A 57671-nucleotide genomic window follows, 5' to 3' on the forward strand; every position below is an offset into this window, starting at 1 on the left:
CTTTTTTCATCGGCTTTAAGCCCTTCAATTAATTTTGCTTTCTCTTTATCAAATTCAGTCTGAGTAAAATTAGGCTGTAAAGCGCCTTCGGCTAAAAGCTCTAAAACACGTCCTGAATATTTAGAAAGGGCACTTGCATAAGCTCCGGAAGAGGAAAAATTAATATTTGCACCGTAAAAATCAATTTCTTCGTTAAAGGCTTCTTTGGTTGTTTTTTTAGTTCCGTTACCAATTAAACTGCTTGTTAATTCATCAACGCCTTTTTTGTTTCCTTCGGTAAAAGGAGCATTGTCTAAAGTTAGATTAAAACTTACTCTTGGTAATTTATGGTTTTCAACTACCAAAACTTTCATGCCGTTTGCCAAAACAAAAGTTTGCGGTTTTTTGATGTTGACTACTGGCGAAGGGCCTGGTTTTGGTTGTGGACGATCTTGTGCTTGCATAATTCCAGTGAGGAATAAAAGGATTAAAAATGTATGTACTTTTTTCATGATTCGATAGCTTAGTTTTGAACTTTAGTTGAAGGAATGTAGTCTAAAATTAAACGCTGGTTAGGGTTTAAATACTTTTTAGCTACTTCTCTGATTTCTTCTCTTGTAATAGAATGATAAAGATCAATTTCAGTATTAATCAAATTTACATCTCCATAAAGTAAGTAATAAGAAGCCAGATTTTCAGCAATTCCTTCTACGCTTGCATTCGCATTCACAAAATTATTATCGAATTTATTTTGTAGTTTTTCATAATCTTTTTCAGAGATTAAGTCTGTTTGGATTTTTACGATTTCTTCATCCATTTCCTTTAAAATGTCGGCTGTTGTATTTGGCGCCATTGGCAAACCGTATAAAATATACATTCCGTAATCTTCCTGACTAAAACCTACCGCTCCAATTTGAAGCGCCATTTTTTTGTCATCAACTATTTTTTTGTACAGTTTTGAACTTTTTCCGTCACTTAAATACGAAGAGATTAAATCTAAAACTCTTGCGTCTCTTGTTTTCATCGAAGGAGTTCTGTAAGAAGCAACGATCATCGGAATCTGAATATTCGGATCCTCATAAGTTGCTTTTATTGTTTGATTGATTGGTTCTTCGACAAAAGTTTGCTTTTTCACTTCTTCTCCTCTTGGAATTGGAGCAAAATATTTCTGAATCCATTCTTTGGTTTTAGTTTTATCAAAGTCTCCGGCAACTACCAGAACGGCATTATTTGGCGTATAGAATTTTTTATTAAAAGCCTGAAATTCCTCAAGAGTTGCAGCATCAAGATCTTTCATAGAACCAATAGTTGTCCAACGATATGGGTGATTTTTGAACATGTTCTTTTTAACCTCCGGAAGTATGTTTCCGTAAGGCTGATTGTCGTAACGCATTCTTTTTTCTTCTTTTACAACCTCATTTTGGGTTTCAACACCAATTTTATTAATAATAGGATGCATTAATCGTTCAGATTCCATCCATAAACCAAGTTCCAGACTGTTTGATGGGAAAACTTCGTAGTAATAAGTTCTGTCATCAGATGTATTAGCGTTGTTTACTCCGCCATTTGCAGTGACGATTTTCATCCATTCGCCACGTTTTATATTTTGAGTTCCTTCAAATAATAAATGTTCAAAAAAATGTGCAAAACCAGTTCGGTCAGGACGTTCATCTTTTGATCCTACATGATACATTACTGAGGTTATCACAACAGGAGCCGATGGATCATTGTGTAAAATAACGTGCATGCCGTTATCTAAATTATATTCTTCAAAAGCTACCTTTTGAGCATGAGCCACTCCGCCGAGCATTAGTGCTGCACTTAACATCATTATTGAATTTTTCATAAAGATTAATAAATTTATATTTACCTAATATGTAGGTAGCCAAGAGTTGATTATCGTTACACCAAAAATAACTTTTTTTAATGATGAATTAATCTTTAAGTGCTATTTTGGTGATACTTTAACAGTGTTTTGTGGGTAAATGTTTCTTTTTGAATGGCGAAAAACCTTGAAAAACAGACTTTAAAATGAAATAAATATTTTTAGATCAAGAGATTGCATACTAAATTATTAATTGTATATTTGCAACCTTAAAAATCAATAAATCAATTTGGTATGTATGCAATCGTAGAGATAGCAGGGCAACAATTTAAAGTAAGCAAAGACTTAAAGGTTTATGTTAACCGTTTGTCTAACGAAGAAGGTTCAAGTATTTCATTTGACAAAGTTCTTTTATTAGACGATAACGGTAGCGTAACTTTAGGCGCCCCAGCTATAGAAGGTGCTTCAGTAGAAGCTAAAGTGTTACAACACTTAAAAGGAGATAAAGTTATCGTTTTCAAGAAGAAAAGAAGAAAAGGATACAAAAAGAGAAATGGTCACAGACAATATCTTACTCAAATTGTAATTGAAGGTATTACTGCAGCTGGTGGAACTAAAAAAGCAGCAGCTAAAAAAGCAGTTGTAGCAGAAGATGCTCCGGCAACTGAAGTTGAAGCAGCTCCTAAAGTAAAAAAAGCAGCAGCTCCAAAAGCAAAAAAAGAAGCTACTAAAGAATAATAACAATATTTAAACTCATACGTCATGGCTCACAAGAAAGGTGTCGGTAGTTCGAAGAATGGTAGAGAATCAGAATCAAAACGTTTAGGCGTTAAGATTTTTGGAGGTCAAGCTGCTATTGCTGGGAACATCATCGTTAGACAAAGAGGTTCAAAACATAATCCAGGTGAAAATGTTTACATTAGTAAAGATCACACACTACACGCAAGAGTAGCTGGAGTTGTTAAGTTCCAAAAGAAAAGAGATAACAAATCTTATGTATCTATCCTTCCATTCGAAGCATAATCATTAGATTACTTATTACAAAACCCGTTTGCCTTGGCGAACGGGTTTTTTGTTTTTATGACTTAACCTTATAAGTTATATAAGAAAATTTAAGTTTGCTGTGTTTTGTTATTTCTTTAAAGTATTAATAATTGCGTTCATTTTCCAGGATCAATTCTAAAACCTGCGGAGAGAGAAAAAAAATTACCGCAAAGAACGCAAAGTTTTTAAATATGTAAGTTTAGTAGAAACACATCCCGAAGGCTCGGGACACAAAGCTTTGTGTGCTTAAATTGTAAACACAACTTAATCTTAGTGAACTCTGCGAAAAAACTTTGCGTTCTCTGTGCTAAAAAATAATTAGTGAGTATATCTTTATATTTTTCACAACATTTAGCGTTGATTGCTTTTTTATCATTTCAACTGAAAGGAGAATCGATTAATTTTTTTAAATACACAAAAACCTTTATTATTCGAATTTGGAATTTTAATTTTAAATTTTTTCCACTATATTATTTGTATTTTTGATTGGATAAATCTACCCAATTTTGAAAAAAATAGTTTTCCTTTTATTTCTTTTCTGTACAAGCCTTTTTGCAAAAGAAATCAATCCTGCTGAACAAATTGTATCGTTAAACGAGAATCAAAAAAAGATTTTATATGAATTTGCTGTTCTGCAAAAAAGTGGTTCTGATGCTAATGTATATTGGCAACAGCATAAAAATCAATTTACTGCAATTAATGATACGGTAAGAAATCAACTGGCAAACGAAATCTATAACAATTCACAAGTTGTTTATACTCCGGCAAAAGATTCTGCGGTTTCTTTATGGATGCAGACACAGTCGCTTACTAATTGGATGTTGTATCTGGCTGCATTTATTGCAATATGTGCAGTAATTGGGCTATTACGCAATTATTGGGGTTTGATTATTAATATCCTTATAAGGCAATTCGCACCACTATTCAGGCTTTTGTTCTCGGCAATTTTATTGACTTATGAATTATTACTGATAGGTATTGCTTGCGTTTTCTTTGGGTGTTATATCGAAGAAATGACCTTGCGAACTGTGGTAATTCATACCGGCTTATTTTTGTTGTGGAGCCAGTCAACAGCTATTTTTACCCGCAAATATTTAGTCAAAAGATACATTTTTGAAATAAAGAATAATTTTTGGGGAAGCAATAGTTGGGAAACAGTGAAAACAATTTGTCTGCCTGCTATTATTGTCACTGTTGCTCTTTTGTATGTGCTGCATACAATTCCGGAGGATACATTATATAATTATGAAATAGTTGTATTTGTTATGGCAATTATTTGTGCCTTGCCTTTCTGGCGTATTTTAGAAAAATATATTTCTCCAATTTTGATTCCTTTTAAAGATGATAATATGGAAAGAAGTATTTATTCACTTGCTGCCTGTACTATTATAGCTTTAATAATTGATGGTTTTTTAATAGGGCAGCGCAACCCTGTTTTTTCTTATGTGATAATTGCCTTGAATAGTATGCTGATTATTTCGTTTTTGCTTCTATCGCTTAAACATAATTTTAAATACAATTATAAGAATTATTATTATCTACAATTTATTACCATTGCTTTTCTTTCGTTCAATTTATTTTATAGTTTTTATGTTCATTCCGGCGAACTGCTTTGGGCATCTTTAATAGGGGTGAGTGTTTACATTATAATCAAATATTGGGAGATCCCAACGTTTTTTATTAGCTGGAAAAGAAACAGATTATCAGCTTGGGGATTTTTAGGAATGGCGGTTTTATTGTGGTTCTTGGCGAAAGGGATTTTGTATGTTTCGCAAGTGTTGTATCTAGTTTAAAATATTTTCTATTACTTGTATCATTTGCTTATGCTATGTCATTTCGAATGAAGGGAGAAATCATACTTGTAATTTCTCATTCAAAAAGAGCCAGGCTTTGTAGAGTTGCTGACGGAAATTCCTCGTTTCTTCGGATGAAAAGATTGAAAAAAAACCTTTGTCAAAGTTTTAAGCTTTGACAAAGGTGGATATCGGTAAATTGAAATTTGGAATTTAAAAATTTGGAATTTATTTATCTATTCAGAATCTTTAGTTTCTTCAAGATCCTCAGTTTTTCGTCCTAGTTTTACTTTAGGACTATTCTGAGTTCCGGTCACAGTCATCGGAATTCCAAAGATACCCAGAGGAGGTAAGCCTAAGCGCATTTTTAAGTTCAGTTTTCCATCTAAACTTGTTGTGCCTTCAATTCTTGGTCTAAAGCCTGCAAATTTGAATTTAAAGCGTTCTACCGTCATGATATTATTTTTGATAGTAGTTTTAATGTCAACCTTTGAAACATCCGGATTTTTCATCGATTCAGAATTTGTTTGTTTGCTTACAGCATTGAACATTTTCAATCCTCTCACTTTTACATCTTTTACAGAAAGTATTCCGCCGCCAACAAGCGATGGATAAATAGGATCCATGTTTCCGTTTAAGCGGCCTTTTAATTGATAATCTACAGAAACAATTCCTTGCGCTTTCTCTGCTGCGCTTGCCATTTTTCTAAAAACTTCAATTTCATTATATGCTTTCTTAATATCAAAATCAGAAGCCTTAAGATTAAAATCAAAATTAGCTTTTTGTGGAGTAACTGCCTGATAATTTGCATTCATGCCCACTTTGCAGCCTATTAAATCAAATCCTGTATTTTGCATGCTTAATTTGCCTTTGTTCATGCTTAAACTTCCTGTCGTATTTTGAAGATTCAATTTGTCAAAATTTACTTTTTGAGCATTAGCCATAAATTGCAAATTCAAATTCGTAGGAATGATAATAACACCAGATTGTTTTGCTTGAGTTTGAGGAGCAGGATTTTCTGTTTTAGTTTTTGTCACTGCTGTATTTGCCGGTGTGCTCGACATGAATTCGTCAACGTTAATATATCGGGATGTAGCTTTAAACGATCCTTTTAAAACACCTGTTTTTGTTGTTGCGTAATTAAAAACGTTTTGCAAATAACCGTTCATTTTAAAATCTGATTCACCATAAGCCGCTAAAAAGTTATTGAAGGACATTTTATCCTGATTGATTTTGAAAATCCCTTCCTTAATGATGAATTTTTTAGGTAAATATTCTGATGCAATACCAATGTTTCTCAGTTCCAGTGTTCCTTTATTATAAAGTTTACTGTAATTTCCTTTTTCGGCATCGCTTTGTTTGCCTTTTAGAACTAAATCTGCTTTGACAAAACCATCTAAATCAAGTCCTTTTTGAGAGAAAACTTTATAAATTTTGTTGACATCAAGTTCACCTTTTGCTGTAATGTCATAAGTTAAATCATTAAAATTGCTAAGATCTGCCGTTACAAAAACAGGTTTTCCTTCAAATGTAAACTGAGTTGGTTTCAGGCTTACTTTCAAATCTTCAAAAGTTCCTTTTTGGTTTTCAATCTTAGATTTGATTGTAATATTTGTGATAGGATTTGGATAATATTTGGTTTTTAAATAACCGTTTTCTAAATCGATATTTCCTTTTGTTATTGGGAAAAGTTTGTTTTTCTGATCAAATTTCCCGTTTGCTTTTACATCTCCGGTAAGGCTCCCTTTTAGTACAATATCAGGAATTCCTAAGGCTTTAATTAATTTTTCAAGATCAATTTTAGCTTTAAAATCAGCATTAATTTCTGGTGCGTTTGCACCTTTTACATAGAATTTAGATTTTAAATAATCTTTGTTGATGTTTAACGAAACATTTTGAGCGTCAACAATTAGGAGATCCGGATTTAATGACGGAACTTTTGTTTTAATATCCAGATTTAAGTTTGAAACCGGAAAAGCACTTTTGGCATAGTTTACAAAACCGCTATCTATTTTTATATCCAGATTAAGATCCGGAGCAATGTTTTTCGAAGCAATATAATCACCTTTTAAAGTAAAAAGTAAATTCGTATTTCCTTTTAATTCAGTTTTAGAAAGCCAGGTAATATATTTGGGAGGCAAAGCAGTAAAAACGTCGTACAACTTGCTGTTGTCAGATTTAATGACAAAATCCATGTTGTAACCATCTTTCAGGAAGTCAAATTTTCCTTTAAAATCCACTAAAAGCTGATTGATTTTAAGGTTATTCTGCTGGAAATAGAAAGACAATGAGTTTACATTTACTTTAGTAATTAAATCGGCGTCAATTTTTTTATTCATTAAATAAGGTTCGCCTTCATAAACAATGTTTAGTTTTTCGATTTTAGCTTTTGAGTACAAATCAAAAACGGCTTTGTTCAAATCCCCTTTTCCTAAGTAATCAAATCCAAAAGCATCAAAATGAACTTTTGTAGATAAATCGTCGTAAATTATTTTACTGTTTAAAATCTGAATTCGTTCCAGTTTTAAAGCAGTTTCTGAGCTGTCTTTTGTGGTTGAAGCTTGCGATGATGATTTGTAAACATTGTAATTTGCTTCTCCTTTTGCGTTTACTTTCACATTGATAAACGAATCTGATAAATAAATCTGATCAATTTTTACCTCTTTGCTAAAAATTAAACTCGCAACGTTGATTCCAAAAGAAACCTCTTTTGCAGTAATGAATTTTTCGTTTTTATATGGAGCTGATCCATTTAAACTTAAATCGTTTAAAGTTAAAGTTAGCGAAGGAAAATGATGAAAGAACGAAACCGAAACATCAGAATAATTCAATTCTGCGCTTAGTTTTTCATTCGCTGTTTTTTTAATCTGCTCCTTGATTTTATCGGCAAAAATAATAGGAGTCAAAAACAATAATCCTATAATAACGACAAAAGTTATCCCTAGATATTTAGCCGTTTTTATTAAAATGGATTTCGTTTTATTTGTTGACATAACCAATTTTGGTATTTATAATAATGTAAAAATAGAATTTAAGGAATAAATTATCCGTGAACGGTTTCGCTTTTGCCATAATTGGTAATGATTGAACCTTCATATTCAATCCATTCTTTCCAGCGTTTGTCAATGTCTATGTTGTCTGTATATTTTCGTGCAAATCCTAAAAATGTAGTGTAATGTCCAGCTTCAGAAATCATTAAATCACGATAAAATTTAGCTAATTCTTCGTCTTTTATATTTTCCGAAAGCACTTTAAAACGCTCGCAGCTTCTGGCTTCGATCATTGCCGAAAATAATAAACGATCACAAAGTGCGTCTTTTCGGCTTCCGTCTTTTTTCATAAATTTAAAAAGCTCATTTACATAGTGGTCTTTTCTTTCACGTCCTAAAGTCAATCCTCTTTTTTTGATAATGTCGTGAACCATTTGTAAATGTTCTAATTCTTCTCTGGCAATTATTAGCATTTCGGTCACTAATTCTTCTAATTCAGAATTGTAAGTAACTAAACTGATGGCATTTGAAGCTGCTTTTTGTTCGCACCAGGCGTGATCTGTCAAGATTTCTTCGATATTTGACTCTACTATATTTACCCAACGCGGGTCTGTGGCTAATTTTAATCCTAGCATAATTTTATAGAAAAAAGTTAACTGCAAAATTAGTGTTTTTTATCACCGAAAGTCAGGAAATATGGTGCAAATACGCCCAAAATAGTATTATTTTGTAACTTGAAACAAATTAAATGAATCAGCTAAAAAAACTTTTAATCATAGGCTTTGTCTGGCCTGAACCAAATTCATCAGCGGCGGGCGGGAGAATGATGCAATTGATTTCTATTTTTAAACAAAATGGATTTGAAATTACATTTGCAAGTCCGGCTTTAGACAGTGATTTTATGGTTGATTTATCTCAATTTGAAGTACAAAAAAAATCAATTGAACTCAATAATTCCAGTTTTGATGATTTTATAATTGAGCTGAATCCTGATGTTGTTTTGTTTGATCGTTTTATGATTGAAGAACAATTTGGCTGGCGCGTTTCAGAAAATTGTCCAAAAGCGATTAAATTATTAGATACCGAAGATTTGCATTGTTTGAGAACGGCAAGGCAAAAAGCATTCAAGGAAAACAGGGATTTTGAGTTAAATGATTTATTATCTGAAGAAGTTGCAAAGCGTGAAATCGCCAGCATTTTAAGATGTGATTTATCTTTTATTATTTCACAATTTGAAATGAAAATTCTAAATGATGTTTTCAAAATCGATCCGAGTTTATTGCATTATTTACCATTTCTTGTTGATGAAATGAGTGAAAATGATTTGGTAAAATTGCCTTCTTTTGAAGAAAGGAAAAATTTTGTCTTCATCGGAAATTTTCTTCATGAACCCAATTGGAATACCGTACAATATTTAAAAGAAACGATTTGGCCTTTGATTAAAAAGCAATTTCCAGAAGCAGTTTTAGAAGTTTACGGAGCTTATCCTTCACAAAAAGTATTGCAATTGCATCAGCCTAAAAATGGTTTTTTTATTATGGGAAGAGCCACAGATGCTAATGAAATAGTTAAAAATTCGCGAGTTGTTTTGGCGCCTATTCGGTTTGGAGCGGGATTAAAAGGAAAATTATTAGAAGCCATGCAATGCGGAACGCCAAGTGTTACGACAACAATTGGTTCTGAAGCAATGCACGAAAATTTGCCATGGAATGGTTTTATTACTGATGATATTCAGGAATTTGCAACAAAAGCAATTTCTTTATATGAGGATAAAAATCTCTGGAAAGAATCTCAAAAAAACGGAATTACAATTGTAAACGAATGTTTTCAAAAAAGTAAATATTCAGATGCATTAATCGAAAGAATTAATTCGTTATTAAATGATTCTGAAAGTCATCGTTTGCATAATTTTATGGGAAGTTTGCTCCAGCATCATACTTTAAAAAGCACCAAATACATGGCAAAATGGATTGAGGCTAAAAATAAAAATTAAGCTTCCATTTTTCCAAATCCTACCGTTTCACGATACAATTGTGGAGAAACATCAGCATTAGTTTTAAAGAATCTACTGAAATAATGTTCATCATCATAACCTAATTCATAAGCGATTTCTTTAACCGTTTTGTTAGTCATGTATAATTCTCTTTTGGCTTCAATAATAATTCTTTCGGCAATTAAATCCGTTAAGGTTTTATTGAAATAATTCTTCGATAATTTAGCTAAGGCTTTCGCCGAAATATTCAACATTTCCGCATAATGACCGGCTGAATGTTTGGTTTTAAAATTAACTTCAATCGCATCTTTTAAATTTTGAAGAATAAAAGGTTCTTTAGAATCCGGAACCGATTTCATTTCTTCCAGTTGCTGGTTTTTTAACCTCGAAGCAGTAATCAAAAATATCTTTAAATAGGAAATCAATAATTCATATTGTGCTAATTCAGCATTTTGAATTTCGGTTTTCATTTGGTCTAAAACCATTTTAAAAATTGATGCGGCATCTTCGGGAATTATTGTGTAAGGCGGTTGATAAACATTATTAAATAATACGCCATTGCAGGAAACTTCCTTTTGATGATAATGAATACAGTAAAAATCAGGGTGAAAATGAATTGCAATTCCCTCAATTGGTTCGTTTACACAAAGCATAAAAGGCTGATACGGAGAAAAGGCAAGGAGTGAATTTTCCTCAAATTGATGCTCGGCAAAATCAGCTTTTACTTTGCCTTTTCCTTTGGTTACCCAAATTAAGGAAAAATAATTATTACGCTGCAAATGATCAAAATGACTATTATTGTCAAACGGAAGTAGTTTAAAAGCCAGATTTCCGGTTTGTGGATTAATTAAAGTATAAACATTTTGATTGCTCATAATAACGCTGTTTTAAAAAAAAATATAAAGATAGTCACGAATAAAATTCACAACTATCTTTATAGCTTGTTTTATTGAAATTAGTTTTGTAATTCTAAACTTGGCACTGCAGGAAAATCAATTTCTGTATTTGCAGTATTGTTGAAATAGTTAGTCAAAACATTCAAAGCTACATGTGCTACAGTTTCTGCAATTTCAGCATCTGAGACCCCTGCGTTTTTAACTGCATTTACATCTTCATCGTTTACTAAACCATTTTTAGAAACTAATTTTTTGGCAAATTGCAAAATAGCTTCGGTTTTTGCATCTGCAGAATTTCCTGTTCTTGCATCTTGTAAAACTTGAGGATCAGCTTTTAATAATTTTTCTCCAATAAAAGTGTGAGCAGCTACGCAATAATCACATGAATTACTTTGTGAAATTGTTAAGGCTAATAGTTCCCCAGTTTTTGCGCTTAATTTTCCATGGCTTAAGGCGCCACTTAAATTTAAATATCCTTCAAGAACCGCTGGAGAATTTCCCATTGTTCTCATCATATTAGGAATAACTCCTAATTTAGCTTGTACGGCGTTTAATAAATCTTTAGTTTTTCCTGTTACTTCTTCCGGGTTTAATGCTGTTAATCGTGCCATCTTATTTAATTTTTTAATGTTAATTATAGTTGTTGTCTTTTGACATTACAAAGATGCGACGATTGCAGATTTTAAAACATGGAGGATTTACGCTATGTGATGGACAATTTTCCCTGAGGTATTTTTAAACAAAAAAAGCCCTTATTATATTAGAGGAATTTAAGTTTTATAATAGGGAAATATATGTTGTTAGCATAATCGTGATTACAATTATCCCGTAGGGATTACATGTTGGTAGTAATATTAAGAGTTGTAATCATTTGTCCCGTTAGGGACTATACGATGACGCAGAATGGTATAGTCCTTAACGGGACAAATAAAAATCGAATTATGTTTTTTCTACCAATATTAAATCCCTACGGGATAAAAGTAGAATTATAAACAAGATAATAGCAGCTAATATTTAATAAAAAATCCCCGATTACAAGTGTAATCGGGGATGTGAACTGTAATTAGTGATGTATACTGAGACTGTAAACTGCGACTGTAAACTGAGACTGAATACTGCGACTAAAAACTATTTCAAAACGCCTTCAACTGCCTGAACAGTAGTAGCATGATAGCCTGATTTTGCTTTATCAAAGATTTTATTTGCCCAAACTTTTCCTTCCGAAGTTTTTGCCATTTCTTTATAAAGCATCATTACAGATCCTGTTCTGCTGCTTCCAATCAAAAATTGTTCAATTGCAGGATAGGCTGCTGTGTATTTATAACGAATAGAAGGAATAAACCATTGACGTTTGATAATGAAATTACCACCTTTTGTGAAATTAAATTCGGTGTCAAGAGCTTCCATCTCTTTTGGAGTGATATCCGTTGGTAGATGGTCAATAAAATATTGTTTTTCGCTGGTTGTTGTAATTTTTTGACTTAAACCTTTAACGCCGGTTTCTCTCCAGTTTTTTTGGATTTTATCAATTGCATCAAAATCTACCGAATTTACCGGAGTAATATTTGACGGAATTCCCGGTTTGTAAATCCAGTCTTCTAATTTTATTTTATCAGCAAGAGTTTTGTCTCCTTTGATAAGATTTTCGTTGATATATTTTACAAAATCTTCTGTTGTGATCGATTTAAATGCATGTGCATCAAAATAATTTTTAATGAAAACATCGAATTTTTCACGCCCAACTGCATTTTCAATTACTCTTAAAAAAGCATATCCTTTTACATACGGAATCATACTGATTCCATCATCAGGATTTCTTCCTGTTAAAGATACTTTTAGGCGTGTATCAGGATTTGTATCTCCTAATTCGGCTACATTGTCTGTTAATTCTTTACGTGTGATCACGTTTTGCATTTCAAATTCTTTCTTGCCAAAGATTGCTTCGCCAATTCTGTGTTCTACATAAGTAGTGAAACCTTCGTTTAACCAGATATCATCCCACGTTGCATTGGTTACTAAATTTCCGCTCCAGCTGTGGCCTAATTCGTGTGCCAATAAACTTGTTAAAGAGCGATCTCCTGCAATTACACCCGGAGTTAGGAATGTTAAGTTTGGATTCTCCATTCCACCATAAGGGAAACTTGGTGGCAAAACCAATACATCATAACGTCCCCAACGATAAGGTCCGTAAAGTTTTTCGGCTGCAACAACCATTTTTCCTAATTCGGCAAATTCCCATGCTGCTTTTTTAATTAAAGACGGTTCTGCATAAACACCGGTTCTATTATCTATGGCTTGAAATTCAATATCTCCAACAGCAATTGCCATTAAATAAGACGGAATCGCTTTGTCTTGTTTGAATGTATAGACTCCGGTATCATTTTTCTTTTGCGGATTTACGGCACTCATTACGGCTAATAAATCTTTAGGAACGGTAACTTTTGCATTATAAGTAAAACGAATTGCCGGTGAATCCTGGCATGGAATCCATGTACGGGACCAAACACTTTCTCCTTGAGAAAATAAAAACGGTTTCTTTTTATCAGCAGTTTGTTGTGGCAATAACCATTGTAATGCTATAGCGTCTTTGGTAGTTTTATAATAAATATTAACCTTAGTTGTGTTTGGTTCAATGGTAATATGAAGTGGTTTTCCGTGGAATTCAAGTTCATTGCCCAATTTGAATTTGGTTTCTTTTTCCTCGTCACCTAAAGTTACTTTAGTGATTTCAAGTGTATTTTCGTCAAAGATAATTTCATTTCCTTTGCTGATGTTATCAATTTGCCATGAAGCTTTTCCTGAAATAGTTTGTGTATCAAAATCGACTTTGATATCAAGGTCTAAATGTTTTACGACAGCTAAATCTGCTTTAGAAAAAGTGTGTTCATCTGCAACAGCTGCGGGTTTCTCGGTCTGATCTTTTTTCTGGCAAGCAATTACTGTCAGGAATAAGGTCACAAGGATTAGTTTTTTCATTTTATGAATATTGAATTAGTGGACGAAAATTAAACAAAAAATCCCGTTTTGAATAAACAAAACGGGATTTAATTATAAAAATAAACTTCTTAGCTCAGGCTGCCTTTCGACTTCGCTCAGGCTGACAAAAAAATTATGCCAACATTGTCACTGGGCTTTCGATGTATTGTTTTAATGTTTGTAAAAATTGAGCGCCAGTTGCACCGTCAATTGTTCTGTGGTCACACGCTAATGATAACATCATTGTGTTTCCTACTACAATCTGACCGTTTTTAACTACTGGTTTCTCAACAATTGCACCTACAGAAAGGATAGCAGAGTTTGGCTGGTTGATAATTGAATTGAATTCAGTAATACCAAACATTCCAAGGTTAGATACTGTAAAAGTACTTCCTTCCATTTCTTGTGGTCCCAATTTTTTGTTTTTAGCTCTTCCGGCAAGATCTCTTACTGAAGCACCAATTTGAGATAAACTCATAGCATCTGTAAATTTCAATACAGGAACTACTAATCCGTCTTCAACAGCAACAGCAACACCAATATTAACGTGGTGGTTGATGATAATAACATCTTCTTTCCACTGAGAATTAATTTTCGGGTGTTTTTTCAATGCTAAAGCACAAGCTTTAATTACCATATCGTTAAAAGATACTTTTGTATCCGGAACGCTATTGATTGTCGCTCTTGCAGCCATCGCGTCATCCATGCTTACTTCGATCACTAAGTTGTAGTGAGGAGCTGTAAACAATGATTCAGCAAGACGTTTTGCGATAATTTTACGCATTTGAGAATTTTTGATCTCTTCTGTGAAAACTTCTCCGGCAGGAACAAAAACTTTTGGTGCAGCAGGAGCGGCATCAGCTTTTGGAGCTTCGGCAGTAGTTGTAGCAGCAGGTTTTGCTTGCGCAGCTGGAGTAAAGTTTTCGATATCACTTTTTACGATACGTCCGTTTTCTCCAGAACCTTTAACCTGAGTTAATTGGATTCCTTTGTCAGAAGCAATTTTCTTCGCTAATGGCGAAGCTAAAATTCTTCCTCCGTTTGATGAAGTATCAGCTACAGCTTCAGTTGCTTTGTCAGCAGCAGGAGCAGCTTTTTCTTCAGTTGCTGGAGCACTTGCAGTTGCAGTTCCTCCGGCTTTATAATTATCAGCAATTCCAGAAATGTCAGTTCCTGCAGGTCCTATAATAGCTAGTAAGCTATCAACAGGAGCAGTATTTCCTTCCTGAATTCCTATGTATAATAATGTTCCTTCATTGAAAGACTCAAACTCCATAGTCGCTTTGTCAGTTTCAATTTCAGCAAGAATATCACCTTCTGCAACAGCATCACCTTCTTTTTTTAACCAGGTTGCTACTGTTCCTTCAGTCATTGTATCGCTCAAACGTGGCATAGTTACAACTATAACACCTTTAGGGAGTTCAGTTGCAGCTTTTGCAGCAGGAGCAGGAGTTTCTGTTTTAGTTTCTTCTGATTTTGCTTCGGCAGCAGGAGCAGCGTCAGCTTTTGGAGCTTCAGCAGGAGCATCACCACCAGCTAAAAGAGCAGAAATATCTTCTCCTTCGTTACCAATGATGGCTAATAATGAATCAACAGGAGCAGTTTCTCCTTCTTGAATTCCTATGTGTAAAAGAGTTCCTTCGTTGAAAGACTCAAATTCCATTGTTGCTTTATCTGTTTCAATTTCAGCAAGGATATCACCTTCGCTAATTTTGTCGCCTACTTTTTTTAACCAAGTCGCTACCGTTCCTTCCGTCATAGTATCGCTCAAACGAGGCATTGTTACTTTTATCGCCATAATAATGTTATAGTTTATGAGGTGTAAATGGATAGTCTTCTTGTGCGTAAACTACATCATATAATTGTTGTAATTCAGGATATGGAGATTCTTCAGCGAATTTCACACATTCTTCAACCAAATCTTTAACTTTTTGATCAATTGCTTCAATTTCTTCTTCTGTAGCATATTTTTGATCCTTAATTACATCTAAAACCTGAGTAATTGGGTCAATTTTTTTGTACTCTTCAACCTCTTCTTTAGAACGGTATAATTGCGCATCAGACATTGAGTGTCCTCTATAACGGTACGTTTTCATTTCAAGGAAAGTTGGTCCGTCTCCGCGACGTGCTCTGTCGATTGCTTCAGTCATAGCTTCGGCAACTTTTACAGGATTCATTCCGTCAACAGGTCCACAAGGCATTTCATAACCTAAACCAAGTTTCCAGATGTCAGTGTGATTTGCAGTTCTTTCAACAGAAGTTCCCATTGCATAACCGTTGTTTTCAACGATAAATACAACTGGTAATTTCCATAGCATAGCCATGTTGAAAGCTTCGTGTAATGAACCTTGTCTTGCAGCACCATCACCAAAGTAAGTCATAGTCACTCCGCCAGTTTCAAAATATTTATCAGCAAAAGCTAAACCAGCTCCTACCGGGATTTGTCCACCTACGATACCGTGTCCACCATAAAAACGGTGTTCTTTAGAGAAAATGTGCATAGAACCTCCCATACCTTTAGAAGTTCCTGTTGCTTTTCCTAATAGTTCAGCCATTACTCGTCTGGGATCAACTCCCATACCAATTGGTTGTACGTGGTTTCTGTAAGCAGTAATCATTTTATCTTTAGTCAGGTCCATAGCGTGCAATGCACCCGCTAATACAGCTTCCTGTCCATTATATAAGTGTAGAAAACCTCTAACTTTTTGTTGAATGTATAATGCTGCAAGTTTGTCTTCAAACTTTCTCCAAAGTAGCATGTCTTCGTACCACTTTAAATATACTTCTTTTGTAACTTCTTTCATCTGAATTCTTTCTTTTGCTAAAGTTTGTTTGTGTTATCAATTGTTGCCTATAACGCAAAATAGTTTCCTCCCACAAATTTGCGCCCGAAAGGTCGGGATGCAAAAATAAGACATTCCTATTAAGAAGTAAAATTTAAACGTGACTTTTTGGCTTTTTTTTACAAGAACTTTTTATCAAACATAAAAGGAAGCAAATTTTTCAGGGATGCTGATTTGTAAACTTCGCCTATTTCACCCATAAAAAAGATTTCAATAGGGGTTTCCTGTTTGATTTCATATTCGGCAATAGATTGACGGCAAGAACCACAGGGCGGAATTGGTGCTGTGGTTTGATTTGTATCTGAAGCTGCTGTAATAGCCATTTTTAAAATTTTGGCTTCGGGATAAATACTTCCGGCGTGAAAAATAGCAACACGTTCTGCGCATAATCCTGACGGATAAGCGGCGTTTTCCTGATTTGATCCTAAAACAATTTTTCCGTTATCTAATAGTAATGCTGCACCAACTCTAAATTGAGAATAGGGTGCGTATGCGTTTTTGCGAACTTCTACCGCCTGATTCATTAAGTCCTGAATGTCTTGCGAAAGTTCTTGTAGTGTATCGTAAGTTGTAAATGTTGATGTAATGCTTATTTCTTTCATTCTTTTTATGGGAAAAAAAATCCAAATCCCTATATAAATAGAAATTTGGATTGTATTGTTTTGTTATTTGATTTTGTCTAGTAAACTTCGTATTTGTCGCCAAAGTTAAAGGTTAAAGAAAAACGAAGCGTATTTTCTAACGGATTTTTAACTTTTGATGTCGAAAATAAATAGGAAACATCCACTTTTACGATGTTATATTTGAATCCTGCTCCTAAAGAGAAAAATTGTCTGGCTCCTTTTTCAGGGCTTTCGTGAAAATATCCTGCTCTTAAAGCAAAAGCATCCTGATACATATATTCAGCAGCTGCACTATAAGTAATTTCTTTTAATTCTTCGCTGAAACCGCCCGGTGCATCTCCAAAAGATTTGAAAATCCCCGATACCCAGCCAATTTCGTTATAGTTTTTGTAGTTTGTAGCATTTGCCTGTTCTTGCGAAATATCTCCTACATCAGTATAATCACCGTCTCCATTCGCGTCAACCGGAGTTCCTGGTCCCGGAGGAGTTGGTACTAAAAGTTTAGTAAATTCAACACTAAGTGCTACTTTATTATAGTCATCTAATATGAAATCAAAACCCCCACCTAATCTAAGATTTGCCGGTAAAAAGTTTGAACTTAAATCATCATTATCATAGCTTATCTTCTGACCAAGGTTTTGCATGTTGAAACCACCTCTCCATCTTCCGTTAAAGTCTGAGTAAGCAATTTCTTCAGATTGATAAAAACCTGCAATGTCTACTGCAAAAGTACTCGCAGCTGAAGCATCAACATCTTCTGAAGCAATTTTTAAATTTGAACGAATATATCTTGCGGCAACTGCCATTGAGAATTTCTCGCTCAGCTTCAAAGAATACGATCCGTCAAAAGCAAATTCATTTGGGGATACAATTCTTGCTGCTTCATTAGGGTCTCCTGTTGTGCGCAATTCGATATCTCCAAATCCAAAATAACGAAAAGTTCCTGCAAAGGCACTTCGGTCATTAATTTTGTTGTAATAGGTAACCTGACCAAGAGAAATATCATTGGCTAAGTCTGTTAAATAAGGAGTGTAGCTGATTGAAAAACCTTGCTTATCGACTGAGAAAGCATATTTTGCGGGATTCCATTGTTGTGAGAATGCATCGGCTGATGTTGCGACACCCTGATCAGCTAAACCTGCTGCTCTGGCATCTGCTGCAACTAATAGAAATGGGACTCCTGTCGTAATTGGACGACTTTCCTGAGCCTGTACTTTAAAAAGAATAAAAGAACAAATTAAAAGTAGTGATATTTTTTTCATTTAAGGGACTTAATAGTTTTGGTGATACAAATATATATATTATTATAATATGACAAGCTTTTCATATTTTTCTGCCTTTTTATTTGTCAAATTAGATCTGACCGTAAGTTTATAAATATAAACTCCTTTTCCTATTCTGTCCCCAAAATCATCTTTTCCGTCCCAGGTTATTTCTCTTGATAGAAAACCTTCGGTTGTAACGACCTGATTTTTTGTCCAGACCACTTTTCCTGTAATGGTCATTACCTGAACCTGAACATCTAATGGTTCGTACGGTCTGTTGTGTGAAAACCAAAATTGTGTATAAGTCGAGAAAGGATTTGGGTAATTAAGAACGTGGGTTAATGTCAACGATTCATCTCCAACTACTATAAATTGTATTTCACTAGTGACAGGATTGTTATAAACATCCCAGGCAGTAAAACTTATTGTATGCATTCCCGGTGCTAAACTTCTTAATGGGAAACGTAAATTTCCGTTAGTGTAATCGTCTAATTTTGTTTGATAATAATCATTTAAAATATAAGGATTGCTAACGTCTCCGTCAAGTATAGCTACAATGTCATGCCCGATTCCACTTGCTGTATTGATTCCGTTTTCATCTTCAAGAAACGCTAATAAAAATGGCGATTCGTTTGTGATTCCACCATATACAAAAGTTTCATCGTTCATATATAACTTAACTTTCGGACTTATATTGTCCTGAGGTGCATTTTCATTTATTCCGCCTATTTTAATGTTGGTATTGTAACCGGATTGATTTTCAAAAAGCTGATTTTTTTTCGAATAAAAACTAATTCGGCCATAATCAACAGGAACACGAATGTCTCTGGGAACCACAAAACTAAATTCAAATTGACCATTAGTTACTGAAGCATTTCCTCTAAAAATGGTTTCTCCCAGAATTTTGAATGACATTGCAGGACTATATCCATCATTATTTAAGGTGGTAGCAGTGATGAATTTATCGAAAATTGCTGTCGCTAATTCTCCGTTATAATTACTTAAAAGAGTATTGTTTTCATCGGTAATTTCACCTGTTATTTTAATTTTTGCTAAAGATTTAAAATCCGGAATAGCTTGAGAAACTGCAACGTCATTTACTTTAGTTAAATTAATTCGAGGTTTAGGGATTGCCAACATTAATGCAGGATCTCCTAAATAAAAAATAACATTACTTGCAGAACTGGGATTTTCGTTTTTAGAAATCCGAAGCGCTTCGGCAATAGTTGAATATTGGTTTGAACCAAATGAGAGCAGGTTTTTGCTGAGGCTGTCGTTAAAATCCTCCGCATTAAATTGTCCTATGGCGCGAATTGTTGTCAACATTGAAATCGCACCGCCTTTTGGGTTCCAGAAAGTATATTCGCCTGCTGTGGGTCTTGTAGGGTCGTCAAAACGCGAAAATTCACAAGTAATAGTAATAAATAAAGGATATTTGTATTGATTGTTAAGATTTTGACCATCTGATTTTTCCCAGATTCTTTCACCTGCCAACCCATCTTCACCTCCATGTCCTAAATAATTGAATATTAAAGCACCTTTTTCAAAAGCATTAAATAAATCAGTTCTGGCTTTAGGATATCTTGATCCTCCGGCAGAAGCTTCCTGAGTATAGGAATCCATTATGATTTTTTCGATATTGAAAAAAGGTTTTTGAGCCGATATATTATCCGCCAGATTGTTTTGGTAAGTTTGTAAAGTCGCATCTGATGCTTTATCAGAATCATCGCTGACCATCACGATATTATTTCGCCAGTTTCCATATGATTTAGTATCATGATATTCTAACACCTTATTGACCATCTCGGCAGCCTGCGCATTATCAGAAACTAACATTCTGCCCACCGCAATATCAATTCCTCCATAAGGGAAAACCACAACTCCTTCGTTTGAATCCATTAATCCGTAAAAATCATCAGAGGCAAATGAGGCTTCTCCGGTTGTATTACTAATTACAGATTGATATATAGGTACAATATTATTGTTATTCGTTATTCGGTTTTTGTAATCAAATGAAGCATCTCCAAATAAATTCAGATATTTTATCCTTTTATCAGATGAAGAGGCGTTGTCATAAATGTATTTAATGCAGTTTCGAATAGCTGCGATATCTTGTTTTCCGGAAGAGAATTCCTGATAGATATTTTCTAATGAAATAACTTTTACATTAAGATTAGAATATGTTCTGTGAAAATTCGCCAGTTTTTCGGCCTGAGCAACTAAAATTTTAGGCGTTACAATTACGTAGTCAATATCCTGAAAGCTGTTTTGGCTATTTTTAAATAGAGTTCCTTTTAAGTTTTGATTCGCAATTTTTGATTGGCTTTCCTTTAAAGGAGTAAAATAATCGTTTGCATCGATTGCAATATATTTTCTAATTTCTCCTAACGAAGCTTTAAAGTTAAAAGTGCTTTTATTTGTATTTTCTGTTTTTGATACATTATATAAGTCTGTAATATCCCAGACTTGAGATATTCCTGCGGCGTTACCAATAGTATAGTTTACTATTCCGGTTGTTGAACCGGCTAAATCGTATTGAAATTTAAATTGTTTACCCGTGCCTAAAAGTTTTCTTTTGGCAATTAAATTGATATAATCCAGATATCCTTTTGATCCCGGAACGCCATTGTTATTATAGGTAAGTTTTATTTTTATGTTTTCGGCACCAGTAAACGAGCTGTTTGGTGTTAGTTTTCTATCATAGAATTTTTCGTCAGAATTTGCTGCTAATGTTTGAAAATTAATGCTACCAATGTTTTGTCCGTTTGCAGAAACTGCGAATGAAGTAGGTGTGAAGGCGGCAGAAGCGGCGTTGACTTCTATTTTTACAGGAATTGATGCATCAATGTTTGGGAAATTAAATTCAAATTCCTGCTCCTGAGTTATGTCGAATGATTCTCCGTACCATTGGCGTCCTAAATGAGCAATATTAGTCTTGTCAACTTCATGAAATTGATAGTCGTCAAAAGTGCTTAACTCCAAGGTGCTGTTTCCGGAAGGCTGATTGATATTTGAAATCCGTTTTCCTTCATTGCCCACAACCGTTACATAATAATATGATTTAGTGTCATATAAATTAAGATTGGTCTGACTTTCGGTACTCCAGTTTTCAACTCCCTCACCATAAAAAAGGATATAATCTTCATTATTAAATATTCCGTCACTTTCTCCAATAATCTGAATGGCGTTTTCCGTTAAATCTTCAGGATAATAAGTATTGTTGGCTAAAGGGAGCATTTTTCCTCCGTTGCCATAAATCTTGATTCTTCTTGGATCTGTTTTTGAAGGATCAAATCCTAAACTTTGCAAAAAAGACTTAGAGATTTTATATACACCGGATTTCTCGACGTAAAAACGATACCAGTCTCCTGAGGCTAAAATAGAATTGGAAACTAAGTTAGATTTTTGAAAAGAAGATGAACTATTGTTTTGTGAGGTTGAAATTGTTGTAGAATATGAAAATGATCTTATTTTTTTAAAGCTGTTTCCTTCCTTTATTATGGGTGATAAATACAGAAAAAATTGTCTTTTATCTCTCGCCAAAGACGTTTTTAACGTTTCATTTGGTTTTTCAGGGATGTTTTCAAGCGATAAGTCTCCTAGTTCGCTAATTGAAACAGCTTCGTAAATCACGTTCGTAATTTGAATAGAATTATTGTTCGAAAAGCCAGATTCGTTAAGGTTAAGGAGCAATGTTATGCTTTTTTTAGTAGTATCGTACCTAAAACTGCTTCCTGAAAAATAAGGGATTTTTATTTTTGAGGTTCCGAAACTCATCTCCTTTTTATTTTGCCAATCTATTGTGAAGTCCCTGTTTACCTGCGAAAACGAGATAAATGGAAGTAAAAAAAGATATAAGATTATGACTTGTTTCATCAGTTGAAAAAACGGTTTTAAATTAAAATTATTTTAGTAAGTAAAAATATAGTATTTCATGTTATAGTAAATAATAAAAAGTATATTTTTGCGTTCGTAACTATAGGTTATTTTCTGGTAAAAAACAGCTAAATAAAATTATTAGAACAGATGTTGCTAATTAAATGTTAATTATTATATTGCAGCACCTAAATTTATCACCTAAGAATGAGTATGAAAGTAAACAAAATTGTAGTCTTGCAATTAATGATGTCAATGGTATTGATGTTAGGCACGGCTAGTTGTAGCAAAAAATCGAGTTCCAGTCACGCTTCTAAAGCTACTGGTTGGGATGTAGATAGTCAAAATGGAACTGCTGCTAGAAATGCAGGAAAAAAACAACAGGCTGGTCCTGGTTTAGTTTTTGTTGAAGGAGGTACATTTACTATGGGTAAAGTACAAGATGATGTTATGCACGATTGGAATAACACACCTACTCAACAGCATGTTCAATCATTCTATATGGATGAAACCGAAGTTACAAATGGTATGTACTTAGAATACCTGGAGTGGTTGAAAAAGGTTTTTCCTCCAACAGAAGAAAATTACAAAAACATATACGAAGGAGCATCTCCGGATACCTTAGTGTGGAGAAATCGTTTAGGTTACAACGAAACGATGACGAATAACTATTTAAGACACCCATCTTATGCTAACTATCCAGTTGTTGGTGTTAACTGGATTCAGGCAGTTGAATTTAGTAAATGGAGAACTGACCGTGTTAACGAAGCAGTTTTAGAGAAAAACGGATATCTTCAAAAAGGCGCTAAAACTACAGATGTTACTGCAGATAATGCATTTAATACTGAAGGTTACTTAATGTCTCCTACTACTTCACGTGGTGGTAATGAAGAAATTGTATTGAAGAAAAACCCTAATGGTAAAAGACCAAAAGCAGGTAAAGACGGTGTAGTTCCAGAAGAAAAAAATGTTTACGCACAACGTTCTTCAGGAGTTATCTTGCCAGAATACAGACTTCCTACTGAAGCAGAATGGGAATATGCTGCCGCAGCTGATGTTGGACAAAGAGAATACAATATATATAAAGGACAAAAGAAATATCCTTGGTCCGGAGATTATACACGTTCAAATAAACGTAAAAATAAAGGAGATCAATTGGCTAACTTTAAACAAGGAAACGGTGATTACGGTGGAATTGCAGGTTGGTCTGATGATGGTGCAGATATTACAAATGCTGTAAAAAGCTATGCTGCCAATGATTTTGGATTATATGATATGGCTGGAAACGTAGCCGAATGGGTTGCCGATGTTTACAGACCTATTATTGATAATGAAGCAAATGATTTCAACTACTTTAGAGGAAATCAATATGCTAAAAACAAAATTGGTAAAGATGGTAAAGTTGAAATTGTAACTAAAGACAATATTCAATATAAAACTTTAAGTAACGGTAAAAAAGTTGCTACAAGCTTACCAGGTGAAATTGCTCAGGTTCCAGTAGACGAAAATGAAACTTATCTGAGACAAAATTTCAGTACAAGTGACAATATCAACTTTAGAGATGGTGATAAACAATCCTCTAAATATTTTGACTTTGGAGATCCGGAAGGAGAATCAAAAACTGATCAGTCAATGTACAACTCTCCTAAACACAATGTAACAACAGACAGTTTAGGTCAGATGGTTAGAAAATATGACAACTCTAGTAAACGCACAACGTTTATCGATGATAACGTAAGAGTTTACAAAGGTGGTTCTTGGAGAGATAGAGCATATTGGTTAGATCCGGCTCAAAGAAGATATTTTCCTCAAGATATGGCAACAGATTATATAGGATTTAGATGTGCAATGTCTAGAGTAGGTGCTAAAGCTGAAAAAAGAAAATCACCAAGAAACTAAGTTTTAATAAAATCAACAAAAAAATTCCAAATTCCATACTGAATATTCAGCTTTTGGAATTTGGAATTTTTTTTGTTGTATTTTTAATTTTAAATAAATTTATAAATGAATATTCAGGACATTCATAACTTGTTTTTGCAATGTAAATCAGTTTCGATAGATACACGAAAAATCGAAAAGGATTCAATGTTTTTTGCCATTAAAGGTGAAAATTTCGATGCTAATACATTTGCGGTTAAAGCACTTGAATTAGGTGCTTTGTTTGTTATCATTGATAATGCCTCTTTTGCTATTGACAAAAGAACAATTCTTGTTGAAAATAGTTTAGAGACATTGCAGGAATTAGCAAGATTTCACCGCGCATATTTAAAATTGCCAATTATTGCACTTACTGGAAGCAATGGTAAAACAACAACTAAAGAACTTATTAATGTTGTTATCTCTAAAAAATACAAAACTAAAGCTACAGTTGGAAATTTAAACAACCATATTGGGGTTCCGTTAACCTTGTTATCTTTTACAAAAGAAACGGAGATAGGAATTGTGGAAATGGGAGCAAATCATAAAAAAGAAATCGAATTTTTATGTGAAATTGCGCAACCTGATTATGGATATATTACCAATTTTGGGAAAGCACATTTAGAAGGTTTTGGTGGAGTAGAAGGTGTTATCCAGGGTAAAAGCGAGATGTACCAATATCTTGCTAAAAATGATAAAGTAGCTTTTGTAAATCTTGAAGATTCGATACAAATAGAAAAATCTAAAGGAATTAAGTCGTTTACTTTTGGCGTAAATAATAATACGGCAGATATCAATATTAAAGACATAAAAGCAAATCCTTTTGTTGCCATACAATATGATAATTTTAGTGTGGAATCAAATTTAATTGGTCTTTACAACGCAAATAATATAAATGTTGCCGTTGCAATTGGACATTATTTTAAAGTGACTGATGAGGATATAAAACAAGCAATTGAAAATTATATACCGGAAAATAACAGATCGCAATTATTGAGAATTGATTCTAATCAAATTATTCTGGATGCTTACAATGCAAATCCAAGTAGTATGGCAGTTGCGATTACTAATTTCCTCCAATTAGAAAATCTAAATAAAGTGATGATTTTAGGAGATATGTTTGAACTTGGAGATGAAAGTCATCAGGAACATAAGCTAATTATTGAATCGCTATTAGATCAGGAAAAATCAGTATGTTACCTGATTGGAAAGTATTTTTATGAAAATAAGGTTAACAAAGACAATCTTAAGTTTTTCGAGACATTTGATGACTTTGTAACATTTATTAAAACAATCAGCTTTAAAGAAAATACAATCCTAATAAAAGGTTCCAGAGGAATGGCATTAGAACGAACATTAGAATATATCAAATAGTAAAAAATCCATCCGCCGCGGCGGATGGATTTTTTGTTTTATTTAGATACTCATTAAAAAACCAATTAGGTTTTCTTTTTTATTTAAACCGAGTTTTTTTCGTAATCTGTAACGAGCTAGTTCCACTCCACCGGTTGAAATGTTCATGATTTCGGCTATTTCTTTGGTAGACATGTTCATTAATAAATAAGTCGATAAATCGAGTTCCCGGGGAGAAATTGTTGGGTATTTTTCTTTTAATCTTTTCAGGAATTCAAAATGCACATTCTTAATGTGTTTTTCAAGATCTTTCCAGCTTTTATCGGTATTAACTTCTTTTACAATGCTTTTGTGCAGTTTGTTAAACTCAAATTTAGTAGAATCATCTAAGATATTGGTGTCAATATCTTTCAATTTATGAATGATTCCGTTTAAAACTTTATTTTTCTTAACAACCTGTAACGAGTTATTTACTAATTCTTTATCTTTTGCTAAGATTTTTATCTGAAGTTTATCACTTTTTAATTTTTCAATTTCTTTTTCAAGTTCGTGTTGTTCATGTCTGATTTTTGATTCTTTTTCAAGATATAATCTTCGTTGTTCAATCGTTTCATAATATCTGTTTTTTCTAATTTTTAGTTTAATTCTGTTAGAAATGATATATACTGCGGTAATGAGAAAAATAAAATAAATTAAGTAAGCTAAAAAATGTCGGTACCACGGCGGGGAAACTGTAAATGTAATTTCAGAAATGTCAGATTCAATTCCGTAACTGTTTTTAGCCTTAAGTTTCATCACATAAGTTCCTTCTCGCAGGTTTGTGTATTCTTTTATCGAAAGTGCCGACCAGCTGCGCCAGTTTTCTTCAAACGGTTCCAGTTTATAGGAGTACGTTACGTTTTCCTGATTCTCGTAAGTAGGAGAAGAAAACGTAAATTTTACGTGATTTGAACTATAAGGAACAGTAAATGTCTGTTGATTATTAGCGATATTACCCGTTAATATGGTGTCACCCGGAAAAGAAAAACTTTCTACAAAAACTTTTGGTTTCGTTATAAAAGTATGAGATATTTTCGAATCATAATGCGTCAATCCATCCGTTAATCCTATAAAAACGTTTTGAGGATCTATCGTGTTTACAGAGATATAATTGTTTACCAGATTACCGGATAAATTAGAAAACGGAGCTTGTTTCTTCGTGAAAGTCCCATTTAGATTCTTTGTTAAAACACCTAAAGATTCATTATAAGCATACCAAAGACTTCCTTCTGAATCTTCGATTAAAGTATTAATTACCGGAATACCTTTAAATAAATCTGTTATTTTTTTGTCTTCAAAAAAAGTTCCCTGTTCTTTCGAAAATCTATAAAAATGATTTTTTGTTTGAAAATAAACCTTCCCGTTTATATTTTGTAAACTTCCAATTCCGGAATATTTTAAAGAAATGTCTTTGTGTTTTTTTATATAAAGAAACTTCCTTAAATCTTCGGATAATGTCATTTGATATAAAAAAGGATCTTTTTTAAGCCATAAATAATTTTCATCTAATTCAATTGAGAAAGTATTCGTTGTTTCATCAAATCCATCTACCTGATGCGAATATTCAAAACCGGAAACTGTTTTTTTAAATATCGAAAAGCCATTATAACTTTCTCCTATAATGTAATTTTCATGATTTGGGATTTTCTTAAAACCAAAATATCCTTTTGTGTCCAGTTTTTTAGAAACTTTATTTTGGTCAATTACTAATGCTCCACTATTACTGGCACAAATAAGCACGCCATTTAAAACCTGAATATTCCAGGCTTGCGAAATTGTTCCTTCAACTCTTGTAAAAGGACTATCGGTGAAAGGTTTGCTCCAGGAATGATAAAATAACCCCTGATTTGTAGCTACATATAAATTCCCGTTATAAACTGTCGAAGCATAAACGGTACCTATATTATAACTATAATCAAAATACGAGAATGGTGAATTTTCATTGATAAACGTGATTCCATTATCAAGCCCTAGCCAGATGTTGTTTTTATTATCAATAAACGACGTTAATATAGTATTGTTCTGAAGTCCTTTTTGACGATTTAAATGCTGAATTATTTTTCCGTTCAAATCGCAAATGATAACTCCGTCTAAAACAGAATTCAAAACAATGAAACGCCCTTTTATTATAGAACCTCCCAGTGATGTGTTTTTCCTGATAAAGGCATTCGCCTCGGTTTCCCAAGGTTGAACTGTTTTTCCGTCAGATATAAACAAACCCTTTTCTAAGGTCGCTAATAGCATTTTATTGTTAGGAAGAGGGAATACGGACCAAATCTCTTTATCGTTGAAAACAGTTGTTCCTTTTATTTGATTTAGCTTTTGGTTTTTATATTCAAGAATTCCCAAAGATTTATCCTGAAAGTAAAGATGATTATTTACTAAAAAAGAAAACTGAAATTTTGTTGGAGCATTTATAAATCGAAGTTTATTGTTTTTTAAGAAAAAAACCTTTGTAAACGATTGAAATATTACTTCTCCTTTAAATATATGTATCCTCCAAATCAGGTTTATATTGAGCTTGTCTTTTTTGTCTACTAAATCAGAAAGGGAATGGTATTTCAAATTTCCTTTTTCATCATTTTGAAAATATCCAAACTCATTATTTCCTCCAACAAAAATTTTTCCGGAAGAATCAATCTTTAAACTTCTAATTTCAGTTTGTGTAGGAAGAGAAAATTTATGCCAGCTTGAACCATCAAATTGTATCAAGCCATTGTTATTGGCAAAGTACATATTTCCGTTTTTATCCTGATCAATGCTCCAGTTTTGAGTTCCTCCTCTATAGTCTGCCCTTTTATAATTTTTAATTCCGGGCAATCCTATATTCTTTACCTGTGATGAAATAGTATTATGTAGGAAAATAAATATAATTGATATTAAAAATGTATTTATGAATTTCATAAAATTTATAATGTATTTTTATTAGAAATGTTTTATAAACGCTTTTATTTTTTAATTATTTATTTACAATTTAGTCGATTACTTCAATTTTTTTGAATATATCATTGAATTGTTATTATTTTATAAATGTAGTGTTTATTTTTATACTTAACATTTCTCTAACAATATATTATTTAGTATAAAATATTGTATATTAATATTTTAAAAATAATTTGATGTGTTTTTGTAGAGTATTAAAATATGCTTTGATGTGTTTTTGTAATGAAAATTTATTGTAAATAGTAAAAATTTAACTTTATTATTGCATCAAATTACTAATTAATTAACCAAAATTTTTAGAAAAATGAAATTAACAAAATTACTTATTTTTTGTATTTCGTCTCTACTGTTTTCAGTTATCGCGATGGCACAGGATGTTACGGTGAACGGAACAATTAATGATGAAAGTGGATTACCCGTCCCTGGGGCAACAATTTTAATTAAGGGCACAAGTAAAGCGACAGCTTCTGACTTTGATGGTAAGTTTCAAATAACAGTTCCAACCAACGGAACTTTATCAGTAAGCTTTGTAGGATACGTAACTGTACAGGAAGCAGTAAACGGAAGAACAAAACTTGACATTAAATTACGTGCTGAATCTCAATCATTAAATGAGGTAGTCGTTGTAGGATATGGTACTCAAAAGAAAAGTGTTGTAACAGGAGCTATATCAAGTGTTAAAGCAAAAGATTTAGAGAGCTTACCTATTACAAGAGTAGAACAAGCTTTACAAGGTAGAGTTTCAGGAGTTTCTATTGCTGCAAATGCGGGTCAGCCAGGATCAGCTTCAACAATACGTATTCGTGGTTTTACTACTTTAAATAATAATGATCCATTATGGGTTGTTGATGGAGTTGTAGTAGACAATGGAGGAATTGGCTATTTGAATCAATCAGATATTGAATCTATTGAGGTACTTAAAGATGGTGCTTCGGGAGCAATTTACGGTTCTCGTGCTGCTGCAGGGGTTATCTTGGTAACCACTAAAAAAGGTAAAGCAGGTAAAATTTCTGTAAACTATACAGGATATGCTGGAACATCTCAGGCTTCAAAAAAATTAGATTTACTGAATGCTTCCCAATATGTTACCATAATGAACGAAGCTTATACGAATGGAGGAAATGCAGGTGAAAAATTCCCAACTACAAATGCTAACGGTCCTATCAACTACGGTAAAGGAACCAACTGGCAAGATGCGATTTTTAATAATCACGCTCAGCGTGTTGCTCACGAACTAAGTTTTAGTGGTGGTAATGATGTTTCTACATTTTATATGTCTTTTGGAATAACAGATCAGGAAGGTATTATTACTACTGATATTTCTAATTATACAAGAAAAAATATCCGATTAAACTCGAATCATAAAATTGGTAAATACATTAAAATTGGTCAGACTTTAGGATATTCTAATGAAAAAACTGTTGGTATTGGTAACACAAATGATGAATTTGGCGGACCATTAGCTTCAGCAATCAACTTAGATCCATTGACTCCAATTATTGAAACTGATCCTTCAAAAACAGGAGCAGGTTCAATATATGCAAATCCAAATACGCTTAAAGATCCAAACGGAAATTATTATGGTATCTCAACTAATGTAACGCAGGAAAACACAAATCCATTAGCTTACACTCAGACAAGATTAGGAAACAATGATTTTTCAGAAAATTTTGTTGGTAATATTTTTATCGAAGCTGAAATTTTACCTGGTTTAAAACTTAGATCTACTGCGGGTGCAAAACTTGCTTATTATGGTTCTGATAACTTTACTCCTGTATACTTCTTGAACGGAGCTACAAAGAGAGAAAAAAATGAATTGTTCAGATCTTATAAAAAATCATTTAGCTGGAACTGGGAAAATACTTTGAATTATACTAAAAAATTCGGTGATCATAATTTCAGTATTTTATTAGGTAAAGGTACTTATGTAGATAATATTACATCAGGTAATGATGCTACTTATCAAGGTATTCCTGCAACAACTCATGCTGAAGCATCATTTAACGTAGATATCCCTCTTGCAGATAAATTTGTTAATGCTTACAATTCATTAGCAGTTGAACACAGAGTTGAATCTATCTTTACAAGATTAAATTACGATTACAAAGAAAAATACATTTTTACAGGTATTCTTCGTCGTGATGGTTCTACAAGATTTGGTCCTAATAATAAATACGGAACTTTTCCTTCTGTATCTCTTGGATGGGTTCCGTCTAAAGAAGGATTCTGGAAAGAAAATGACGTAGTAAACAACTTGAAAATTAGAGGAGGTTACGGTATAACAGGAAATGATTCCTCTCCGGATTTCTTATATCTTTCGACTATCGGAAACAAAAGAAACTATACAATAGGAGGAACGCCGGCAACAGGACAAAGCCCTAACGCTATTGCGAATCCTGATTTGAAATGGGAAGAAACAAAACAAGTAAACATTGGTTTTGAAAGTATGCTTTTCCATGATTTCAATTTTAGTATTGATTTATTCAACAAAAAAACATCAGGAATCTTAATGAAAGTGCCAATTCCGGGATTTGTTGGAGCAAGTGGTGACACTTATGCCAATTTAGCGGATATGGAAAATAAAGGTATCGATATTGAATTAGGTTACCGTAAAAAAATTGGAGCATTAAACCTTTCAGTAAACGGAAACTTCTCTTACATCAAAAATGAAATCACTTATATTGATAAAGGAGTGAATTTTATTGCAGGAGATGAAACAGTTCAATCGACTTCTTATGAAATCAACAGAACTCAGGTAGGTCAGGCTTATAACTCATTCTACGGATTTAAAACAGCTGGAGTTTTTCAAACTGTTGATGAAGTAAATGCTTATAAAAATGCAGCGGGCGGATTAATTCAGCCAAATGCTAAACCGGGAGATTTCCGTTGGCAAGATCTAAACGGTGATGGAAAAATAGATGGTAACGACAGAGATTTCTTAGGAACTTCATTACCTAAATTCACTTACGGTTTGACATTAAACTTAGACTATAAAGGATTTGACTTATTAGTTTTTGGACAAGGTGCAGGCGGAAATATGATTTATCAGGGTTTAAGAAGACTTGATATTACTAATGCAAATTATCAGACTGAAGTATTAGGTCGTTGGACAGGACCGGGATCAACTAATTCTTATCCTAGAGTTACTACTGATGATACAAACAAAAACTTTAGCAATCCATCGAATTTCAATTTAGAGAAAGGTGATTTCTTCAGATTCAAAACAATTCAGTTAGGATATTCATTTCCACAAGATTGGATAAGCAGTATTTCATTATCAAAAGTAAGACTTTATGTAACAGGTGAAAATTTATTCACAATTACAAAATATACTGGATTTGATCCTGAAATTGGAGGCCCTACAACAGCTGGATTGAACAATGTGCAAGGTGTTGACAGAGGTTTTTATCCTCAGGCAAAATCATACATGTTAGGAGTTAATTTGCAATTTTAATTAAAAAAATAAAATATTATGAAACTTATAAGTTTTAAACAATCATTTATCGCTTTAGGAGTGTTATTGACACTTGCATCGTGCGATACCGATGAAAAGTTAGAGGTAAAAGGAGATGGTGTAGTACTTGAAGATAATTTTTACAGAAACGAAACTGAAGCTTATTCTGGTTTAGTAGCTGCTTATGATAAATTAGGTAAATACGCCGGAGCAATGGAAAACGCGCCGTTATTATTCTTAAATTCTGCATCAGATGATTTCTTTGCAGGAGGTGGAGGAGCAGGAGATCAGCCAGGTCTTCAGGTAGCGTCGAATTATTCGGTAACGCCAACTAATATTCCGCCTGCAATCTGGGCAAATTATTATAAAGGTGTTTCAAGATGTAATATCATGATAGTAAAACTTCCTGGAATTCCTATGGATGAAACTAAAAAAGCAAGATTTATGGCAGAGGTAAAAGCTTTACGTGCTTATTACTACTTAGATCTTGTTAGAATGTTTAAAAATATTCCATTAATCTTAACTCCTCTGGGTAAAGATGAAATTCCTTCAGTTGTTCAGGCTAAACCTGAAGAAGTGTATGCTCAAATTGAAAAAGATTTAAATGAAGCAATTCCAAATCTTCCCATTACATTGCCTGTTACTGAATTAGGACGTTTGACAAAAGGAGCTGCAACAGCACTTTTAGGAAAGGCCTATTTATATGACAATAAAAAACCTCAAGCTGCGGCACAATTAGCTTTAGTTAACGGTCCTGCTGGAGGAACAAGTAGTTTTGGTTATAAATTGTTGGGTGATTTTGCTCAATTATGGGATAAGCAACACGAGTTTAATACAGAGTCAATTCTTGAAATTAGTTACTCAGATAAATCAAATGCTGATTGGGGTAATTTTGAAGTTAATGGAGATGATGAAGGTAACGTAGCGGCTCAATTAATGGGTATTAGAGATTATTCAAGAAAAACAAAAGGAGTTGATGCCGGTTTACCGGATTATATCAATGGCTGGGGATTCATGGTAGTTACTAAGGAGTTACACACTGCTTTGCAAGGAGATCCTCGTTACGCTTCTACTATTTTTGATGCAGGTGCTGCAAGAGGGGTTGATAATGACGATCCAAACGGACTTATAAAATATACTGACAGTTATAACGAAACAGGATATCACTTTATAAAATATGCTCCGGTTAACGATGATATTAAAGCTGCAAATCCTTTCCTGAACTTTGGAATCAATACTTATGTAATTCGTTTAGCGGATACTTATTTAATGGAAGCAGAAGCTTTAGGAGGAACAGGAGCAAGAGCTCAGGCACTTTTAGATGCTGTAAGAAACAGAGTTGGTTTGCCATCTGTAGCAGTTTCTTTACCGGCTATCTACGCTGAAAGAAGATTAGAACTTGCAGGAGAAGGACACCGTTGGTACGACTTAATTAGAACTGGTGAAGCAGCTGCTAAACTTGCTTTTAAAGGATTCGTTGCTAATAAAAACGAAGCTTTCCCAATTCCTTACAGTGAATTCAATAATACTAAAATCGTTCAAAATCCAGGTTATAATTAATCTGTAAAAATAAAATTAGCATTTGTTTATAAAGACTGAGATCAAAATCTTAGTCTTTTAAACAAATGAATATTAAAGTAAGTTTAAGTTAAGTTTGGTTGTCAAATAGCCCATGTTCAATATGATTATGGGCTATTTTTAAATCAATTATTTTGAGTGGAGTTGCAAAATAGTTTTAATTATTAAAACACATACAATGAAAAAAAACGGCTTTATTATTACTTGTTTATGTTTTTCTTTAGCTGTTGTTTCACAGCAAAAAAATCAAAAACAGCAACAGGCATTTACCACAAATAACAAAAAGATCACAGTTTATACCACTGCTGACAATACAAAATTAAGGTTAACCCCTACAGATAATCTATCTTTTACAGCATCAAAACAACCCGTTGAAACCGAAATATCGGTTTTTGTAGAGCCATCAAAAAAATTCCAGACCTTTATGGGAATCGGTGGCGCAGTTACAGATGCAAGTGCTGAAATTTTTGCTAAACTATCAAAAGAAAAACAAGCCGAATTTTTAAATGCTTACTACGATACTCAAAAAGGAATTGGCTATACATTACTAAGAACAACCATTCAAAGTTCAGATTTTAGCAGTGCAAGTTATTCGTATATACAAGAAGGTGATAAGAATTTAAAAACGTTCTCGATTGAACATGATAGACAATATCGTATTCCGTTAATAAAACAAGCGATAAAAACAGCCGGAGGGAAATTAGTTACTTATGCAACTCCGTGGTCGCCAAATGCTTTTATGAAAAGCAATAAAAGCGTTTTAAAAGGCGGAACACTATTACCGGAATTTTATCAGCCCTGGGCAAATTTCTATGCTAAATTTATTAAAGCGTATGAAAAAGAAGGAATTCCAATTTGGGGAACTTCTGTTCAAAATGAGCCAATGGCAACACAAACATGGGAATCTTGTTTGTATACTGCCGAAGACGAAAGAGATTTTCTGAAAAATTATCTTGGACCAACACTTAAAAAAGAAGGTTTAGAAAAAATAAAAATTATTGCCTGGGATCACAATCGTGATTTAATGGTACAAAGAGCGAATGTAATATTCTCAGATCCTGAAGCCTCAAAATATGTTTGGGGAATAGGATTTCACTGGTACGAAACCTGGACAGGAGCACAGCCAATGTTTGATAATGTTGCCAGAGTTCATGAAGCTTATCCGGACAAGAATCTTATGTTTACCGAAGGTTGCATAGAAAGATTTGACGCTGCTAAATATCAATTTTGGGCAAATGCCGAAAGATATGGAACATCAATGATCAACGATTTTAATAACGGAACCGTTGCCTGGACAGACTGGAACATACTTTTAGACCAATTTGGAGGTCCCAATCACGTTGGTAATTTTTGTTTTGCTCCAATACATGCCGATACTACAACTGGGGAATTAATTTATACTCCGTCGTATTATTATATCGGACATTTTTCAAAATTCATTCGTCCAAATGCAATTCGTGTAAGTACAGCAGTGAGCCGAAGTTATTTGCAAAGCACATCGTTTTTAAATACTGATGGTAAAATGTCAACAGTAGTCATGAACCATACTGATAACGAAATCACCTATAATTTAATAATTGCTACTCAAAAAACAGTAGTAAAAATACCGGCACACGCGATTCAAACCCTAGTGTATTGATTTATTTTTTTAGTAGTTAAGGGCTATTTATTTAGCCCTTATTTTTTTAATAGAATTTAAAAACACAATGAAATCAACCCATAAAATTTTAATAATTCCAATATTAATTCTGCAATTAAGTTGTTCTTCATCAAAGGTTGCAGCTCAATCCGGTGTTGCAAAATCCAAAGCAAATTCAAAAATTAACGTTTACACAACTGCTGAAAACACTACTTTAAGATTATCATTATCCAATGATTTAATCGCAACCACACAAAAAACAAATTCAAAGGTTTCTATAACTGTAGATCCCAAAAAAACATACCAGACTTTTCTGGGAATTGGAGGCGCAATCACAGATGCAAGTGCAGAAGTATTTGCTAAATTATCTCCAAAAAAGCAACAAGAATTTCTGACCGCTTATTATGATAAAAACAAAGGAATTGGTTATTCATTAGCCAGAACCAATATTCATAGCTGTGATTTTAGCAGCCAAAGTTACACTTATATTCAGGAAGGCGACAAAGATTTAAAAACCTTCAATATCGACCACGATAAAAAATACAGAATTCCACTAATAAAAAAAGCAATTAAAACAGCCGGCGGGAAATTAACCTTATTTGTTAGTTCGTGGAGTCCCCCAGCTTTCATGAAAGACAATAATGATATTTTGCACGGCGGCGTTTTATTGCCTGAATTCGCTCAGTCGTGGGCAAATTATTATGCGAAATTTATAAAAACATATGAAAAAGAAGGAATTCCAATTTGGGGATTAACCATTCAAAACGAGCCAATGGCAAGTCAGAGATGGGAATCCTGCATTTATACACCTGAAGCAGAAAGAGATTTCCTGAAAAACTTTTTGGGTCCAACATTAGAAAAAGAAGGACTTGGTTCTAAAAAAATAATTATCTGGGACCATAATCGCGGAGATATGTTAGTAAAACGAGCCAATCTTGTTTTCTCAGATCCCGAAGTTTCAAAATACGCTTGGGGAATTGGGTTTCACTGGTACGAAACATGGAATGGCGGAACACCAAAATTCGAATCGGTTGGAGAAGTTCATAAAGCTTTTCCGGACAAAAACTTAATCTTTACCGAAGGTTGTATCGAAAAATTTGATCCAACTAAATTTCAGTTTTGGGGAAATGCAGAACGTTACGGATTGAATATGATTAATGATTTCAATAATGGAACCGTTGCCTGGACAGATTGGAATATTCTGCTGGATCAAAACGGAGGTCCAAATCATGTGGGCAATTTTTGCTTTGCGCCAATTCACGCCGACACTTCAAAAGACGAATTAATCTACACACCAATGTATTTCTACATAGGTCATTTATCAAAATTTATCAGACCAAATGCCAAACGAATTGAAGCAATTCTCAGCGATAAAACGTTGCTAAGTACTTCGTTCAAAAATACCGATGGAAAAATTGCAACCATTATCATGAATTCATCAGATAAAGAAGTGATTTACAGCATTACAAATAATAGCCAAAAAACAACCATAACAATACCGGCACATGCCATGCAGACTCTGGAATATTAGAGTTTGAATTATGAAATTTAAATTAAAGTTAAAAATGAAAAAGACCAAATTGCTAATGCTGGCTTTCCTGATTTGTGGAGCAGCATCGAGTCAGGAAACAAAGAATAAGAAATCAGATATTGATGCTAAAGTTTATGAACTGTTATCTAAAATGACCCTTGAAGAAAAAGTAGGTCAAATGACTCAGATTACCGTAACCATATTTGAAGATCCTTCAAAACCCGGTTATTTTGATGCTGCAAAACTAAAACAAGGAATTCAGGATTATCATATAGGTTCTATTTTAAATGTACCAAATCCCGGCGCTCCAACCTTAAAAAGATGGCAGGAAACATTAACAGCAATTTCTAACGAAGCCAATAAATCCAGACTTAAAATTCCGGTTTTATACGGCATAGATGCCATTCATGGTGCAAGTTATACCGCCGGCGCAACATTGTTTCCACAGCAAATAGGGTTAGCCGCAACTTTCAATACTAATTTAGTAAAACGCGGAGCCGAGATTTCAGCTTATGAAACCAGAGCATCTTCAATTCCGTGGGTTTTCTCACCGGATTTAGATTTTCCAAGAAACCCTGCGTGGTCAAGAATGTGGGAATCATTTGGAGAAGATGCCTATTTATCATCACAAATGGCAGTTGCTTTAGTAAACGGTTTTGAAGGAAATAATAACGTAGGCTCAAAATACAGCGTTGCCTCATGTATGAAACATTATATAGGTTATGGCAGCACAACTACAGGAAAAGACAGAACACCAAGCATAATTCCGGAAAGATTATTACGACAATATGACCTTACCATTTATCAGGCAGCAATAAAAGCCGGAGCAAAAAGCGTAATGATAAGTTCTGGTGAAATAAACGGAACTCCCGTACACGCAAGCAAACACTTAATTACTGATATCCTTAAAAAAGAATTGGGTTTTAAGGGAGTTGTAGTAACAGACTGGAAAGATATTATCTATTTAAATACGAGACATAAAGTAGCGGAAACAAAAAGAGATGCCGTTCGTATTGCAGTTATGGCTGGAATTGACATGAGTATGGTTCCCGAAGAATTTTCTTTTTATACTGATTTAGTAAATTTAGTTCAAAGTGGCGAAGTACCAATGTCCAGAATTGATGATGCGGTAACGAGAATTTTGAGAATGAAATTTGAGTTGAATTTATTCCAGAATACAGTAGCAGATTTAAAAGATTATCCAAAATTTGGTTCTGCAGAACACATTCAGGAAGCTTATAATACAGCGGCTGAATCGATCACTTTATTAAAAAATAAAGAAGCTGTTTTACCATTAAACAAAACTGAAAAAATTCTGGTTACAGGCGCAACTGCAAATAGCATGAAATACCTAAACGGAGGCTGGTCTTATAACTGGCAAGGAGAAAACTCAGATACTTATGCCGCAGATAAATCGACAATTCTTGAAGCTTTTCAAAATAAATTAGGCAAAGAAAATGTATTGTATACTGCCGGAGCCGATTTAGAAAAAGAAAATGATGTCGAAATTCAGAAAGCAGTTGATCTGGCAAAAGATGCCTCAAAAATTGTTTTGTGTTTAGGAGAGAAAAATTATACCGAAACTCCGGGTGACATCAGCAATCTTTACATGAGTCCGTCTCAAATAAAATTAGCTTTGGCCTTATCAAAATTAAATAAACCTATTATCCTGGTTTTAAATGAAGGAAGACCAAGATTAATTAGCGATTTTGAAGATAAAATGAGCGCTGTTGTACAATGCTATTTGCCAGGAAATGAAGGCGGAAGAGCATTAGTAGATATTTTGTATGGAGATGTAAACCCAAGCGGAAGATTGCCTTATAATTATCCAAGATATCCAAATTCATTAGAAAAATACAATAGAAAATATACCGAAAGTATTTCTGAAGGAGAACAAAATAACGATGCAACTTACGAGAAAAGTTATTTACCGCAATTTGAGTTCGGAACCGGATTATCATATACCACTTTTTCTTATTCAAATCTAAAAATTGATAAAACAGAAATCAACAATACAGATGAAATAAACGTTTCTGTAGATGTTACAAATTCAGGAAAAAGAGCCGGAAAAGAATCTGTTTTGTTATATCTGTCAGACAATTTTGCTTCAATAACACCGGAATTTAAATCTTTAAAAAGATTCGAAAAAATCAGTTTAGAGCCAAACGAAACCAAAACAATAAAATTTACTTTAAACCAAAAAGACCTTCAATTTGTAAACGAAGATCTAAAATGGATTGCTGAAAAAGGAACATTCACAATTCAGATAGCAAATCAAAAGAAAGATTTTCTATTAAGATAAACAGTACTCATTCCTGGAAGGTTTTGAAAACCTTGCAGGAATTTTCAGTTTAGTAAAGTTGATTAAGTTTAGAAAAAACAGCATGAAAAAATTAGTAATTATATTCCAATTGTTGCTTTCAATAGCTGCTTCTGCACAAGGGTTTCTGCACAGGGACGGACAAAACATTGTTGACGGCAACGGAAAAAACGTAATATTAAGAGGATTAGGCGTTGGTGGCTGGATGGTGCAGGAAGGATATATGTTACAGACACAACCCTTTGCAAGTCCGCAATATGTCATCAGACAAAAAATAGAAGAAGTAATTGGAGAACAAGGAACAAAAGAATTTTATGCAGCTTATAAAGCAAACGGAATCACAAAGCGCGATGTTGATTCATTAGCCGCTTGGGGATTTAATTCCATTCGTTTGCCCATGCATTATAACCTGTATACGCCATCAATTCAGGAAGAAAAAAATGGCGAAATTACCTGGATAGAAGAAGGTTTTACTATGACAGATAATTTGCTAAAATGGTGCGCCGAAAACAAAATGTACCTTATTCTTGATTTGCACGCTGCTCCGGGCGGACAAGGAAATGATGCTGCAATTTCTGATTACGACAACACAAAACCATCGCTTTGGGAAAGTGAAGCCAATCAGAAAAAGATGACTGCATTATGGCAAAAACTCGCTTCCCGTTACAGAGATAATCCGTGGATTGGTGCTTATGACATTATCAACGAACCCAACTGGAATTTTACCGGAACCAATAAAAATGGCTGCGACGAAAACTCAAACGCACCTTTAAGGGATTTAATGGTAAAAGTTACAAAAGCAATTCGCGAAGTCGATACCAACCATTTAATTTTTATTGAAGGCAATTGCTGGGGAAATAATTACAACGGAATTTTCCCTTTATGGGATGAAAATATGGCTTTGAGTTTTCATAAATACTGGAACTATAATACCAAAGAATCGGTCCAGAAAATGCTGGATTACAGAACAAAATACAATGTACCGATTTGGTTGGGAGAAAGTGGAGAAAACTCGAATGTCTGGTTCAAAGATGCGCTGACATTAGTTGAAAGTAACAATATAGGCTGGGCTTTCTGGCCAATGAAAAAAATTGAAAATATTGCAGGAGTAACTTCAGTAACCAAAATTCCGGAATATGATGTTTTATTAAAATATTGGAAAGATGGCGGACAAAAACCATCGGCTGATTTTGCGAAAAAAACATTAATGAAAATGGCAGAGAATTACAAAATGCAAAACTTAACCGTTAAGCCGGATGTAATCGATGCAATGTTCAGACAAGTACAAACCAGCGATACAAAACCTTATAAAAAACATTTGATTCCCGGAAAAATTGCGGCAACACAATATGATTTAGGAACAAATGGAGTTGCATATCTCGATAAAGATTTTATAAACTACAGAGTCGAAACCGGAAAATTTGACGAGTGGAATAAAGGAAATACTATGCGAAATGATGGCGTTGATATTTTACCATGTAAAGATGCCGGATCAAACGGATTCCAGGTTTCATTTATTGAAGATGGCGAATGGTTGCAATTTACCACCGAAGTTGCAAAACAAAAAACATACAAAGTAGCAATTCGGTATTCAAGTGAAACTCTTGAAGGAAAAATTCATCTAGAAACAGAAAACGGAAAGAAATCTGAAACCATGACACTTCCTGTAACGGGCGCAAATGACAAATGGAAAACCATTATTTTATCTGGCGTAGCATTAAATTCAGGGACAAATAAAGTTAAAGTTGTTTTTGAAAAAGGAGGATTCAATTTGAACTTTTTAGATTTTTCGGAAAGTAAAAAAGAAAGTTCAAAAAAATAGTTTCGTTTTAACAGAATAGTTGTAAAATTAATAATTATGATGAACTTAATATTGCATATAACAGCGTATATATTAACATTGTTTTTGAGTTAATTTTTTGAGTTAAGGCTAATGAAGTGGTAGCTTTACAGAATTGAAAAATTTATCAGGAAGAAGATAAATGTAATATGTTAAAGAAATATCCAGTTTTAAATTAAGTAAATAAGCATGAAAAAAATAACCACATTTACCTTGTTGATGGTGTCCTTTTTTGCGATCGCCCAACAAGAAACAATAGACCAGAAAGTAAATACTCTATTGAAAAAAATGACCATCGAGGAAAAAATTGGTCAGCTCAATCAATATACAGGAGATAATTCTGCGACCGGACCAATCACGATAAACCCAAACAAGCAAGCCGAAATAAAAGCAGGTTTAGTAGGTTCGATGCTTAATATCATCGGTACAAAATATACCAGACAATATCAGGAATTAGCGATGCAATCTCGATTGAAAATTCCGTTGTTATTTGGTCAGGACGTTATACACGGTTACAAAACCACATTTCCAATTCCGTTAGCCGAAGCTGCGAGTTGGGATTTAGCAGCAATAGAATTGGCTGCGAGAGTTGCAGCGACAGAAGCTTCTGCAAGCGGAATTCACTGGACATTTGCACCAATGGTTGATATTAGTCGTGATCCGCGCTGGGGAAGAGTGATGGAAGGTGCCGGAGAAGATACGTATCTGGGATCTAAAATTGCTTATGCCAGAGTCAAAGGTTTTCAGGGAAATAAACTGGGCGATTTGAACTCCGTTATGGCTTGTGTAAAACACTTTGCGGCCTATGGAGCAGCTGTTGCCGGAAGAGATTATAACTCTGTTGATATGAGTGAAAGAATGTTGTGGGAAACTTATTTGCCACCCTTCAAAGCGGCTCTTGATGCCGGAGCAGCTACTTTTATGAATTCATTTAATGATTTAAACGGAATTCCTGCAACCGGAAATGCACATTTACAACGTGATATCTTAAAAGGAAAATGGAACTTTCAGGGATTTGTAGTTTCACATTGGGGTTCAATAGGAGAAATGGTAGCACATGGTTATTCTAAAGATTTAAAAGCTGCTGCACTTTCTGCAATTACAGCCGGAAGCGATATGGATATGGAAAGTAATGCTTACCGATATCATTTAGCCGAATTAGTGAAAGAAGGAAAAGTACCTGTCGATTTGATTGATGACGCAGTAAAAAGAATTCTTCGTAAAAAATATGAATTAGGATTATTTGATGATCCTTATAAATATTCAGATGAAAAAAGAGCTGAACAAGCCTTGAACAATCCTGAAAACAGAAAAGCAGCTCTTGAAGTAGCCCAAAAAAGTATCGTTTTATTAAAAAATGAAAACCAAACATTACCACTTTCTAAAAACCTGAAAACTATTGCATTCATTGGACCAATGGTAAAAGAATACAAAGCCAATATGGGATTTTGGTCTGTAGAATTACCAGATGTTGATTATGATAAATGGGTAATTTCGCAATGGGATGGTTTACAAAATAAAGTAGGTAAAAACACAAAATTGCTTTACGCCAAAGGTTGTGAAGTGGATGGAGACAACAAAGATGGTTTTGCCGAAGCCGTAGCAACCGCCAAACAAGCCGATGTTGTTATTTTAAGTATTGGTGAAAGACGCGACATGAGTGGTGAAGCAAAAAGCCGAAGCAATCTTGGTTTACCGGGAGTTCAGGAAGATTTAGTAAAAGCGATTCAGGCAACAGGAAAACCGGTTGTAGTTTTAGTAAATGCCGGACGTCCTTTAATTTTTAACTGGACAGCAGATAATGTTCCTGCAATTGTATATACCTGGTGGTTAGGTACAGAAGCCGGAAATGCAATCGCGAATGTATTATTTGGAGATTATAATCCGTCAGGAAAATTGCCAATGACTTTCCCGAGAGAAGTGGGGCAGGTGCCCATTTATTACAATCATTTTAGCACAGGAAGACCAGCTCCAAATGAAAATTCAACAGGATATGTTTCTTCTTATATCGACTTGAAAAATTCCCCTAAATTCTCTTTCGGATATGGTTTGAGCTATACTAAATTTGATTATTCAGGTTTGAAATTATCTTCGGTTAAAATGAAGGATAATGAAACAATAAAAGTTTCTTTTCAATTATCAAATGTTGGAAAAGTAGCCGGAGAAGAAGTCGTGCAATTGTATTTGAAAGATAAATTTGGATCTGTGGTAAGACCAATTTTAGAATTAAGAGATTTTCAAAAAGTAAAATTAAATGCCGGAGAATCTAAAACAATTGAATTTACAATTGACAAACAGAAACTTTCATTTTACAACGATAAATTAGAATTTATTGCAGAAGCAGGAGATTTTGAAGTAATGATTGGCACTTCATCAGCAGATATTAAATTGAAATCTGATTTTGAATTGCTTTAAATCAAAACCACAAATAAAGGATTAATAGATTTAAAAAAATCTGCTCAATTTGCTCAATCTGCGTGAAAAATATCTAACACATAAAAACATAGATAATATTGTTGTAAACAGTAATACAAAAAGAAATACATTTCTTTCACATACCGCTATGAGTATTATAACTAAGTGAAACGCCTTTTATAAAGAATATAAATCTACGTTTCTATGTGTTAGAAAATAATCGAAAAACAGTTTAAAAAAACGGGGCTAAATTTTAGCCCCGTTTTTTGTTATAATTACTTTACCATTTTTTTGAAATTAAATTTCATCAAATTCATAAATCCCTGTTCTATAATATCAATTCCAAGTCCGAAATTACTATCTGCAACCTCATGATGCGCATTTCTGAATTCTTCAAAATCTGCTGGTGGAATTTCTAAATTTACTAATGGCGAATAATCAATATTGATTGTTGCACCATTTTTAGTTACTTTTTTACGGCTGGTATAATCAAAATACGGGTTTTTAATCGTGCTTTCCTGAACCGTATATTTTTCTTCTACATCAATTCTTTGATCTGTGTAAAGATTGATTTCATATTTTTCGTTATCAAAATTATGCCAGAAAGAAATATCAGTATGCAAAAAATCGCGTGCATTATTCTTAATTACATTTCGATCAAAATACATTACAAAGCGATTCTTTTGGGCATCTGTAAAATACGGATTTTCAACATTTGACTTATATTGAATTGTGTATTCGTTCAATTGTTTATCATCGCTTACAGTTTCAATTGTTGCCTCTTTGAAGATGTTTCTCACATCAGTCCCGTTTCTGTCATTGTTGTAATTCAGCGTGTAAAAAAAGAAATTATTCCAGCTGTCAATGATTTCTCTTTTGTTCGTGTTTTTAAAATACTTACGCATATAATTGGCACGATTTCCTTTGTAAGTTGTCGTTAGTGAAAGTTTTCCAATATTATTTTCAATATTAAATTCGGCTTTTTCGTTAATACCGTAATAAGGAAATTTATGCGATTTTTTTATTTGTAAATCCTGATTTGGTTTCACCTCTAAATAATGCATGAAATAAATAAATCCACGATTTTCAATCAATCCAAATTCATCACGACTTGTTGCGTCAATAAAATAAGTTTCACCTTTATAATCAATTTTTACAATTACATGGTTGAAAGTCAACAATGAAGGCAAATAATATTTCAGATAATGATCAGTATTAAAATTCACCAAAACCACAGCCGAATCAACTTTGATATAATCTAAAATCACTTTCAGTAAAACACATTTCGCTTTACAATCACCTTGTTTATTCTGATACGTTATAGCTGGTTCCTGCGGTTTATGACCGTTCATTTCATCAGCATTAAAAACATAGTAAACATGATTTTGCACATAATCAATTGCAAATTTCAATTGCTCATCTTTATTGGTAATTGCATCCAGTTTTTCAACCAGATTAGGAGCAAATTCCTGTAAAGATGATTTGGCATACACATCTTCATATAAAGGAGAAATGTAATTAGATAAGTCAATCCAATTACTATCAGTCGCAAAATCGATAAAAGGAGCAATTTCTCTATTTGTATCTACAAAGTTGATATAGTTTTCTTTTTGGATAGTAAATCTTTGACCTTTTTCTAAATAATTGATTTCCGGTGCCAATACATTTCCATCTTCATCTCTAAAAAAAGTTTTTTTGTAGGCAATAGTATTTTTACGATCATTGATAAAAGTATAATTATAACTTCCGTAAGCCCAGTAAGTGCTTGGACTCACCCAAACAAACTTCGAAAATTCCTTACGTAAAAAATCACGTTCTGTAAAAACTTTTACACGTGAATCTTCCATTATTAAAACATCATAAAGGCGCAAATCCTTTATAGTAATATTGATTTTTTTATTGCTGCTCAAAACGCCGCCATCGCTTTGGTTTTCGCTGTCAAGCACTTTAATTTTAGTATCAGGAATTTTATCAACAAGAACTCCTTCTCTTAAAACGCTTATTCTGTGTATGATATAAGTTTCATTTTCTTCAACCACAACATCCATTACAGATGCATTTTCCAGATTAGATGGTTCGTTCAAAGTATAAGCAACACAGGCATATTCACTATTTTCCTCATCACTTGTGTAATAAATTTTATCTAAAAAATAGCAGTAATCTCTTCCTTCGTCGATTTGTTTACTTGCAAAATCTGATTCTTTAATATATTCAATAAGTTGATTGTCATTAGTATTGGTAGCCCATTCTGCAGGCTTTTGAATTTTGTAATTCTCTGATTGAATAAGATTTTCCATCGTTGTTTTTTAATGTTATTTCAAATTATTAGTTCAGGTATAATCTTACTTTAGCGCATTTTTGAAAACGTAAATTTTGAGGATGCTTTGCTATAGTTAAAATTAAAGTAATCTAAATTAAGAATAAAATTGCGTTATTTTATTGACATTGGCAAAGGTAATTTCAAAAAATATTCGGTTAAGTTGCAATGAGACTTAAAAATTTAAACAATATTTAAGCGACGAAACAGAACTATATAAAACAAAAAAACCTTGCTGTTTAGCAAGGTTGAATGAATTTTGAAATTGGCAATGTATAATAAAAGCCAATAATTTGATTTTTAAAGGTTTTAGATTTACTTCAAAACAGTATGAATAAAATCCATAGCGCCAATTCCTTTATAAGAAGCAAATAATGCTTTATCAAAAGCTTCACGTTTTGCCTTTTTATCTTTTGCTTCGGTTTCAACGATCATCTCGTTGAAAATTCGTTCCTGTTCTTCACTATATTTTAAAGATGCTTCTAATAAATAAGTCTTAGAAACAAAACCGAATGAAGTCCAGATTTTGGTTCTAATTTTTTCATTTATATTTTTTAACGGATTGGTAATCATATCTCCTGCATTAACATTCTACTTTTTCAATTGAATTAAATAAACTACAAATACCAGTTATTCTGTAATAGTATTCTTTATATATAATAAAAAAATAACAGATTACTTTTTAATTGTGTTATTATGACGCAATGTAATTATTTTTTTGATTCGATTTTTAATTTTAAGTGAAAATTGTGAATGAACATTTTTGATTTTGCGTTTTGATTTGTTTAAAATTAAGCATTTTTCAAAAAAAGTTTTCTTTCTGTAAAAATGACTTAAATTGCATCTTTATTTGAATGCGGAATATTGATTTTAAGAAAAGTGAATGTTAAAAGGAATAATAATGAATAACGAAAATTACCAGCCCGGACTTTCCATAGATTGTGTCATTTTTGGTTTTCATGATAATCAGCTTAAAATTTTATTGATTAAAACTCCGTACGAAGACAAATGGTCTTTACCTGACGGATTTATTCCTATTAACGAGGATATTGATACCGCAGCAGTTACTGTTTTAAATGAGCGTACTGGAATAGAAGGTATTTTCCTGAGGCAATTTGCCACTTTTGGAAGAGTAAAACGTAACGATCAACATTTTGGGAATGCAGTTCTGGAACATTTTAAAATTCCAAAAGAAGTAGGAAAATGGTTTACGCAACGTTTTGTAACCATTGGATATTATGCTTTAGTTGATTTTTTAAAGGCGATTCCTCAAAAAGAAAATAGTCGTGAAATCATAGAATGGATAGATCATAAAGAAGTTCCGGAACTTATTTTAGATCATAGAGAAATTCTGGATAAAGCCTTAAATACACTTAGAATTGAATTGAATTTAATGCCAATAGGTTATAATTTATTGCCCGAAAAATTTACGATGCCGGAACTTCAGAAATTGTATGAAACAATTTTAGATAAAAAACTGGACAGACGTAATTTTCTTCGAAAAATCAACAATATCGGAATCTTAAATAAACTTGACGAAAAGAAAAGTAATGTCGCTCATAAAGCACCAAACTTATACACTTTTGATAAAGATAAATATGAGGAAGTCCTTAAAAACGGCTTGAATCAGGGCTGGTAAAACAAATATTACTCCACAATCGTTCTAAAAGTTAGATTTACTCTGGGTTTTGATGTTGTTTTTGTTGGCGGTAATCGATGTAGCCAATGGGTTTGCGTTGTATCTTTCATCACTAATAAACTGCCATGTTCCAGGATTAAAGAAACGGTTTCTTTAGATGCCTTATGTTTGAAAGCAAACTTGCGTTCAGCACCAAAACTTAGGGAACCAATGGCGCCATTTTTTTTCAAATCTTTTTCGGCATCGCTGTGCCACGCCATTCCTTCATTGCCGGAATGATATAAATTAAGCAAACAAGAATTGAATGTTTCTCCTGTTTTTTTCTCAATTTCAGTTTTTAGTTCAAGTAATTCCTTCGTCCACGGCAAAGCTTTTTTTGTCGTATTCGAATATGTATATTCAAAACCAGAATCACCGTACCAAGCTACTTTTCGCTTTGTAATAATTAATTTCCCAAAGATAACTGCTTCGTCATTTTTCCATTCTATTGTATTCAATAAAACATCCAGATAATGATTAGCATTTTCTCTTGAAAACAATTTTCCGTAATAATTTACAGTTCCGTCTTTAGGAAGCAGATTCGTTGTTTCGTTTATGTCGGGATTAAATAAGTCCATTTTTCCAGTTTTGATATTCGGTTTTCATACAATGTCCACAAGGTCTGAAACCATTTTGTTTCGCTTCATTTTTAGATAAAAAGAAAACCCGGTTTTCTCGTTTCATTCTTTTTCCCGAAGCACATTTCAGCGTTCCATAAATTTTAAGTTTTTGGTTTCCACCAAAGCAAATTTCGGAATTTTTAATTTTAATTCGTAAATCAGAATCGGAAATTTTATTGTGTTGAATCATTTGTTTTAAGTTGCAAAGGTACATAGGCGCAAAGGTTCAGAGGTTCTGTATAAGTCGTAAATCTTTGTGCCTTTGTAACTCTGAACCTTTGTGCCTTAAAATTACGATAACGCATCATGAAAAATAATTCCTAACGTATGTCTTTCGCCGGAATGAATTTCGCTCACGCCATGTTTCATATTTTCGCGATAATATCCTTTTGTGCCTTTCACAGGCCTAAAATTCGTTGTAAAAACCAAAACATCACCTTTTTTAGGTTTCAAAACGATTGCTTTTGATTGCGCTCTGGGCGTTTGTTGTGTCAATACAAATTCTCCGCCCGTAAAATCGACATCAGGTTCATTCAGGAAAACCACCATTTGAATTGGGAAATAAACATCGCCATATAAATCCTGATGCAAGGTGTTAAAACCGCTTTTACCATATTTTAAAATTAAAACAGTTGCTTTTAACTGATTATTGGCATGACATTGTTCCAGTAATTTTTCGTGTGTTTCAGGAAAAACAGTATTTATATTTAATGCTTTCATCCACGCATTTGCAATTGGCGCAAGCTTTGGATAAATAATAGTTCGGATTGTCTGAATTAAATCAGGTAATGGATAATTAAAATATTTGTATTCGCCCAAACCAAAACGATAACGTTCCATTACAACCGTTTTTCGATATAAAGCTGGATTATCATAATCGAATTTTAGATCTTCACATTGTTCGTTATTGATTAAATTCTGAATAATAGCAAATCCATTTTCGTGCATAGATTCGGTGATACTTTCCCAATTAAGAGAAGCAATTTTTGATTGTATATTTTGCATTTTTTAAAGAGTTGCTATTTCACAAAAGATTGCAGATAATTCTTCCGGTTTACTAAAAAAGGGAGAATGGCTGGTTTGCATACTATATACTTTTTCGCAAATAGTTTCAGTATACATTTTTTTCTGAATAAATGGTGTTACAGCTTTGTCATCAGTACATTCTATATAAAATCTGCGAACGCTCCCATATTTCCCTTCAGATAATTCCAGAGGTGTAATTCCTGTCGCAACCGGTTCATGACTCAATAATAGTTTTGCTAATTGCGTTATCGAATCTTCACAATCATGATAAAGACCTTCTTTATAAATTTCTGTTTGTAAAGTATGTGCATTTAATTCCGGATATCTGGTAACGTAAGGTTTCAGAACACCTTCAATATCCTGAACTGAATATTCGGTTTGGGTTTTACCATTTGGAATTAAATAAGCAGCCAGATAAATAAGTTTTTCAATTTTTTCAGATCTGTATTCTGCAGCTTGCGAAATCATGATCCCGTTTTTACTATGTCCCACAAGTATTACCTGTTCCTCTAAACTATCAATTAATGCGCAAATTTTCTCTACAGAAGTTTGTAATGTTACCTCCTGAATAGGTGTTTTATCCCTTCCCATTCCAGGCAAATCTATTGCAATTGCTTTATGTCCTTTACTTTCTAAAACAGGAATTATTTTGTGCCAATTCCATGAACTATGCCATGAACCGTGAATTAAAATAAATGTCTTCATCTTATAATATTTATTATTTATGAGACAAAATTACTTTTGAAATCGGGAAGATAAAATCTGTTTCTTGCTCAATTATAAGCTAATTTGAACACCTTCCCAACCAATAATTGCAGTTTTACGGGTGTTTCCCCACATATAACCGCCAAAGGTTCCAGAAGATTGAATCACACGATGACACGGAATCAAGAATGCCACAGGATTACTCCCAATTGCAGTTCCTACTGCGCGGGATGCATTTGGTTTCTCTATTTGTTGCGCGATTGTACCATAAGTTGAAAGTTTCCCCATAGGAATTTTAAGCAAAGTTTCCCAAACCTTCAATTGAAAATCGGTTCCTTTTAAATGCAGTTTTATTTCAGATAATTTACTCCAGTCGTTTTGGAAAATAAACAAAGCGTTTTGTTGTGCCAAATCCAGTTTTCTGGAGAATGTTGCATTCGGAAATTTATTTCTTAGATCTTGAAATCCAATTTCTTCATCTTCGGCGAAAGCCATAAAACAAACCCCTTTATTGGTCGAAGCAACGATGATGTTCCCAAACGGACTTTCGGCAAAACTATAATTGATTTCTAAGTTTTTACCGCCATTTTTATATTCGGCCGGAGTCATGCCTTCGATGTTTACAAATAAATCATGTAAACGACTTGTGCCTGATAATCCAGTATCAAATGCGGCATCAAATAGAGTTGCACGACTGTTTTCATTGAGGATTTTTTTAGCATTTTCGACACTGATATATTGCAGAAATTTCTTCGGACTTGTTCCTGCCCATTCTGTAAACAAACGCTGAAAGTGAAACGGACTTAAATGTACTTTTTCGGCAACTTCATCTAAGTTGGGTTGCTCCTTAAAGTTTGACTTGATATAATCAATAGCTTCGGCAATGCGATTATAATTGATATTTTCCTGTGTGTTCATTTCGTTCAATTTTATAATGCAAATATCGGCAGGAATGCGCGATCATAAAATCCGAAACTTGCGGAAGTTTTTTAGATTTGTTTTTTGTTTCAAGTTATTACAGAACCTGAAACCTGAAACTTGAAACCGCTTTTACAATTCTTTTTCCATTTTAAAGTTGATGAGTTCAACGCCCAATCTTATGTTTTTTTGTTTGGCTTTTACAGCAAATCCTTTTTTGTCAAAGAATGGTTTTGCCGTTATACTTACATCTGCAGTAATTGTTTTTGAACGCTCCCTAATAGCTTCAGCCTCTAATTGATTAAAGATATTATCTGCAATTTTTTGGCGTTGAAAATCCTTGTGAACACAAAAGAAATCAATATAATTTCCATCTTTTAAAGTTCCGTAACCTACAATTTTATTATCATTAATTGCCAGTAAAACAAATTGGCTATGAATCACTTTCAGCCAGCGTTCCGTATCATCAAGACTCGAAATCCATGCGTTAATTTGCAAAGGATTATAATCGCTTTTGCAAACCCATTTTATGGTTTCAATATACATTTCCTGCATTTCCTGTAAATCTGAAATTGTAGCTTTTCTGAAATTCATTTTCTTGATGTTTGAATTAATGAGCCGTAGTTTTCGAAAAAATATTAATAACTATAACACCTGCCATAATTAAAACCAAGCCAATAATCGCAGGTAAATCTGGTATTTGTTTAAAAAATACTGCGCCAATAATTGTAATCAAAACAATGCCGACTCCTGACCAAATCGCGTAAGCAATACCAACAGGAATTGTTCGAATGGCAAAACTCAAGAAGTAAAAGGCTGCAAAATAGCCCACAATTGTTATAATGCTTGGAATAAGCTGTGTAAATTGTTCTGATTTTTTTAATGCAGATGTTGCTATAATTTCAAATAGTATAGCAATGCCTAAAAATATAAAATTCTTCATATCACGTTTTTAACAAAGTTAACCTTTGTATTGATGTGAAAGAAGAATTTATAGAATTGTATAAATAAACTAATGTTGTTTTTTGATTATGGCAATTCAATATCAATTAGTTTAAATGGTATTTTTTTTAGTGATTTATCGGTTTCAATATTAATTACCAATTTCCAGCTGGGATTTGGTTTTTCGTCAAAATAATAGGTAAACAAAGCATCACTTCTCATACTGCCATTTCGTTCTATTTTCTTTCCGGTTGCATCTTCAAAATATAAATCGACAAATTTAGATTTATCTCCATTTACATAAAAATAAATTTTATTATCGTCAGTAGTATCGTCAGAGCTGAAAAGACCTTCAAAAGCACCAACTAATCCCTGAGCTAATTGTCTTGCAGCTTCGGGCAGTTTTTTAAGTTCTTCTTCCTTTTTATCTTTATTCTCCTTGACATATTTTGCGTAAGATTCTTTTGTTAAATAGATTATTTCTAACCCTGATTTTTTAGGTAAAAGATTTACATTGGTTTTATTCTGATAATCAGTGATTTTGATTTCACTCCCGTTTGCCTGATTAGGATTGTACAAGCTCACTTCTCCGCTAAGTTCCTTAATAGTTTTTGCCTTTCTGGCAGGAATTTTAGTTTCTATTTTAATCTTAGCAGTTTGATCTATTTTAATATAATCGTCATTGTTTTTATCATCATTAAGTAAATCGATACCTTGATCATCAATTGCTTTAGTGATTTTACTAATTTTTACTAATTTGTATTTTCTTACCTCGTCACCGGAGATTTTTAATTCAATTTCACATTCGTTTCCAAATGAATTATCTGATGTAGATCTTTTTTCGTTTATCTCACTAACTGATATTTTTTGACAGAAAGAAACTGACGTAATAAGTAAAAACAAACTTGTACTAAGTAATTTTATTTTCATTTTGAGATTTATTGGTTGAGGTTTTTGGTTTTATTTGCTGCGAATATATTGATATATTTCAGAATTATTTTACAAAACAAAATAGTATTTAGAAAATTTCAAAAAATAAAATGTTAGAATTATTTAAGTTCAGCTTTTCTTAGTGAGATGCTAATTAATTTATAACCATTACCAGTTCTTAAAAATTCAAAATGATCTTGTCCGTGATCAGTTTTGTTCTTTGGAGAAATAACAATATTTTTCACAGGATTGATCCAGTCTTTCGGCTGATGGCAATTGTCAAAATAGTGATCATATTCATCTGCTTCATAAATAAATTTATTTAAGCTTTGAGAGAAAATGTGATAATCACAATCTGCCAATTTAAGCTCAAGTAGTTTTGCTTTTATGAGTTTATAATTTTGTTCTATAAAGCTGGCTTTTGGTTTACTGATCCAGCCTTCAGCTTCTTGCTCTTTCCAATATGTAATTTTATCGTATGAGTTTTTTAGTAAATTTTCTTTAGATAAATCAGTCAGTAAATTATTTTTCAGCCATGATTTAAATTCTTTATCAAAATTAGTGAAGGAATAATATTCACCGTCAACCGCAAGAAAATTTTCTCTTATTTCGTCTTTGCTTGGTTCTTTTGATTTTTGCAGAGAATAAAAATTAAGTTCGTCGTTATAACCAAAATTCTCAATAAGAATTTTATTATTGATATCAATAAGATATTCTTTACCGCCAACCCAGCTAAAATGACCGTCACCGCCAGAATCCATTACTTTTGTTGCACCTTTTAGTGCGATAATCATTCCGTTTCTAACTCTGGTTAAATCGCTATATTCGGTTGGAATTACAATGTTTCCCTGAGCGTTAAACAAACCCATTTTATTTGTTTTATAATCTTTAAACCTGATAAAACCTTCGTTTTCGCAATCGGCACCATTATCATAAATATACAAACTATCACGACCAACAGTTTTACCGGATTTAGTTAGGTAATAACTTTTCCAGTTTTCTTTATTTTCTTCTGAAACTACAATGATATCATCAAATTTATTAGCAAAGGTAAGTCCCATATATTTTGGTTCTATTTTGATTTTGCCATTTTGATCTTTAAATCCAATATGTGTCGTGTCTTTGTCCCAAAATGAAACCCAGGTGTCTTTGTTTTGTGCAAATAAAGCACAGTTTAAAAATAAAAATAGACACAACGGAATAAATTGTTTCATGAAAAAGTATTTACAGTAAATATAAGAATAAGGTTTTGAAAAAAGAATATCCAAATTGATTCAATACTTTCTTGAGTTTATTCAATGTTAAAACCTGTTGGGTTTAGGAACGCGAAATTGGTGACACGCCCAGATAATGAAATTTTAGATTTATGACTTTAGATTTAAGATAAAAAAACAAAACCCGATAGATTTTAAAAATCCATCGGGTTTGATATAGATAATTAAAGAAATCTATCCCGATAGCTATCGGGACAGAAATCTTCAATCTAAAATTTATTTAGTATCTGTAATATTCTGGTTTGAACGGACCTTGAACTTCAACACCAATATAAGCAGCCTGATCGTCACGTAAAGTTTCCAATTCAACTCCTAATTTAGCAAGGTGCAAAGCAGCAACTTTTTCATCTAAATGTTTTGGTAACATATAAACGTCATTGTTGTAAGCAGCGCTGTTTTTCCATAATTCGATTTGAGCAAGAGTTTGGTTGGTGAATGAGTTACTCATTACAAAACTTGGGTGACCTGTAGCACAACCAAGGTTTACCAAACGACCTTCAGCAAGAATAATGATGTCTTTTCCAGCGATAGTATATTTGTCAACTTGTGGTTTGATTTCGATTTTTGATGCACCGTGGTTTTTGTTCAACCAAGCCATATCAATTTCGTTATCAAAGTGACCAATGTTACAAACAACAGTTTTGTCTTTCATTTGCTCGAAATGAGATCCAAGAACGATATCTTTATTTCCAGTAGTTGTAATGATGATATCAGCATTTGCAACAACAGTGTTTAATTTTTTAACTTCATAACCGTCCATTGCAGCTTGTAAAGCACAAATTGGGTCAATTTCAGTAACTGTTACAATAGATCCAGCACCTCTGAAAGAAGCAGCAGTTCCTTTTCCAACATCACCGTATCCACAAACGATAACTCTTTTACCAGCTAACATTAAGTCAGTTGCACGACGTACTGCATCTACAGCAGATTCTTTACAACCGTATTTGTTATCAAATTTAGATTTAGTAACAGAGTCGTTAATGTTGATTGCAGGCATTGGTAAAGTTCCGGCTTTTACTCTTTCGTAAAGTCTGTGAACACCAGTTGTAGTTTCTTCAGACAATCCTTTGATTCCAGGAACCAATTCCGGGAAACGGTCAATAACCATGTTTGTTAAATCTCCACCATCATCAAGAATCATGTTCAATGGTTTTCTGTCTTCACCAAAGAATAAAGTTTGCTCAATACACCAGTCAAATGATTGCTCATCAAGACCTTTCCAGGCATAAACCTGAATTCCTGCAGCAGCAATAGCAGCAGCAGCCTGATCCTGAGTAGAGAAAATGTTACAAGAAGACCAAGTAACCTCTGCACCAAGAGCGATTAAAGTTTCGATCAAAACTGCAGTCTGGATTGTCATGTGCAAACATCCGGCGATACGAGCACCTGCAAGAGGTTGTTCGTCTTTATATTCAGCACGAAGCGCCATTAAACCTGGCATTTCAGCTTCAGCTAATTCAATTTCTTTTCTTCCCCAAGCTGCTAGAGAGATGTCTTTTACTTTGAAAGCCACAAAAGGCGTAGTTGTAGTACTCATTTATAGTATATTTGTAATTGTAAAATTTTTGCAAATTTACGGAATAGGTTTTTAATTTTGACTACTTTCTAGAAGATTTGTGAAATGTTTAATTTCTTAATATATAGAAGATTAGTTTACAAAATCTTTTTAACCATATAAGTTATATAAGTTCATTTAAAAAAAAATCTTAATATTATAAATTGTTTATTTTGAATACACTTAATTACTTAAATTTATAATAGCAATTTTCAGTACGACCATATTATATTTACTTATATCACTTATGTGGTTTAAAAAATAACACCATAATTCATAATTAAAAAAGAATGCCTTTATTTCAAACCATACAATTCAACGCAACTACCAAAATCTTAATTTGGCATATAACAGAATCTTTTGAGGAATTATTGAGCCAGGTAGTATTAAAAGAAAAAACGCAGCAAAGACTTAACGCAATGAAGTCGCAAATGCACCAGCGTGCTTTTTTGAGCGTTCGTATGTTGATACAGGAAATGGGTTTTACAGATCATGAAATGCATTATGATGAGTTTGGGAAACCGTATTTTAATTGTCACAATCATATTTCTATAACACATTCGCATGATTTTGCAGCGATTATTATTAGCGATGAAACCGTAGGAATCGACATGGAATTGCAACGCGAAAAAATCCTTAGAATCGCTGATAAATTTGTAGACACAGAAAATAGTTATTTATCGCGAAGTTTCGGGAGCAAAGACATAACTAATTATGTTAAGGAACTTACTGTAATCTGGGGAGCGAAAGAAGCGATCTTTAAAATTAGAAACGAAAAAGGAATCAGTTTCAAGGATCATATTAGAGTAGATGATTTTTCGTTAGATAAAAATCTAACAGAAGCCACTTTGCATTTTAATGATTTGGTAATAGATTTTGATGTGCATTATAAAGAGATCAAGTCAAGTACTTCCGGACAGGACTTTACTTTGGTTTATGCTTTTGAGAAATAAATTTTCAATAAATTCCAATTTTAAAAAATCAAAATTCCAAGGTTTGATCTCGATCTTGTCATTTACAGAAATGAAAAGATTGAGTTGCTAAAATCCGTTTTAATCTGTGTTTTCGCAAAAGCGAATCCGCGTCATCCGCGTTCTATATTGTCGCCAATCTTTGTCGAGCTTCTGGTGTCATTTAGATCCCGAAGCTTCGGGATCTAAATGACAAAAAATAAACTTAATTTAAGTTTTCTAAAGAAGCTTCACTCATCTTCTTGCGATGTTCGAACATACTCATAAACAAAAAAGTACTCATTTTTCTGGCACGACGTTTTAGCGTATCGGCATTTTCACCTTCAAAATGTTCGTCTATGGTTTGAAACCAATGATTCAGCCAGATTCCAAAAACCTCTGCAGTTATATTGCTTTCAAAATGAGCATCAACTTCATTATGGACTGTATGCGGATTGCCTTTATACTTTTTAACGGCAAACAAATTAGTTTCCCAAAAATCGGTTAACTTTTCTAAGTGCGCATCCCAATCTTTAATCATCGTATTAAAATAAAAGCCAATCTCTCGATCGGCTCTTATTTTAGCATAGAACTGATGTACTAAAAAGGAAATATCGGCTCTGTTTTCTATTTGTTTTATCATAGAATAAAATTGTTCACGATTATAAAGATAACGCTTAATAAAGCACTTACAATAATGAAGTTAAAAACTACTTTGTGTTTCATTTGTGCCAGAATAGAAGTATTTGCCAGAATACAAGCCATAACAATAATAGCCAGTTGTATCATTTGCCCAACAGAAGTTCCGTGAGACAGGATATACATCGCCGCCGCTGCACCTAAACAGCTTTGACCAATTACAGCCATTGCTGCAGAACCCATATAATTTTTATTGAAATTTTCGAATGTTGTTTGATATAGTGTCATGATATTGAGATTTTTATACTACAAAGGTACATGCACTTTACAGCTTCAGTTTATGATTAAAATCATAAAACAAGAACTATTTTATCGATATACTTTTCTGTTTATAATCTTCAAAATCCCTTTTTTTTCTAAAGCTTTAATGGTTCTGATAACGGTTTCTACCCGTAAACCGGTTAAATCACCAATTTGCTGTCTTGTAAAATTGATGAGGTAGCCATTTTCATCTTTTTGGAAATTAAAATAAGCAATTCCGTGATCGATTAGTTTTAAAACTCGATGCTCTGGCTCTTGTGTTGACATTTCAGCCGCCATAACCGACTTGTAATATAATCGTTGCGCAAAATTCTCAATCATCTTAATGCTGATTTTAGGATTTTCTTCCAGCAATTTCATAAAACTGCTTTTTGCAAGAACAAGAACTTCAGAATTGTCAACAGTAATAGCATTCGCAGGATAATTTTGGTTCAGAAATAAAGGTGGTTCTCCAAAAGATTGGTCTTTATAAAAAATACCCTGAATAAATTCGCGGCCGTCGTCATTATAATTACTCATTTTTACTTCTCCGGAAATAATTTGGTAGTAGTGCGCAGGAAGATTCCCTTCTTCAAAAATAATTTCATTTTTATCGAAAGATTTTTTTAAAGCCCCATATTTTTCTAACAGATCAATTGCAATCATAATCTTGTTTTAGCTATGA

The 57671-nt window shown here is 33.3% G+C and carries 43 protein-coding genes (1 of these 43 running past the window's edge); 15 read left to right on the forward strand and 28 right to left on the reverse strand.

The window, feature by feature from the left end:
• A protein-coding gene (locus KHA90_RS02840) for a M16 family metallopeptidase (RefSeq protein ID WP_213295058.1) crosses the window boundary here: on the reverse strand, positions 1-491 show its 5' portion. The gene continues 1558 nt to the left of window position 1, outside the view; the window shows 491 of its 2049 coding nt (coding positions 1-491); the start codon lies at positions 489-491; its stop codon lies off the left edge, out of view.
• A gap of 11 nt (positions 492-502) precedes the next feature.
• Positions 503-1825 (reverse strand): M16 family metallopeptidase, encoded by a 1323-nt coding sequence (locus tag KHA90_RS02845; RefSeq protein ID WP_055097024.1) that lies wholly within the window; start codon positions 1823-1825, stop codon positions 503-505.
• A 273-nt stretch (positions 1826-2098) separates the two neighbouring features.
• On the opposite strand from KHA90_RS02845, the gene rplU reads away from it, so the two are divergent.
• The 3 genes from rplU (at position 2099) to KHA90_RS02860 (ending at position 4641) form a co-directional block, all read left to right on the forward strand.
• A complete protein-coding gene (gene rplU / locus KHA90_RS02850; protein ID WP_213295065.1) occupies positions 2099-2542 on the forward strand; it encodes a 50S ribosomal protein L21 in 444 nt (147 codons plus the stop codon).
• Positions 2543-2566: 24 nt separating this feature from the next.
• A complete protein-coding gene (gene rpmA / locus KHA90_RS02855; RefSeq protein ID WP_035685981.1) occupies positions 2567-2827 on the forward strand; it encodes a 50S ribosomal protein L27 in 261 nt (86 codons plus the stop codon).
• 527 nt (positions 2828-3354) lie between these two features.
• Positions 3355-4641, forward strand: a complete 1287-nt coding sequence (locus KHA90_RS02860; RefSeq protein ID WP_244860235.1) for a hypothetical protein — start codon at positions 3355-3357, stop codon at positions 4639-4641.
• Between the two features lie 236 nt (positions 4642-4877).
• On the opposite strand, the gene KHA90_RS02865 is transcribed toward KHA90_RS02860, so the two are convergent.
• Complete coding sequence (locus KHA90_RS02865; protein ID WP_213295074.1) at positions 4878-7634, reverse strand: AsmA-like C-terminal region-containing protein; 2757 nt, start codon at positions 7632-7634, stop codon at positions 4878-4880.
• A 50-nt stretch (positions 7635-7684) separates the two neighbouring features.
• Positions 7685-8266: a tRNA-(ms[2]io[6]A)-hydroxylase gene (miaE, locus tag KHA90_RS02870; protein WP_213295077.1), complete on the reverse strand. Its 582-nt coding sequence runs from the start codon at positions 8264-8266 to the stop codon at positions 7685-7687.
• 113 nt (positions 8267-8379) lie between these two features.
• Here miaE and KHA90_RS02875 point away from each other — a divergent pair, with 113 nt between their 5' ends.
• Entirely contained in the window at positions 8380-9624 is a 1245-nt protein-coding gene (locus tag KHA90_RS02875) for a glycosyltransferase (protein ID WP_213295079.1), read from the forward strand.
• On the opposite strand, the gene KHA90_RS02880 is transcribed toward KHA90_RS02875, so the two are convergent.
• From KHA90_RS02880 to porU, 8 genes are all read right to left on the reverse strand, one after another.
• Positions 9621-10499 carry a helix-turn-helix domain-containing protein gene (locus KHA90_RS02880; protein ID WP_213295089.1) on the reverse strand — a complete coding sequence of 293 codons (879 nt, stop codon included), beginning with the start codon at positions 10497-10499 and terminating at the stop codon, positions 9621-9623. The two genes, KHA90_RS02875 and KHA90_RS02880, sit on opposite strands and share 4 nt — an antisense overlap.
• Positions 10500-10579: 80 nt before the next feature.
• Positions 10580-11131: a carboxymuconolactone decarboxylase family protein gene (locus KHA90_RS02885; protein ID WP_213295092.1), complete on the reverse strand. Its 552-nt coding sequence runs from the start codon at positions 11129-11131 to the stop codon at positions 10580-10582.
• Positions 11132-11648: 517 nt separating this feature from the next.
• A complete protein-coding gene (locus KHA90_RS02890) occupies positions 11649-13496 on the reverse strand; it encodes a hydrolase/aminopeptidase (RefSeq protein ID WP_213295095.1) in 1848 nt (615 codons plus the stop codon).
• Between the two features lie 133 nt (positions 13497-13629).
• Positions 13630-15294: a dihydrolipoamide acetyltransferase family protein gene (locus KHA90_RS02895; protein WP_213295099.1), complete on the reverse strand. Its 1665-nt coding sequence runs from the start codon at positions 15292-15294 to the stop codon at positions 13630-13632.
• A gap of 7 nt (positions 15295-15301) precedes the next feature.
• Positions 15302-16300, reverse strand: coding sequence for a pyruvate dehydrogenase (acetyl-transferring) E1 component subunit alpha (gene pdhA / locus KHA90_RS02900; RefSeq protein WP_213295102.1), 999 nt, complete (start codon positions 16298-16300; stop codon positions 15302-15304).
• A 158-nt stretch (positions 16301-16458) separates the two neighbouring features.
• Positions 16459-16941, reverse strand: coding sequence for a cytidine deaminase (gene cdd / locus KHA90_RS02905; RefSeq protein WP_213295105.1), 483 nt, complete (start codon positions 16939-16941; stop codon positions 16459-16461).
• Positions 16942-17018: 77 nt separating this feature from the next.
• Entirely contained in the window at positions 17019-18224 is a 1206-nt protein-coding gene (gene porV, locus KHA90_RS02910; protein ID WP_213295116.1) for a type IX secretion system outer membrane channel protein PorV, read from the reverse strand.
• A gap of 42 nt (positions 18225-18266) precedes the next feature.
• Entirely contained in the window at positions 18267-22103 is a 3837-nt protein-coding gene (porU, locus tag KHA90_RS02915; protein WP_213295119.1) for a type IX secretion system sortase PorU, read from the reverse strand.
• A 213-nt stretch (positions 22104-22316) separates the two neighbouring features.
• Here porU and gldJ point away from each other — a divergent pair, with 213 nt between their 5' ends.
• Both gldJ and KHA90_RS02925 read left to right on the forward strand, forming a co-directional pair.
• On the forward strand, positions 22317-24002 hold the full coding sequence (gene gldJ / locus KHA90_RS02920) for a gliding motility lipoprotein GldJ (RefSeq protein WP_213295646.1): 1686 nt from the start codon (positions 22317-22319) through the stop codon (positions 24000-24002).
• A 105-nt stretch (positions 24003-24107) separates the two neighbouring features.
• Positions 24108-25394: a UDP-N-acetylmuramoyl-tripeptide--D-alanyl-D-alanine ligase gene (locus KHA90_RS02925; protein ID WP_213295122.1), complete on the forward strand. Its 1287-nt coding sequence runs from the start codon at positions 24108-24110 to the stop codon at positions 25392-25394.
• Positions 25395-25436: 42 nt separating this feature from the next.
• On the opposite strand, the gene KHA90_RS02930 is transcribed toward KHA90_RS02925, so the two are convergent.
• Entirely contained in the window at positions 25437-28316 is a 2880-nt protein-coding gene (locus KHA90_RS02930; protein ID WP_213295125.1) for a helix-turn-helix and ligand-binding sensor domain-containing protein, read from the reverse strand.
• 343 nt (positions 28317-28659) lie between these two features.
• Between KHA90_RS02930 and KHA90_RS02935 the strand changes: the two genes are divergently transcribed.
• The 7 genes from KHA90_RS02935 to KHA90_RS02965 all read left to right on the forward strand — a co-directional run bounded on the left by KHA90_RS02935 (position 28660) and on the right by KHA90_RS02965 (position 43132).
• Positions 28660-31809 carry a SusC/RagA family TonB-linked outer membrane protein gene (locus KHA90_RS02935; RefSeq protein ID WP_213295128.1) on the forward strand — a complete coding sequence of 1050 codons (3150 nt, stop codon included), beginning with the start codon at positions 28660-28662 and terminating at the stop codon, positions 31807-31809.
• An 18-nt stretch (positions 31810-31827) separates the two neighbouring features.
• Positions 31828-33369 carry a RagB/SusD family nutrient uptake outer membrane protein gene (locus KHA90_RS02940; protein ID WP_213295130.1) on the forward strand — a complete coding sequence of 514 codons (1542 nt, stop codon included), beginning with the start codon at positions 31828-31830 and terminating at the stop codon, positions 33367-33369.
• 196 nt (positions 33370-33565) lie between these two features.
• Entirely contained in the window at positions 33566-35026 is a 1461-nt protein-coding gene (locus tag KHA90_RS02945) for a glycoside hydrolase family 30 protein (RefSeq protein ID WP_213295133.1), read from the forward strand.
• 67 nt (positions 35027-35093) lie between these two features.
• Positions 35094-36557 carry a glycoside hydrolase family 30 protein gene (locus KHA90_RS02950; RefSeq protein WP_213295135.1) on the forward strand — a complete coding sequence of 488 codons (1464 nt, stop codon included), beginning with the start codon at positions 35094-35096 and terminating at the stop codon, positions 36555-36557.
• A gap of 34 nt (positions 36558-36591) precedes the next feature.
• Complete coding sequence (locus KHA90_RS02955; protein WP_213295139.1) at positions 36592-38859, forward strand: glycoside hydrolase family 3 N-terminal domain-containing protein; 2268 nt, start codon at positions 36592-36594, stop codon at positions 38857-38859.
• A gap of 82 nt (positions 38860-38941) precedes the next feature.
• Entirely contained in the window at positions 38942-40699 is a 1758-nt protein-coding gene (locus tag KHA90_RS02960) for a cellulase family glycosylhydrolase (RefSeq protein ID WP_213295142.1), read from the forward strand.
• Between the two features lie 207 nt (positions 40700-40906).
• On the forward strand, positions 40907-43132 hold the full coding sequence (locus KHA90_RS02965) for a glycoside hydrolase family 3 N-terminal domain-containing protein (RefSeq protein ID WP_213295146.1): 2226 nt from the start codon (positions 40907-40909) through the stop codon (positions 43130-43132).
• 275 nt (positions 43133-43407) lie between these two features.
• Here KHA90_RS02965 and KHA90_RS02970 read toward each other — a convergent pair whose 3' ends face one another.
• Both KHA90_RS02970 and KHA90_RS02975 read right to left on the reverse strand, forming a co-directional pair.
• The gene (locus KHA90_RS02970) at positions 43408-45429 is read right to left on the reverse strand and encodes a DUF3857 domain-containing protein (RefSeq protein WP_213295150.1); all 2022 of its coding nucleotides are present in this window, start codon (positions 45427-45429) and stop codon (positions 43408-43410) included.
• A 335-nt stretch (positions 45430-45764) separates the two neighbouring features.
• A complete protein-coding gene (locus tag KHA90_RS02975; protein WP_213295153.1) occupies positions 45765-46022 on the reverse strand; it encodes a hypothetical protein in 258 nt (85 codons plus the stop codon).
• A gap of 310 nt (positions 46023-46332) precedes the next feature.
• Between KHA90_RS02975 and KHA90_RS02980 the strand changes: the two genes are divergently transcribed.
• Positions 46333-47088 carry an NUDIX hydrolase gene (locus tag KHA90_RS02980; RefSeq protein ID WP_213295156.1) on the forward strand — a complete coding sequence of 252 codons (756 nt, stop codon included), beginning with the start codon at positions 46333-46335 and terminating at the stop codon, positions 47086-47088.
• Between the two features lie 8 nt (positions 47089-47096).
• On the opposite strand, the gene KHA90_RS02985 is transcribed toward KHA90_RS02980, so the two are convergent.
• The 10 genes from KHA90_RS02985 to ahcY form a co-directional block, all read right to left on the reverse strand.
• A complete protein-coding gene (locus KHA90_RS02985) occupies positions 47097-47705 on the reverse strand; it encodes an alpha-ketoglutarate-dependent dioxygenase AlkB family protein (RefSeq protein WP_213295157.1) in 609 nt (202 codons plus the stop codon).
• On the reverse strand, positions 47692-47937 hold the full coding sequence (locus KHA90_RS02990) for an Ada metal-binding domain-containing protein (protein WP_213295161.1): 246 nt from the start codon (positions 47935-47937) through the stop codon (positions 47692-47694). The genes KHA90_RS02985 and KHA90_RS02990 overlap by 14 nt, the downstream gene beginning before the upstream one ends.
• A gap of 101 nt (positions 47938-48038) precedes the next feature.
• Complete coding sequence (locus KHA90_RS02995) at positions 48039-48752, reverse strand: 2OG-Fe(II) oxygenase (protein ID WP_213295165.1); 714 nt, start codon at positions 48750-48752, stop codon at positions 48039-48041.
• 3 nt (positions 48753-48755) lie between these two features.
• A complete protein-coding gene (locus tag KHA90_RS03000) occupies positions 48756-49478 on the reverse strand; it encodes an alpha/beta fold hydrolase (RefSeq protein WP_213295168.1) in 723 nt (240 codons plus the stop codon).
• A 72-nt stretch (positions 49479-49550) separates the two neighbouring features.
• Complete coding sequence (locus KHA90_RS03005; RefSeq protein WP_213295170.1) at positions 49551-50396, reverse strand: methylated-DNA--[protein]-cysteine S-methyltransferase; 846 nt, start codon at positions 50394-50396, stop codon at positions 49551-49553.
• Between the two features lie 132 nt (positions 50397-50528).
• Positions 50529-50990, reverse strand: coding sequence for a GNAT family N-acetyltransferase (locus KHA90_RS03010; protein WP_213295172.1), 462 nt, complete (start codon positions 50988-50990; stop codon positions 50529-50531).
• A gap of 16 nt (positions 50991-51006) precedes the next feature.
• Positions 51007-51339, reverse strand: a complete 333-nt coding sequence (locus tag KHA90_RS03015; protein ID WP_213295173.1) for a DMT family transporter — start codon at positions 51337-51339, stop codon at positions 51007-51009.
• 86 nt (positions 51340-51425) lie between these two features.
• The gene (locus KHA90_RS03020; protein ID WP_213295174.1) at positions 51426-52268 is read right to left on the reverse strand and encodes a hypothetical protein; all 843 of its coding nucleotides are present in this window, start codon (positions 52266-52268) and stop codon (positions 51426-51428) included.
• A gap of 119 nt (positions 52269-52387) precedes the next feature.
• The gene (locus KHA90_RS03025; protein WP_213295182.1) at positions 52388-53482 is read right to left on the reverse strand and encodes a WG repeat-containing protein; all 1095 of its coding nucleotides are present in this window, start codon (positions 53480-53482) and stop codon (positions 52388-52390) included.
• 280 nt (positions 53483-53762) lie between these two features.
• Positions 53763-55079 carry an adenosylhomocysteinase gene (ahcY, locus tag KHA90_RS03030; RefSeq protein ID WP_213295186.1) on the reverse strand — a complete coding sequence of 439 codons (1317 nt, stop codon included), beginning with the start codon at positions 55077-55079 and terminating at the stop codon, positions 53763-53765.
• A 308-nt stretch (positions 55080-55387) separates the two neighbouring features.
• Here ahcY and KHA90_RS03035 point away from each other — a divergent pair, with 308 nt between their 5' ends.
• Positions 55388-56050, forward strand: a complete 663-nt coding sequence (locus tag KHA90_RS03035) for a 4'-phosphopantetheinyl transferase family protein (RefSeq protein ID WP_213295188.1) — start codon at positions 55388-55390, stop codon at positions 56048-56050.
• Positions 56051-56273: 223 nt separating this feature from the next.
• Here KHA90_RS03035 and KHA90_RS03040 read toward each other — a convergent pair whose 3' ends face one another.
• The 3 genes from KHA90_RS03040 to KHA90_RS03050 form a co-directional block, all read right to left on the reverse strand.
• Positions 56274-56690 carry a group III truncated hemoglobin gene (locus tag KHA90_RS03040; RefSeq protein WP_213295195.1) on the reverse strand — a complete coding sequence of 139 codons (417 nt, stop codon included), beginning with the start codon at positions 56688-56690 and terminating at the stop codon, positions 56274-56276.
• Positions 56687-56974, reverse strand: a complete 288-nt coding sequence (locus tag KHA90_RS03045) for a hypothetical protein (protein WP_213295197.1) — start codon at positions 56972-56974, stop codon at positions 56687-56689. Before KHA90_RS03045 ends, KHA90_RS03040 begins: the two co-directional genes overlap by 4 nt.
• An 81-nt stretch (positions 56975-57055) precedes the next feature.
• The gene (locus KHA90_RS03050) at positions 57056-57652 is read right to left on the reverse strand and encodes a Crp/Fnr family transcriptional regulator (protein ID WP_213295198.1); all 597 of its coding nucleotides are present in this window, start codon (positions 57650-57652) and stop codon (positions 57056-57058) included.
• Positions 57653-57671 lie beyond the last annotated feature (19 nt).

The sequence above is a fragment of the Flavobacterium psychroterrae genome, assembly GCF_018380615.1.
GTDB classification, from domain to species: domain Bacteria; phylum Bacteroidota; class Bacteroidia; order Flavobacteriales; family Flavobacteriaceae; genus Flavobacterium; species Flavobacterium psychroterrae.

What these genes read in the sequence shown, in the direction of transcription:
- KHA90_RS02990 (WP_213295161.1), bottom strand. Translation starts at nt 47,937, where the DNA reads ATGATTCAACACAATAAAATTTCCGATTCTGATTTACGAATTAAAATT.
- KHA90_RS03045 (WP_213295197.1), bottom strand. Translation starts at nt 56,974, where the DNA reads ATGACACTATATCAAACAACATTCGAAAATTTCAATAAAAATTATATG.
- KHA90_RS03005 (WP_213295170.1), bottom strand. Translation starts at nt 50,396, where the DNA reads ATGAACACACAGGAAAATATCAATTATAATCGCATTGCCGAAGCTATT.
- KHA90_RS02980 (WP_213295156.1), top strand. Translation starts at nt 46,333, where the DNA reads ATGTTAAAAGGAATAATAATGAATAACGAAAATTACCAGCCCGGACTT.
- miaE (WP_213295077.1), bottom strand. Translation starts at nt 8,266, where the DNA reads ATGCTAGGATTAAAATTAGCCACAGACCCGCGTTGGGTAAATATAGTA.
- KHA90_RS03000 (WP_213295168.1), bottom strand. Translation starts at nt 49,478, where the DNA reads ATGAAGACATTTATTTTAATTCACGGTTCATGGCATAGTTCATGGAAT.
- KHA90_RS02955 (WP_213295139.1), top strand. Translation starts at nt 36,592, where the DNA reads ATGAAAAAGACCAAATTGCTAATGCTGGCTTTCCTGATTTGTGGAGCA.
- KHA90_RS02970 (WP_213295150.1), bottom strand. Translation starts at nt 45,429, where the DNA reads ATGGAAAATCTTATTCAATCAGAGAATTACAAAATTCAAAAGCCTGCA.
- gldJ (WP_213295646.1), top strand. Translation starts at nt 22,317, where the DNA reads ATGAAAGTAAACAAAATTGTAGTCTTGCAATTAATGATGTCAATGGTA.
- cdd (WP_213295105.1), bottom strand. Translation starts at nt 16,941, where the DNA reads ATGAAAGAAATAAGCATTACATCAACATTTACAACTTACGATACACTA.
- KHA90_RS03010 (WP_213295172.1), bottom strand. Translation starts at nt 50,990, where the DNA reads ATGAATTTCAGAAAAGCTACAATTTCAGATTTACAGGAAATGCAGGAA.
- KHA90_RS02940 (WP_213295130.1), top strand. Translation starts at nt 31,828, where the DNA reads ATGAAACTTATAAGTTTTAAACAATCATTTATCGCTTTAGGAGTGTTA.
- KHA90_RS02930 (WP_213295125.1), bottom strand. Translation starts at nt 28,316, where the DNA reads ATGAAATTCATAAATACATTTTTAATATCAATTATATTTATTTTCCTA.
- KHA90_RS02885 (WP_213295092.1), bottom strand. Translation starts at nt 11,131, where the DNA reads ATGGCACGATTAACAGCATTAAACCCGGAAGAAGTAACAGGAAAAACT.
- KHA90_RS02945 (WP_213295133.1), top strand. Translation starts at nt 33,566, where the DNA reads ATGAAAAAAAACGGCTTTATTATTACTTGTTTATGTTTTTCTTTAGCT.
- KHA90_RS03025 (WP_213295182.1), bottom strand. Translation starts at nt 53,482, where the DNA reads ATGAAACAATTTATTCCGTTGTGTCTATTTTTATTTTTAAACTGTGCT.
- KHA90_RS03035 (WP_213295188.1), top strand. Translation starts at nt 55,388, where the DNA reads ATGCCTTTATTTCAAACCATACAATTCAACGCAACTACCAAAATCTTA.
- pdhA (WP_213295102.1), bottom strand. Translation starts at nt 16,300, where the DNA reads ATGAAAGAAGTTACAAAAGAAGTATATTTAAAGTGGTACGAAGACATG.
- KHA90_RS02985 (WP_213295157.1), bottom strand. Translation starts at nt 47,705, where the DNA reads ATGGACTTATTTAATCCCGACATAAACGAAACAACGAATCTGCTTCCT.
- KHA90_RS03050 (WP_213295198.1), bottom strand. Translation starts at nt 57,652, where the DNA reads ATGATTGCAATTGATCTGTTAGAAAAATATGGGGCTTTAAAAAAATCT.
- KHA90_RS02880 (WP_213295089.1), bottom strand. Translation starts at nt 10,499, where the DNA reads ATGAGCAATCAAAATGTTTATACTTTAATTAATCCACAAACCGGAAAT.
- rpmA (WP_035685981.1), top strand. Translation starts at nt 2,567, where the DNA reads ATGGCTCACAAGAAAGGTGTCGGTAGTTCGAAGAATGGTAGAGAATCA.
- KHA90_RS02965 (WP_213295146.1), top strand. Translation starts at nt 40,907, where the DNA reads ATGAAAAAAATAACCACATTTACCTTGTTGATGGTGTCCTTTTTTGCG.
- KHA90_RS02960 (WP_213295142.1), top strand. Translation starts at nt 38,942, where the DNA reads ATGAAAAAATTAGTAATTATATTCCAATTGTTGCTTTCAATAGCTGCT.
- KHA90_RS02875 (WP_213295079.1), top strand. Translation starts at nt 8,380, where the DNA reads ATGAATCAGCTAAAAAAACTTTTAATCATAGGCTTTGTCTGGCCTGAA.
- KHA90_RS02865 (WP_213295074.1), bottom strand. Translation starts at nt 7,634, where the DNA reads ATGTCAACAAATAAAACGAAATCCATTTTAATAAAAACGGCTAAATAT.
- rplU (WP_213295065.1), top strand. Translation starts at nt 2,099, where the DNA reads ATGTATGCAATCGTAGAGATAGCAGGGCAACAATTTAAAGTAAGCAAA.
- KHA90_RS02845 (WP_055097024.1), bottom strand. Translation starts at nt 1,825, where the DNA reads ATGAAAAATTCAATAATGATGTTAAGTGCAGCACTAATGCTCGGCGGA.
- KHA90_RS03020 (WP_213295174.1), bottom strand. Translation starts at nt 52,268, where the DNA reads ATGAAAATAAAATTACTTAGTACAAGTTTGTTTTTACTTATTACGTCA.
- KHA90_RS02950 (WP_213295135.1), top strand. Translation starts at nt 35,094, where the DNA reads ATGAAATCAACCCATAAAATTTTAATAATTCCAATATTAATTCTGCAA.
- KHA90_RS02975 (WP_213295153.1), bottom strand. Translation starts at nt 46,022, where the DNA reads ATGATTACCAATCCGTTAAAAAATATAAATGAAAAAATTAGAACCAAA.
- KHA90_RS02895 (WP_213295099.1), bottom strand. Translation starts at nt 15,294, where the DNA reads ATGGCGATAAAAGTAACAATGCCTCGTTTGAGCGATACTATGACGGAA.
- porU (WP_213295119.1), bottom strand. Translation starts at nt 22,103, where the DNA reads ATGAAACAAGTCATAATCTTATATCTTTTTTTACTTCCATTTATCTCG.
- KHA90_RS03015 (WP_213295173.1), bottom strand. Translation starts at nt 51,339, where the DNA reads ATGAAGAATTTTATATTTTTAGGCATTGCTATACTATTTGAAATTATA.
- KHA90_RS02995 (WP_213295165.1), bottom strand. Translation starts at nt 48,752, where the DNA reads ATGCAAAATATACAATCAAAAATTGCTTCTCTTAATTGGGAAAGTATC.
- KHA90_RS03040 (WP_213295195.1), bottom strand. Translation starts at nt 56,690, where the DNA reads ATGATAAAACAAATAGAAAACAGAGCCGATATTTCCTTTTTAGTACAT.
- porV (WP_213295116.1), bottom strand. Translation starts at nt 18,224, where the DNA reads ATGAAAAAAATATCACTACTTTTAATTTGTTCTTTTATTCTTTTTAAA.
- KHA90_RS02890 (WP_213295095.1), bottom strand. Translation starts at nt 13,496, where the DNA reads ATGAAAAAACTAATCCTTGTGACCTTATTCCTGACAGTAATTGCTTGC.
- KHA90_RS02925 (WP_213295122.1), top strand. Translation starts at nt 24,108, where the DNA reads ATGAATATTCAGGACATTCATAACTTGTTTTTGCAATGTAAATCAGTT.
- KHA90_RS02935 (WP_213295128.1), top strand. Translation starts at nt 28,660, where the DNA reads ATGAAATTAACAAAATTACTTATTTTTTGTATTTCGTCTCTACTGTTT.
- ahcY (WP_213295186.1), bottom strand. Translation starts at nt 55,079, where the DNA reads ATGAGTACTACAACTACGCCTTTTGTGGCTTTCAAAGTAAAAGACATC.